The sequence below is a fragment of the Nonomuraea sp. NPDC004702 genome, from assembly GCF_053601695.1.
Genome location: NZ_JBSGCE010000012.1, coordinates 1 through 57450 on the forward strand (window position 1 = coordinate 1; position 57450 = coordinate 57450).

52 protein-coding genes and 2 riboswitches (1 of these 54 only partly in view) are annotated in these 57450 nt (G+C 72.0%); of the genes, 17 read left to right on the plus strand and 35 right to left on the minus strand.

The genetic code is table 11. The features are described from left to right. Window positions 1–86: 86 nt before the first annotated feature. A riboswitch (FMN riboswitch) is annotated at window positions 87–217 on the minus strand. Between the two features lie 77 nt (window positions 218–294). From ACWEJ6_RS17135 to pyrR, 26 genes are all read right to left on the minus strand, one after another. Beyond that, a complete protein-coding gene (locus tag ACWEJ6_RS17135) occupies window positions 295–1107 on the minus strand; it encodes an oxygenase MpaB family protein (protein WP_358293983.1) in 813 nt (270 codons plus the stop codon). An 88-nt stretch (window positions 1108–1195) separates the two neighbouring features. Further along, complete coding sequence (locus tag ACWEJ6_RS17140) at window positions 1196–2905, minus strand: ABC transporter family substrate-binding protein (RefSeq protein ID WP_452424564.1); 1710 nt, start codon at window positions 2903–2905, stop codon at window positions 1196–1198. After that, complete coding sequence (locus ACWEJ6_RS17145; protein WP_358293985.1) at window positions 2902–4971, minus strand: ABC transporter ATP-binding protein; 2070 nt, start codon at window positions 4969–4971, stop codon at window positions 2902–2904. Before ACWEJ6_RS17145 ends, ACWEJ6_RS17140 begins: the two co-directional genes overlap by 4 nt. After that, the gene (locus ACWEJ6_RS17150) at window positions 4968–5807 is read right to left on the minus strand and encodes an ABC transporter permease (protein WP_358293987.1); all 840 of its coding nucleotides are present in this window, start codon (window positions 5805–5807) and stop codon (window positions 4968–4970) included. Before ACWEJ6_RS17150 ends, ACWEJ6_RS17145 begins: the two co-directional genes overlap by 4 nt. Beyond that, entirely contained in the window at window positions 5808–6785 is a 978-nt protein-coding gene (locus ACWEJ6_RS17155; RefSeq protein ID WP_358293989.1) for an ABC transporter permease, read from the minus strand. A 1647-nt stretch (window positions 6786–8432) separates the two neighbouring features. Further along, complete coding sequence (gene rpe / locus ACWEJ6_RS17160; RefSeq protein WP_397171301.1) at window positions 8433–9086, minus strand: ribulose-phosphate 3-epimerase; 654 nt, start codon at window positions 9084–9086, stop codon at window positions 8433–8435. Between the two features lie 348 nt (window positions 9087–9434). Beyond that, window positions 9435–10952 (minus strand): RsmB/NOP family class I SAM-dependent RNA methyltransferase, encoded by a 1518-nt coding sequence (locus ACWEJ6_RS17165; protein ID WP_452424568.1) that lies wholly within the window; start codon window positions 10950–10952, stop codon window positions 9435–9437. Continuing rightward, window positions 10939–11868 (minus strand): methionyl-tRNA formyltransferase, encoded by a 930-nt coding sequence (fmt, locus tag ACWEJ6_RS17170; RefSeq protein WP_358293993.1) that lies wholly within the window; start codon window positions 11866–11868, stop codon window positions 10939–10941. Before fmt ends, ACWEJ6_RS17165 begins: the two co-directional genes overlap by 14 nt. Before the next feature lie 2 nt (window positions 11869–11870). Further along, window positions 11871–12419, minus strand: a complete 549-nt coding sequence (gene def / locus ACWEJ6_RS17175; RefSeq protein ID WP_358293995.1) for a peptide deformylase — start codon at window positions 12417–12419, stop codon at window positions 11871–11873. Window positions 12420–12457: 38 nt separating this feature from the next. Next, on the minus strand, window positions 12458–13804 hold the full coding sequence (locus ACWEJ6_RS17180; protein ID WP_452424570.1) for a hypothetical protein: 1347 nt from the start codon (window positions 13802–13804) through the stop codon (window positions 12458–12460). A 37-nt stretch (window positions 13805–13841) separates the two neighbouring features. Further along, window positions 13842–15311, minus strand: a complete 1470-nt coding sequence (locus ACWEJ6_RS17185) for a hypothetical protein (protein ID WP_387666335.1) — start codon at window positions 15309–15311, stop codon at window positions 13842–13844. Window positions 15312–15360: 49 nt separating this feature from the next. Then, window positions 15361–18159: a primosomal protein N' family DNA-binding protein gene (locus tag ACWEJ6_RS17190; protein WP_452424572.1), complete on the minus strand. Its 2799-nt coding sequence runs from the start codon at window positions 18157–18159 to the stop codon at window positions 15361–15363. A gap of 697 nt (window positions 18160–18856) precedes the next feature. Beyond that, window positions 18857–20044, minus strand: coding sequence for a methionine adenosyltransferase (gene metK / locus ACWEJ6_RS17195; protein WP_352322591.1), 1188 nt, complete (start codon window positions 20042–20044; stop codon window positions 18857–18859). 163 nt (window positions 20045–20207) lie between these two features. Further along, entirely contained in the window at window positions 20208–20531 is a 324-nt protein-coding gene (locus ACWEJ6_RS17200; RefSeq protein WP_358294002.1) for a hypothetical protein, read from the minus strand. A gap of 126 nt (window positions 20532–20657) precedes the next feature. Next, complete coding sequence (gene coaBC / locus ACWEJ6_RS17205; protein ID WP_352353182.1) at window positions 20658–21851, minus strand: bifunctional phosphopantothenoylcysteine decarboxylase/phosphopantothenate--cysteine ligase CoaBC; 1194 nt, start codon at window positions 21849–21851, stop codon at window positions 20658–20660. 8 nt (window positions 21852–21859) lie between these two features. Then, the gene (rpoZ, locus tag ACWEJ6_RS17210; protein ID WP_043638590.1) at window positions 21860–22129 is read right to left on the minus strand and encodes a DNA-directed RNA polymerase subunit omega; all 270 of its coding nucleotides are present in this window, start codon (window positions 22127–22129) and stop codon (window positions 21860–21862) included. A 5-nt stretch (window positions 22130–22134) separates the two neighbouring features. Next, window positions 22135–22722, minus strand: a complete 588-nt coding sequence (gene gmk / locus ACWEJ6_RS17215; protein ID WP_358294299.1) for a guanylate kinase — start codon at window positions 22720–22722, stop codon at window positions 22135–22137. 121 nt (window positions 22723–22843) lie between these two features. Then, window positions 22844–23167 (minus strand): integration host factor, actinobacterial type, encoded by a 324-nt coding sequence (gene mihF / locus ACWEJ6_RS17220; RefSeq protein ID WP_020541698.1) that lies wholly within the window; start codon window positions 23165–23167, stop codon window positions 22844–22846. Window positions 23168–24024: 857 nt separating this feature from the next. After that, window positions 24025–24723, minus strand: a complete 699-nt coding sequence (pyrF, locus tag ACWEJ6_RS17225; RefSeq protein ID WP_452424576.1) for an orotidine-5'-phosphate decarboxylase — start codon at window positions 24721–24723, stop codon at window positions 24025–24027. Next, on the minus strand, window positions 24720–25697 hold the full coding sequence (locus ACWEJ6_RS17230; RefSeq protein WP_352353184.1) for a dihydroorotate dehydrogenase: 978 nt from the start codon (window positions 25695–25697) through the stop codon (window positions 24720–24722). Before ACWEJ6_RS17230 ends, pyrF begins: the two co-directional genes overlap by 4 nt. Then, window positions 25687–26538, minus strand: coding sequence for a dihydroorotate dehydrogenase electron transfer subunit (locus ACWEJ6_RS17235; protein WP_397162178.1), 852 nt, complete (start codon window positions 26536–26538; stop codon window positions 25687–25689). The genes ACWEJ6_RS17230 and ACWEJ6_RS17235 overlap by 11 nt, the downstream gene beginning before the upstream one ends. A gap of 37 nt (window positions 26539–26575) precedes the next feature. After that, entirely contained in the window at window positions 26576–29863 is a 3288-nt protein-coding gene (gene carB / locus ACWEJ6_RS17240) for a carbamoyl-phosphate synthase large subunit (protein ID WP_352322597.1), read from the minus strand. Continuing rightward, on the minus strand, window positions 29850–30956 hold the full coding sequence (gene carA / locus ACWEJ6_RS17245; protein WP_452424579.1) for a glutamine-hydrolyzing carbamoyl-phosphate synthase small subunit: 1107 nt from the start codon (window positions 30954–30956) through the stop codon (window positions 29850–29852). Before carA ends, carB begins: the two co-directional genes overlap by 14 nt. After that, window positions 30953–32248, minus strand: coding sequence for a dihydroorotase (locus tag ACWEJ6_RS17250; RefSeq protein ID WP_452424581.1), 1296 nt, complete (start codon window positions 32246–32248; stop codon window positions 30953–30955). The genes carA and ACWEJ6_RS17250 overlap by 4 nt, the downstream gene beginning before the upstream one ends. Next, window positions 32245–33162 carry an aspartate carbamoyltransferase catalytic subunit gene (locus ACWEJ6_RS17255; RefSeq protein WP_352353188.1) on the minus strand — a complete coding sequence of 306 codons (918 nt, stop codon included), beginning with the start codon at window positions 33160–33162 and terminating at the stop codon, window positions 32245–32247. The genes ACWEJ6_RS17250 and ACWEJ6_RS17255 overlap by 4 nt, the downstream gene beginning before the upstream one ends. After that, entirely contained in the window at window positions 33159–33704 is a 546-nt protein-coding gene (gene pyrR, locus ACWEJ6_RS17260) for a bifunctional pyr operon transcriptional regulator/uracil phosphoribosyltransferase PyrR (protein ID WP_352322601.1), read from the minus strand. The genes ACWEJ6_RS17255 and pyrR overlap by 4 nt, the downstream gene beginning before the upstream one ends. Window positions 33705–33930: 226 nt before the next feature. Between pyrR and ACWEJ6_RS17265 the strand changes: the two genes are divergently transcribed. From ACWEJ6_RS17265 to bldD, 8 genes are all read left to right on the plus strand, one after another. Next, window positions 33931–34146, plus strand: coding sequence for a DUF3040 domain-containing protein (locus ACWEJ6_RS17265; protein ID WP_387666315.1), 216 nt, complete (start codon window positions 33931–33933; stop codon window positions 34144–34146). Window positions 34147–34251: 105 nt separating this feature from the next. Next, window positions 34252–35667: an amino acid permease gene (locus tag ACWEJ6_RS17270; RefSeq protein WP_452424584.1), complete on the plus strand. Its 1416-nt coding sequence runs from the start codon at window positions 34252–34254 to the stop codon at window positions 35665–35667. Next, complete coding sequence (locus tag ACWEJ6_RS17275; RefSeq protein WP_358294015.1) at window positions 35664–36908, plus strand: arginine deiminase; 1245 nt, start codon at window positions 35664–35666, stop codon at window positions 36906–36908. Before ACWEJ6_RS17270 ends, ACWEJ6_RS17275 begins: the two co-directional genes overlap by 4 nt. 44 nt (window positions 36909–36952) lie before the next feature. After that, a complete protein-coding gene (argF, locus tag ACWEJ6_RS17280) occupies window positions 36953–37957 on the plus strand; it encodes an ornithine carbamoyltransferase (protein WP_452424586.1) in 1005 nt (334 codons plus the stop codon). Beyond that, window positions 37958–38893, plus strand: a complete 936-nt coding sequence (arcC, locus tag ACWEJ6_RS17285) for a carbamate kinase (RefSeq protein WP_352353193.1) — start codon at window positions 37958–37960, stop codon at window positions 38891–38893. 25 nt (window positions 38894–38918) lie between these two features. Continuing rightward, window positions 38919–40340 (plus strand): amino acid permease, encoded by a 1422-nt coding sequence (locus tag ACWEJ6_RS17290; protein ID WP_387666306.1) that lies wholly within the window; start codon window positions 38919–38921, stop codon window positions 40338–40340. 1 nt (window position 40341) lies between these two features. Continuing rightward, window positions 40342–41208, plus strand: coding sequence for a universal stress protein (locus ACWEJ6_RS17295; protein ID WP_358294021.1), 867 nt, complete (start codon window positions 40342–40344; stop codon window positions 41206–41208). Window positions 41209–41508: 300 nt separating this feature from the next. Next, on the plus strand, window positions 41509–42003 hold the full coding sequence (bldD, locus tag ACWEJ6_RS17300; RefSeq protein ID WP_026214021.1) for a transcriptional regulator BldD: 495 nt from the start codon (window positions 41509–41511) through the stop codon (window positions 42001–42003). 417 nt (window positions 42004–42420) lie between these two features. Here the strand turns inward: bldD and ACWEJ6_RS17305 are convergent, their stop codons facing one another. The 3 genes from ACWEJ6_RS17305 to ACWEJ6_RS17315 all read right to left on the minus strand — a co-directional run bounded on the left by ACWEJ6_RS17305 (window position 42421) and on the right by ACWEJ6_RS17315 (window position 44713). Next, entirely contained in the window at window positions 42421–42807 is a 387-nt protein-coding gene (locus ACWEJ6_RS17305; protein ID WP_452424589.1) for an SAV_6107 family HEPN domain-containing protein, read from the minus strand. Window positions 42808–43342: 535 nt separating this feature from the next. Next, window positions 43343–43534: a ferredoxin gene (locus tag ACWEJ6_RS17310; protein WP_357705325.1), complete on the minus strand. Its 192-nt coding sequence runs from the start codon at window positions 43532–43534 to the stop codon at window positions 43343–43345. A gap of 6 nt (window positions 43535–43540) precedes the next feature. Continuing rightward, window positions 43541–44713, minus strand: coding sequence for a cytochrome P450 (locus ACWEJ6_RS17315; protein WP_452424592.1), 1173 nt, complete (start codon window positions 44711–44713; stop codon window positions 43541–43543). A gap of 91 nt (window positions 44714–44804) precedes the next feature. On the opposite strand from ACWEJ6_RS17315, the gene ACWEJ6_RS17320 reads away from it, so the two are divergent. After that, a complete protein-coding gene (locus ACWEJ6_RS17320; protein ID WP_452424594.1) occupies window positions 44805–45404 on the plus strand; it encodes a TetR/AcrR family transcriptional regulator in 600 nt (199 codons plus the stop codon). A 118-nt stretch (window positions 45405–45522) separates the two neighbouring features. Next, window positions 45523–46020, plus strand: a complete 498-nt coding sequence (locus ACWEJ6_RS17325) for a hypothetical protein (protein ID WP_452424596.1) — start codon at window positions 45523–45525, stop codon at window positions 46018–46020. Here ACWEJ6_RS17325 and ACWEJ6_RS17330 read toward each other — a convergent pair. Together ACWEJ6_RS17330 and ACWEJ6_RS17335 are read right to left on the minus strand one after the other, a co-directional pair. Continuing rightward, window positions 46009–47784, minus strand: a complete 1776-nt coding sequence (locus tag ACWEJ6_RS17330; protein WP_452424598.1) for a hypothetical protein — start codon at window positions 47782–47784, stop codon at window positions 46009–46011. The genes ACWEJ6_RS17325 and ACWEJ6_RS17330 overlap by 12 nt on opposite strands. 77 nt (window positions 47785–47861) lie before the next feature. After that, a complete protein-coding gene (locus tag ACWEJ6_RS17335) occupies window positions 47862–48590 on the minus strand; it encodes a L,D-transpeptidase family protein (protein WP_452424600.1) in 729 nt (242 codons plus the stop codon). 210 nt (window positions 48591–48800) lie between these two features. Here ACWEJ6_RS17335 and ACWEJ6_RS17340 point away from each other — a divergent pair, with 210 nt between their 5' ends. Further along, window positions 48801–49277 carry a YbaK/EbsC family protein gene (locus ACWEJ6_RS17340; RefSeq protein ID WP_387666287.1) on the plus strand — a complete coding sequence of 159 codons (477 nt, stop codon included), beginning with the start codon at window positions 48801–48803 and terminating at the stop codon, window positions 49275–49277. A 10-nt stretch (window positions 49278–49287) separates the two neighbouring features. Then, window positions 49288–49851 carry a GNAT family N-acetyltransferase gene (locus ACWEJ6_RS17345; protein ID WP_364331584.1) on the plus strand — a complete coding sequence of 188 codons (564 nt, stop codon included), beginning with the start codon at window positions 49288–49290 and terminating at the stop codon, window positions 49849–49851. Between the two features lie 187 nt (window positions 49852–50038). Here the strand turns inward: ACWEJ6_RS17345 and metF are convergent, their stop codons facing one another. Next, window positions 50039–50959 (minus strand): methylenetetrahydrofolate reductase [NAD(P)H], encoded by a 921-nt coding sequence (gene metF / locus ACWEJ6_RS17350; protein WP_357967900.1) that lies wholly within the window; start codon window positions 50957–50959, stop codon window positions 50039–50041. 85 nt (window positions 50960–51044) lie between these two features. Here metF and ACWEJ6_RS17355 point away from each other — a divergent pair, with 85 nt between their 5' ends. Beyond that, window positions 51045–52112: a polyprenyl synthetase family protein gene (locus ACWEJ6_RS17355; RefSeq protein WP_397162192.1), complete on the plus strand. Its 1068-nt coding sequence runs from the start codon at window positions 51045–51047 to the stop codon at window positions 52110–52112. A gap of 150 nt (window positions 52113–52262) precedes the next feature. On the opposite strand, the gene thiE is transcribed toward ACWEJ6_RS17355, so the two are convergent. Genes thiE through ACWEJ6_RS17370 form a run of 3 tightly spaced genes read right to left on the minus strand, consistent with a single transcriptional unit; the run spans window position 52263 to window position 54468 of the window. Beyond that, window positions 52263–52916 carry a thiamine phosphate synthase gene (thiE, locus tag ACWEJ6_RS17360; RefSeq protein WP_358294039.1) on the minus strand — a complete coding sequence of 218 codons (654 nt, stop codon included), beginning with the start codon at window positions 52914–52916 and terminating at the stop codon, window positions 52263–52265. Beyond that, entirely contained in the window at window positions 52894–53268 is a 375-nt protein-coding gene (locus ACWEJ6_RS17365) for an Rv2175c family DNA-binding protein (RefSeq protein WP_358294041.1), read from the minus strand. The genes thiE and ACWEJ6_RS17365 overlap by 23 nt, the downstream gene beginning before the upstream one ends. 30 nt (window positions 53269–53298) lie before the next feature. Further along, entirely contained in the window at window positions 53299–54468 is a 1170-nt protein-coding gene (locus tag ACWEJ6_RS17370; RefSeq protein WP_358294043.1) for an NAD(P)/FAD-dependent oxidoreductase, read from the minus strand. Between the two features lie 52 nt (window positions 54469–54520). Next, window positions 54521–54637, plus strand: a riboswitch (TPP riboswitch). Between ACWEJ6_RS17370 and ACWEJ6_RS17375 the strand changes: the two genes are divergently transcribed. The 4 genes from ACWEJ6_RS17375 to pknB form a co-directional block, all read left to right on the plus strand. Then, on the plus strand, window positions 54627–56240 hold the full coding sequence (locus tag ACWEJ6_RS17375) for an FAD-dependent oxidoreductase (protein WP_452424604.1): 1614 nt from the start codon (window positions 54627–54629) through the stop codon (window positions 56238–56240). (Overlaps the previous riboswitch by 11 nt.) After that, the gene (gene thiS / locus ACWEJ6_RS17380) at window positions 56237–56437 is read left to right on the plus strand and encodes a sulfur carrier protein ThiS (protein ID WP_352331034.1); all 201 of its coding nucleotides are present in this window, start codon (window positions 56237–56239) and stop codon (window positions 56435–56437) included. Before ACWEJ6_RS17375 ends, thiS begins: the two co-directional genes overlap by 4 nt. Further along, on the plus strand, window positions 56430–57185 hold the full coding sequence (locus tag ACWEJ6_RS17385) for a thiazole synthase (protein ID WP_358294047.1): 756 nt from the start codon (window positions 56430–56432) through the stop codon (window positions 57183–57185). The genes thiS and ACWEJ6_RS17385 overlap by 8 nt, the downstream gene beginning before the upstream one ends. Before the next feature lie 256 nt (window positions 57186–57441). Continuing rightward, window positions 57442–57450: the 5' portion of a Stk1 family PASTA domain-containing Ser/Thr kinase gene (gene pknB / locus ACWEJ6_RS17390; RefSeq protein WP_452424606.1), read on the plus strand. It continues 1917 nt past the right edge of the window; 9 of the gene's 1926 nt are visible here — the first part of the coding sequence; the start codon lies at window positions 57442–57444; the stop codon falls past the right edge of the window.

Consider the following 57450-nt stretch of genomic DNA (forward strand, 5'->3'; position numbering starts at 1 on the left):
GTAGCTTCAAGCCACGGCGGGCCCCGGGGGGTTTTCGGGTGCCGGCACGGCACCACGTCAGGCGCCCGGCTGGGACGCCGGACACCTCGCGCGCTTCCTCCCATCCGGACTTTAACCGTCGGTCCTGGAATTTCACCAGGTCAACCGGCCGATGGCATCGGCCGGGTCGCGGACTGTAACCGCCGGTTCGGACTTTCACCGACCCCGGAGCACGCTAGCTCTCTTCTTGTACCAGTTTGCCATGCCGATTACGGAAAGCGCGACCGCCCCCGTGCTATTTGAACAAGCGCTCGCTCAGGCGGCCATCAACTTGCGGGCCCGGCGGGCCGAGGGCGCGTAGCGGACCTGCTCGGGGACGAGGCCGATGCCGGTGTGCAGGGCGCGCAGCGTGGCCGAGGCCCACAGGTCGCCGACCGGCGTGGCGGGCAGGCCGTACAGGCGGCGGGCCCAGCGCGGCAGCGTGGCCAGGGCCAGCACGGTCAGCGCGGGCACGGCGGGCCGCAGCGCGGACAGCGCGCCGGGCAGCGGCGTGTGCAGCGACAGCCGCAGCGGATGGGCCGCCTCGGGCACCAGCCGCAGCCCCGGACGCCGGCCGTCGATGTAGGCGCGCAGCTCGGCCACCGAGCCCGGCACGTCGTCCCCGTCCAGGCCCACGACCTCGGCGGCGCGCCGCCACTCGGCGACGAACCGGTCGGCGTCGGCGTCGGACAGCCGCACGCCGGCGCGGCGGGCCACCGTCAGGTAGGAGTCGACCTCGCCGACGTGCACCCAGCGCAGCGCCTCGGGGTCGTCGAGGTGGTAGGTCTCGCCGGTGTCGGGGTCGCGGGCGGTCAGCGTGGCGTGGATCTTGCGCACCCGGCGGCCGGCCCGCTCCACCTCCGCGCGCGTGCCGTACGTGCGCACCCGGACGAACTCGCTGGTCCGCAGGAAGCGCGACCACGCCTCGGCCGGGTCGAGCAGCGCCGAGTTCTGCAGCACGCCGCGCATCGCCCTGGGGTGCAGCCCCTGCATCAGCAGCGCGCGGAAGCCGCCGACGAGCTGGATCGGCTCCCCCATCACCCGCCAGGTCACCGACTCGGGGCCGAAGATCCCATAGTCGTCGTCCATAAGTGAACAGTTACCCAGTGGGGCGACAAAGCATGCCAAAAACCCCCGGCCGGGAACCGGCCGGGGGCTTTCGTCGAGGCTACGGAGATCAGCCGGTGAAGCCGATCGCCGTGTAGTCGGCGGCCTGGTAGCCGAAGGCGCCGTAGTTGGCCAGCGTCTTCTTGGTGGCCTGGATGTCAGGACGCTGGTACAGCGGGATGGTGTGCACCTGGTCCCAGATCAGCTTGTCGGCCGCGTTGGCCAGCTCGTAGGCCTTGGTCGGGTCCATCTCGCTGACCGCGGCGTCGATCGCGGCGTCCAGCGCCGGGTCGCTGCCCTTGGGGAAGTTCGACTCGGAGCCGGTCTTGTAGATCTGCGGCAGGCCGCCGAGAGGCAGCGGCGTGCCGATCCAGGAGAACGGCACCAGGTCGAAGTCGCCCTTGATGATGTAGTCGGTGAAGAACTTGTCATCGGGGACCGGGCGGATCGTCAGCTTGATCCCGGCCTCCTTGAGCATGGCCTGGGTGAGCTCGCCCTCGGTCTTGGCGTACGGCAGGCCCGCCGGGACGACGAAGTTCAGCGAGAACTCCTTGCCGTCCTTCTTGCGGACGTCGCCCTCCTGCTTCCAGCCGGCCGCGTCGAGCAGCTCCTTGGCCTTGGGCAGGTTGTACTTGCCCAGCTCGCCGGAGTTGTCGACGTACGCCTTGTGGTTGTTCATGAAGACGTGGTTGCCCAGCGTCTGCAGCGGCCAGTCCATGTCCTTGAGGTCGGACTGCGTGATCACGTCACGGTTGATCGCGTACGCGACGGCCTGGCGGACCGACTTGTCCTTCAGGAACTCGCTCTGGTTGTTGACGGTGATGTGCCGCCAGTTCGGGCTGAGCGCCTTGCGGACGTCGACGTTCGGGACCTCCTTGGCGCGCTTGAGGTCGGCCGGGCTGCCCGGCGGGATCTCCACCGCGTCGAGCTCGCCGTTGGCGAAGGCGTTGACCTGCGCGGCGGGCGTCTCGATGGTACGGAAGATGACCTTGTCGAGCTTGGCCTTGCGGCCCCACCACTTGTCGTCGCGCACCACGGTCAGGGTCTTGGTGCCCTCGTTGATGCTCTCGACCTTGAAGGGCCCGGCGGTGACCGGGATCTTCTGCAGGTAGTCCTTCTCGTACTTCTCCGGGGTCTCCATGTGGGAGGCCGGGTACAGGTGCGGCGAGCGGGAGAACTGCCCCATCCACTCGGGGTAGTTCTTGCCGTACGTCACGACGGCGACCTTGTCGCTGTCACCCTTGGTGACCGACTCGATGCGGTCCCAGCCGTCGGTGGAGGCCGGCTTGAACTTCTTGTCCTTGCCGCTGTTGGCCTTCCACGCCGCCTCGAGGTCCTTCCAGGTGATCGGCGTGCCGTCCGACCACTGGGCCTTCTCGTTCAGCGTGTAGGTGACGACCTGCTTGCCCGACGACAGGTCCATCTTGACGTCGGTGAGGTAGTCGGGGTTCGCCTTGAAGTTGGCCTCGGAGTCGGCGACCATCAGCTGCGGCATCAGCGAGTCCAGCATGTCCGCCGTGTCGCGCTGGTTGCCGTCGACGTGGTTGCCGTTCCACTGGCTCGGCCACTGGCCGACCGAGAGGGTGAGCGTGCCGCCGTCCTTGACCTGCTCGTACGGGACGGGGTTGATCGCGATGCCAGGGGTCTGCGACATCTGCTGCTGAGCCTGCTGCGACTGCTCGGCGCTCGGCTTCTTGGCCTCGCCGCCACCACCGCCACAAGCCGCCGCGGCCATGGCGAGGACGGCGATTCCCGCCGCCGCCCGGTAACGAACCTTCACTTTTCCTCCTGATCGTCCGAGGCCGTGATGACCTCGACTTCCTCCGCGTAGTGGCAGGCGGCGCCGTGGTCCACGGCGGTCGCGAGCCGGGCAACCGAGGGCTCTTCGTCCACGCAGCGCCGGCGTTCGGCCTCGGTGAGGAGGGCGAACTTGGGGCAGCGCGTGCGGAACCGGCAACCCGATGGCGGGTCGGCCGGGCTGGGCAGGTCGCCTTCGAGCAGGATCCGCTTGCGCGTGCGCTCCATCTCGGGGTCGGGCAGCGGGATCGCTGACAGCAGCGCCTGCGTGTAGGGGTGCGCGGGGCGGTCGTAGACCTCCTCGACCGTGCCGATCTCGGCGATCCTGCCGAGGTACATGACCGCGACGCGGTCGGCCAGATGCCGGACCACGGCCAGGTCGTGCGCCACGAACAGGTACGACAGCCCCAGGGTGTTCTTCAGCTCGTCCAGCAGGTTGATCACGCCGGCCTGGATGGACACGTCCAGTGCCGAGACCGGCTCGTCCAGGACGAGCAGCTTGGGCTCCAGGGCCAGGGCGCGGGCGATGCCGATGCGCTGGCGCTGGCCGCCGGAGAAGCTCTGCGGGTAGCGCTCGGCGTACTCGGGCGCCAGCCCCACCAGTTCGAGCAGCTCGGCGACCCGCTGCTTGACGTTCTTGCGCCCGTGGGCGCGCAGCGGCTCGGCGATGATGTCGCCGACCGGCATGCGCGGGTCGAGCGCCGCCATCGGGTCCTGGAAGACGATCTGCAGGTCGCCCCTGAGCGCCTTGCGCCCGGACGGGCCGAGCTTGGCGCTGTCCTGGCCGAGCACGACGATCCGGCCGCTCTGCGGCGGGGCGAGCTGCATGATCTGCTGCAGGGTCGTGGTCTTGCCGCAGCCCGACTCGCCGACCAGGGCCAGCGTCTCGCCCTCGGCGATGTCGAAGCTGATGCCGTCCACGGCGTGCACGGTGCCGACGCGGCGCTTGAACACCGCGCCCTTCATCAGCGGGTAGTGCCGGATGAGGTTGTCCAGCTCCAGCACGGTCGCGCGCTGCTCGCGCGGCACGCGGACCACCTCGCTGACCGGGATGACCGGGACCGGGAACACGTCCGTGCCGGTCAGGCCCTTGTACTCGATCTCGCGGGAGCGGATGCAGGCGACGTGCCTGCCGCCGCCGACGTCGGTGAGCGGGGGCTCCTCGTCGTCGCACGAGTCGATCTTCATCGGGCAGCGCGGCGCGAACGGGCAGCCCGGCGGCAGCGCCGCCGGGGAGGGCGGGTTGCCCTCGATCGGCACCAGCGGCCCCTCCTCGCCGTCGATCCTGGGGATCGAGGCGAGCAGTCCCATCGTGTACGGCATCCGCGGCCGGTAGTAGATGTCGTCGACGTTGCCCTGCTCGACCGGCTTGCCGGCGTACATGACCAGCACCCGGTCGGCCATGCCCGCGACGACGCCCAGGTCGTGCGTGATCATGACGATGCCGGCGCCCGTCTCGCGCTGGGCGGTCTTGAGCACCTCCAGCACCTGGGCCTGGATGGTCACGTCGAGCGCGGTGGTCGGCTCGTCGCAGATCAGCAGGTCGGGGTCGTTGGCGATGGCCATCGCGATCATCGCGCGCTGGCGCATGCCGCCGGAGAACTCGTGCGGGAACGCCTTGGCCCGCACGTCCGGGTGCGGGATGCCGACCAGGTCGAGCAGTTCGACGGCGCGCTTGGCGGCCTTGTCCTTGCCCAGCTTCTGGTGGACGCGCAGCGCCTCGGAGATCTGGTCGCCGATCGTGTAGACGGGCGTGAAGGCCGACAGCGGATCCTGGAAGATCATGCTCATCGACTTGCCGCGGACCTTGACCAGGTCGTCTTCCTTCATCCCGATCAGCTCCTGGCCGTGGAGCTTGACCGAGCCGCTGATCTGGGCGGCGCGCGGCAGCAGGCCCATGATCGCCAGGGATGTGACGGACTTGCCCGAACCGGACTCGCCCACGATGCCCAGGACCTCGCCGCGGGCGACCTCGTAGCTGACGCCGCGCACGGCCTCGATGCCGCCCGGGAACGTCACGGTGAGGTCTTGAACCTCCAGGATGCTCATGAGTTGCTCCCCGGGTCGAGTGCGTCGCGCAGGCCGTCTCCGATGAGGTTGATGCTCAGGACCAGCAGCACCAGGAGCCCGGCGGGGAAGGCGAACAGCCAGGGGTAGCCGGTGGCGTTGCGGGAGCCCTCGGCGATCAGCGTGCCGAGCGAGACGTCGGGCGGCTGGATGCCGAAGCCGAAGAAGGACAGCGCGGCCTCGCCGATGACCGCGCCACTCACGTTGAGGGTGGCGTCGATGATCAGCAAGGAGGACAGGTTCGGCACGATGTGCCGGAAAATGATCTTCCAGCGGGGGATGCCCATGTAGACGGCCGCCTGCACGTACTCGCGCTCACGGAGCGAGAGCGTCATGCTGCGCACCACCCTGGAGGTGATCATCCAGGCGAACGCCGCCAGCAGGACCACGAACCAGAGCCAGGAGGCGCCGCGCAGGCGCGGCGAGGCGATCGCGATGATCAGGAAGCTGGGCAGGACGAGGAGCAGGTCCACGCCCCACATGAGGACGCGGTCCACCCATCCGCCGAAGTACCCGGCGAAGGCGCCGACAATGGCGGCCAGGCCGGTCGAGATGAGCGCCACGAGCAGGCCGATGATGATCGACTTCTGCATGCCGCGCAGGGTGACGGCGTACATGTCCTGGCCGATCGTGGTGGTGCCCCACCAGTGGTCGGACGACGGGGCCGACAGGAAGGCGAGGAAGTCCTTGTCCGTCCAGTCGTAGGCGCCGAACAGGGGGCCGATGTAGGCCAGCGCCACCAGCAGCACGAGGGCGATGAAGCCGTAGCGGGCCTGCCGGTTGCGCAGCATCCGCCCGAGAACAACCTTGGAACGCACTTAGCTCACCCGCACTCGAGGGTCGAGGGCCGCCACCAGCAGGTCCGACAGGAAGCCGGCGAACAGGACGCAGACGGAGGCGAACATGCTGACCGCGGCCACCGAGTTCACGTCGTTCTGGTTGATCGAGTCGACCAGCCAGGCGCCCATGCCGTTCCAGGCGAAGATCTTCTCGGTGAAGGTGGCGCCGGTGAGCATCGTGCCGAAGGCGAAGGCGAAGTACGTGGCCGCGGGAATCAGCGCGGTGCGCAGCGCGTGCTTGATCAGGGCCGTCCTGCGCCGCAGGCCCTTGGCCATGGCGGTGCGGACGAAGTCCTGGCCGAGCACGTCCAGCATCATGTTGCGCTGGATGCGGCTGTAGAAGGCGATCGAGCCCAGGCTGAGCGAGATGGTCGGCAGGATCAGGTGGTTCAGCCGGTTGGTGAACTGGTCCCAGCCGGACAGCTTGGGGTTGTACTCGCCGGTGAACTCGATCAACGTGAAGCCGAGGCCGCGGTTGAGGTTGTAGGCGCTGATCGCCAGCAGCGTGGCCAGCACGAACACCGGAATCGCCATGATCACGAACGAGCCGACGCCGATCACCCGGTCGGTCACCCGGTATTGCTTGATCGCCGACAGGGCGCCGAGCGCCACTCCGAAGACGAACCCGAGGATCGTGCCCACCAGCAGCAGCCGGAGGCTGACGAAGATCCGCCGGCCCATCTCGTCGTTGACCGAACCGCCGTTCCAGGTCTTGCCGAAGTCACCCGTGACGACGCCCTTGGCCCAGGTCGCGTAGCGCTCCAGGACGGGCGTCTTGTCGTTGAGGTTGTAGCTGTCGAGGGTGGCGTCGATGACTTCCTCGGCGACAGGAGGCTGGCGGCCTTCATACGCGCCGCGGGGGTTCATGGTCGTCGCGGCGAGCATGTAAGCCAAGCTGGCCGCGATCGCGACCAAGATCAGATTGATCGCCAACCTGCGGAGCAGGTACTTGCCCATTACCCTCCGTTCGCACTGAACGAGGGCCCGGAAACCCCGGTAGGAGAAGACCCCCGCAATGGAAAAAGACCGTCTTACGCCGCGAAAAGTCATGACGCGGAACGGCGATCAAAACGCAGGATATCTAGCCAAACATCACAGTCAGCAATAGTTCGACATAACGGTAGGGTCACTAAGCACGGTGGCGGCTCCTCGTCGATCACCGCTCTACAGGGGTGTTGACCTGGGGAAACGTGCCCTACCAAGATCGGTAACGCGCGCTATCGGATCGGCGTATGTCACAGAATCCTGACAAAAAATAACCCAATCCCGAAGTGACGCACGTCATACTGATCAATAGGCTGGGGATTGATATTTCGCGATGTCGCGGCTTTTGATCTCAGGCGGGTGGCCGAGGCGGGTCGGTCCGAGGGCACGCTGCCGCCCGCCCCGAAGGCGTCCCCGGGACGATCCCCCCACGCTCACGCTCCGCTCACCACCCCGGCTTCCGGCCCCTCCGCCCCAGACCGGACCCGCCCCCAGCGGCTCCCGCCCCTCCAGCAGGCCCACACCCCTCAGCGAGCCCCGCACCTCGGAATGGGCTCGCCCCGAGCGGACCTCCACCCCCAAGCGGGCCTGCACTCCCCTGGCCCCGCCCCCCTGAGCGGACCCACACCCCGAGCGAGCCTTCACCCCCGAGCGGATCCACACCCCGAGCGGACCTCCACCCCCGAGCGAACCTGCGCCCCCAGCGGACCGGCACCCCAAGCTCCTGCACTCCCCAGGGGGCCTACACCCCGGGCGGCCCTGCACACCCTCAAATGGGCCTGCGCCTTCCTGGGCCGATCCGCACCCGAGCGGGTCTGCACCCCTGGTGAGGCCCCCCAGAGCACCTGCACTCCCCTGAGCCCTGCACCCCGGGCGGGCCTACCCTCCGAGCGAACCTGCACGAGCCGGCCTGCCCCCCCGGTGAGGCCCCCTAGAGCGCCTGCACTCCCCTGAGCCTGCACCCCGGGCGGGCCTACCCTCCGAGCGGACCTGCCCCCCGAGCGGGCCTGCACGAGCGGACCTGCACCCGAGCTCCTGGACTCCCCAGTGGGGCCCGCACCTCCGGGCGGCCCTGCACCTCAAGTGGGCCTGCGCCTTCCTGGGCCGGCCTGCACCCGAGCGGGCCTACCACCGAGTGGACCTGCACCCCGAACCCGCCTGCACTCCTGGTGGGCCTGCACCCCAGTGGGCATGCAACTCCTCTGGCCCGCAGCTTCAGTGAGCGCGTGCCCCGGTGGGCGCGCGCGCCCCGAGCGGGCCCGGACCCCAGTGGTCCGAGGCGCGGCGGCAGGACTGTGGTGCGGGCCTCGCGGAGAGGCCGCGGGAGTGCCTGGCGGGCGTCGCGGGGTTCCGCCCAGTGCGGCGCACGCCTCGTGGTGAGGCGAAGGAAGCACACGCCCCTGCCGCCGGCCACACCTCGCTGAGGGGCGGAAGGGCCACGGGAGCGCGCGGGGCACGCCCGTGGCGGGAAGGGGCAGCGGTAGACGGGGAAGGGTCAGCGGGCGGCGGGAACGGTCGGCAAGTGCCCGGGAACGTCAAGCTAGTGCCCGGGAACGTCAGGCTAGTGCCCGGGAACGTCAGGCTAGTGCCGGGGAACCTTGGGCGAGTGCCGAGGGAGGGTCAGCGGGTGGCGGCGGCGCGGAGGGCGTCGATGGCGGCCACCGGGTCGTCGGCCCCGTAGACCGCGCTGCCGGCCACGAACACGTCAGCGCCCGCCTCCGCGCAGCGCTCGATCGTCTCGGCCGTCACACCCCCGTCGACCTGCAGCCAGACCGACCCGCCGTGCCGCTCGATCATCGCCCGCGCCGCCCGCACCTTCGGCAGCACCATGTCGAGGAACTTCTGCCCCCCGAACCCGGGCTCGACCGTCATCAGCAGCAGCATGTCGATCTCACCGAACAGCCCCTCGAACGGCTCCACCGCCGTGGCCGGGTTGAGCGCGAGACCCGCCCTGGCGCCGAGCGACCGGATCTCGCGCAACGTCCGCACCGGCGCCTTGGACGCCTCCGCGTGGATGGTCACGCTGCCCGCCCCGGCCTCGGCGTACTGGGGGGCCCAGCGGTCGGGGTCGGCGATCATGAGGTGGCAGTCGAGGGGCGTCTGGGTGGCTTTGCGCAGGGACTCCACCACGGGCAGCCCGAGGGTGAGATTGGGCACGAAGTGGTAGTCCATGACATCCACGTGCAGCCAGTCGGCGTTCGGCACGGCGGCGGCCTCGTCGGCCAGCCGCGCGAAGTCGGCGGCGAGGATGCTGGGCGAGATCTGTACGGCCATGATGCGCCAGTCTATTGAACGCTCCGCTCCCCCTCGACGCCCCCTCCCACCACGCCACCCCCGCCTCCACACGGGCAAGGGACGGGAGAGGAGCGGCCGGGCGCCCAACGCGTGAGCGCCCGGCACGCGGGAGTCCAGCACGCAGACGCCCAGCACAGGCGCCCAGCACGCGGACGCCCAGCACACAGGCGAGGGGCGGCCGGGCGCCCAGCGACGCGCCCGGCACGCGGCGGTCCAGCAGGCGGGTCCGGGACGCGCGCGTCCAGCACGCAGACACCCAGCACGCAGATGCTCACCGCAGGCGCCCACCACGCAGTCGCCCAGCTCGCGGGCGAGGGGTGGGCGGGGTCAGGGGCGTTTGCGGAGGAGGGCGAGGAACATGGCGTCGGTGCCATGGCGGTGGGGCCAGAACTGCGCGTACGGCCCGTCGCCGAGCCCGTCGACCTCCGGCAGGTAGTCGCGCGCGTCGAGCTGCTCCACATCACCCCTGCGCCCCATGACGTCGCCGACCACGACGCGCGTCTCGGCCAAGTGCGGCGAGCAGGTCACGTACGCCACCACCCCACCGGGGCGCACGGCGTCGAGGGCCGTGCCGAGCAGCCGCCGCTGCAACGCGCCCAGCTCGGCGATGCTGGCCGGGTCGCGCCGCCACCGGGCCTCCGGACGCCGCCGCAGCGCGCCCAGCCCCGTGCAGGGGGCGTCGAGCATGACCCGGTCGAACACCCCGGGCCGCCAGGCGGGTTCGGTGCCGTCGGCGGTGACGACCGAGGCGGTCCTGGTGGTCTGCCAGACCAGCCGCGCCCGGTGGTACTGCACGTCGGCGGCCAGCACCCGCGCCCCACCGGGGAACGCCACAGGGCCGCCGCTCGCCACACCGCCACCGCTCGCCGCGTCGCCGTCGCTCGCCGCGTCGCCGTCGCCCGGACGGCGCTCGCCGTCGAGGCCCGCCAGGTCACCGTACGTGGCGACGGCGTCGAGCAGGCCCGCCTTGCCGCCCGGCCCGGCGCACATGTCGAGCCAGAGCTCGTCCTCGCCGTCGAGCGGCACGCGGGTCAGGGCGAGCGCCACGAGCTGGCTGGCCTCGTCCTGGACGGCCGCGCGGGTCTCGGCCACGGCCTCGATCTGCCCGGGGTCGCCCTCAGGCAGGTAGGCCGCGTACGGCGAGTAACGGCCGGGCGCGGCCCCGGACTCGGCCAGCTCGGCCACGGAGCTGCGCCCCGGCCGGGCGACCAGCGTCACCAGCGGCCGGACGTTGTCGGCGTCGAGCAGGTCGGCCAGCTCCCCGCCGCCGCCCAGCGCGTCACGGAAGGCCGAGACGATCCACCGGGGATGCCCGTAGGCGACGGCCAGATGGCCGACCGGGTCCTGGTCGGAGTCGGGCGCGACGATGGGGATCCAGTCCTCCAGCTCGCGCGAGCCGATCTTGCGCAGCACCGCGTTGACGAACTTGGCCGCGCCCTGGCCGATGCGCAGGCGTACGAGATCGACGGTGGTGCCGACGGCGGCGTGCGGCGGGACGCGCATGCGCAGGAGCTGGTGGGCCCCCAGCCGCAGGGCGTCGCGCACGGCCGGGTCGGGCGCCCGGTCGCTGCACATCTCGATGATCGCGTCGTAGGTGCCGAGGCCGCGCAGCGTGCCGTAGGCCAGCTCGGTGGCCAGCGCCGCGTCACGCCCGCGGATGTCGCGCTCGCGCAGCAGGCGCGGCAGGAGCAGGTTGGCGTAGGCGTCGCGCTCGTCGACGGCCCGCAGGAGGTCGAAGGCGGCGTTGCGGGCATGGTCGCGGGCGGGGCGGCGCGGGCGGTTCGTCCCGCGGGGCCTGGTGCCCGTGGAGCCGGCCGGCGACCGGCGGGGTTCACGCGAAGGCATCGTCACTCGCAAGCCGGACGCCGCGCGCCCATTCGACCGCCCCCATCGCCCGCTTGCCCTGCGGCTGCACCTCGCCCAGCTCGACCGGGTCGGTGGCGGTGCCGACGAGCACGTGGCTCTTCGTGGCCAGGATCCGGCCGGGCGCGAGCCGGTCGGCCTGGACGGCGACCTTCGCCGGGCCGAGCTTCACCCGCTGGCCCCTGAACTCGCTCCACGCCCCCGGGCCGGGGGTGCAGGCGCGGATCAGGCGGTCGACCCGCATGGCGGGCTTGGACCAGTCGACCCGCGCGTCGGCGACGTTGATCTTGGGTGCGATCGTCACGCCGTCGAGCGGCTGGGGACGGGCCTCCAGCGCGCCGTCCTCGACGCCGTCGAGCGTGGCGGCCAGCAGGCCGGCGCCGGAGACCGACAGGCGTTCGAGAAGGGAGCCGCTGGTGTCGTGGGTCAGGATCTCCTCGGTGACGACGCCGTAGACCGGGCCCGCGTCGAGCTCCTTGACGATCTGGAACGTCGTGGCGCCGGTGATCTCGTCGCCGTGCAGCACCGCGTGCTGGACGGGCGCCGCGCCGCGCCAGGCCGGCAGGACCGAGAAGTGCAGGTTGATCCAGCCGTGGCGGGGCACGTCGAGGGCCGACTGCGGCAACAGCGCGCCGTAGGCCACCACCGGGCAGCAGTCGGGCTCCAGCGCGCGCAGCGTGTCGAGGAAGGCGGGGTCGCCGACCTTGGCCGGGCGCAGCACCTCGATGCCGGCCTCCTCCGCGAGCTCGGCCACCGGCGAGGGGTGGACCTTGCGCCCCCGCCCTGACTGGGCGTCGGGACGGGTGATGACGGCCACGACCTCGTGCCGCGGCGAGTCGATCAGCATGCGCAGCGACGGCAGCGCCGTCTCGGGTGTGCCCGCGAAGACCAGCCGCATCGTCAGAGCGCCCTTCCGCCGGTGGCGTGCGGCGACATCTTGATCACGGGGGCGGACAGGCCGCTCCACTCGGCCTCGCGGATCGCCTTCATGGCCAGCTTGCGCTGTTTGGGGTCCATGCGGTCGATGAACAGGATGCCGTCGAGGTGGTCGGTCTCGTGCTGGAAGCAGCGGGCCATCAGGTCGGTGCCCTCCAGCGTGACCGGCTCGCCGTGCATGTCGAAGCCCTTGGCCACGGCGCGGACGGCGCGCGGCGTCGGGTAGGACAGGCCGGGGAAGGACAGGCAGCCCTCCTCGCCCTCCTCGTCGAGGTCGGCCGACAGGTCGAGGTCGGGGTTGATGAGGTGGCCGAGCTGGTCGTCGACGTAGTAGGTGAACACCCGCAGGCCGACGCCGATCTGCGGGGCCGCCAGGCCCGCGCCCGGGGCGTCCATCATCGTGTCGGTGAGGTCCTTGACCAGCTTGCGGAGCTCCTTGTCGAAGTCGACGACCGGGGCCGCCGGGGTGCGCAGCACCGGATCTCCGAACAGCCGGATCGACTGGATCGCCAAGGGGCTCACTCCTGTTCTCGAACGTGGATCAGCCCAGTTTACCGGCGGTGGGCCGGCGGCCGGTCGTGGCGCAGGGAGCGGGCCTTCATCGCGGCCTTGCGCGCCGCCTTGGCCACCGCCCGGTCGTCGTGGGAGCCGGCGAGCATGTCGAGCACGGCCAGCGTGTCGGGGTGGCCGACCGCGGGCATCTCGCCCACGAGCTTGATCAGGTCTTCGCCGGGCTCGGGCATGTCGAGGCGGCCCGCGGCCGGACCGGACAGGTGCATGAGCGCGGCGAGGTTGTCGACCGCGATCCAGGTGTGGTCCTCGGGGCTGAGCGGCGGGGCATCCAGGTCGCGGATGTGCAGCCAGGAGGCGGCGTAGCGGCGCATGAGCGGGTGGTCGAGCGCCTGCCGCACGGGCTGCTCGGCCTCGGGGCCCAGCTCCTCCAGGATCGCGCCGACCGCGCCGCGCTGCCCGGCGGTGCCGGAGGCGGCGATCTCGATCAGCTCGCGGGCGGCCGCCTCGGGGGGCCGCCGCTCCAGCCAGCCCGCCACGGCGCTCTGCGTGGCGGTGCCCTTCACCAGCGCCTCGACCAGCTCGGCGGCCGACAGGTCGGCGAAGACCTGCACCTCGGCGGCGGTGGGCGCGTCGTGGCCCTCGCGCAGCAGGTCGCGCCGGACTGCCCAGACCCCGAGCGGGGTGAGCGCCGTGCGCCCGGCCTCGGTCTGCTCCACCAGCCCGCAGTACGCCAGCAGCGAGACCGCCTCCAGCAGCTCGGCCGGCAGCGCGGCGGCCAGCCTGCGCATCTCGACCGGGCCGGGCGCGCAGGCGACCTCGTGCGACTGCAGGATGCCCCTCGCCAGGTTGCCCACGGCGACGCCGGAGCGCACCGAGTAGATCGTGGCCAGCATCTCGGCCAGGTGGTCGTCGACCACGGAGGAGCCGGTCAGGCCCTCATCGGCGCGGTCGAGGACGTCCATCACCACGCCGTCCCAGAACTCCAGCGTGGCCTCGACCGTGAGCTGCATCGACAGCGGGCCGCGGGAGGCCCGGCCGCCGAGGATGCGCAGCAGGCCGGTGTTGACCGCGACGATCCAGATGAGCCGCAGCCGCGACTCCTGGAGCCCCAGCTCTTCCGCGGCGGCCCTGGCGTCGGACTCGCTGAGCATGCCGTCGGCGCCCACCTCGCGGCTGCCCGTCCAGGCGGTCAGGCGGATGGCGTCGGCGACGAGCGGCACCGCGGGCACCGCGCGGGCCAGCTCGGCGTCGCTCGCCAGCAGGACGGGCGGGAAGGTCAGCGCCTCGTGCTCCACGGAGGTCTCCTCAGGTGGCCGTGGAGGCACGGCGGCCTGCTCATCGATCAGCTTGCGCAGCTCGGCGAGGTCGAAGACATTGTTTGCCACCCAGGAAACTTACTGCACAGCAGTCACAAGGACGTACTCAACGGATGGCCCGGGAGCGCGCCTTGAACGCCGCCTTGCGCGCCGCCTTGGCCACCGTGTCGTCGGGGATGGAGCGTCCGAGCAGCTCCAGAACCTCGACGACGTCGGGGTGGTCGACCCGCCACATCTCCTCGATCAGATGGGCCGGCGGACCGGACGCCGCCATGTTCTCGGCGAAGATCTCCGGATCCTCCCGCGCGGCGGGCATCGCCAGGGCGAGCATGTCGACGCTGACCCACAGCAGTTCGTCCTGGGTGAGCGGCGGCGCGCCGAGACCACGTGCGGCCAGCCAGTGTATGACGTGCGGGCGCAACTCCTGGTCGTCGAGGTGGTCGCGCACCTGCGGCTCGGCCTCGGCGCCCAGCCGGTCGACGATGGTGATCGCGATGCCGCGGGCCACGGCGGGCGCGCCGGAGGCGGCGGTCAGCAGCTCGGCCGCGGCCTCGCCCGGCGCGCGGCCGGACAGCCAGCGGGAGATGTCCTGCTCGGCCAGCTCGGCGGGCAGCCCTTCGAGCAGCCCCTCGATGAGGCCGCGCGCGTCGGCCTCGCCCAGGTCGGGGGCGACCGGGGCGTCGAGGCCGAGCGAGAGGTAGTGCTCGCGCAGCCCCCAGACCGCCAGCGGCGTCAGCTCGGCCGCCTCGCCGTCGAGGCGGACCATGCCCCACCCGGCCAGCCGGTCGAGCGCCCCGGCCACGTCGATGCCGCCCTCGCCCGAGACCTCCTCCAGGTAGTCGGCGACGACCTGGAGCGGCACCGGCGTCTGGAGTCGGTAGAGCATGTCGAACAGGTCGTAGAGGCCCTCGTCGAGCTCGGCGTGGCCGGTGATCTCGCCGCCGGTGTCGTCCTCCAGGAGCCGGGCCACGGTCTCGGCCCAGGCGTCCAGCGGCTCGCCGTCGCCCGGTGGGGGGCCGCCGGCCAGCTTCGGAACGGTCCGCAGCGCCTCGGTCAGCTCCTCCTCCGAGGCCAGCCGGACGGCGGGCAGCGGGGTGCAGCCCGGACAGTCGCACGGCGCCTCGCCCAGGTCGGGCAGCTCCCCGGACGGGATCGGCACCGCCTGTTCGAGCGATTCGGGCCCGATCGAGCTGAACAGGCTCTTGGCCATGCCGAAGTTGGCCGGGTCGGCCAGCGCCTCGGGCATGCGGGGGCCGATGTCGTCGAGCCGGGCCCGCATGCCGGCCACGGTGGCCGGGCTGGCGTGACCGGCCTCGCCGAGGTAGTCCACCAGCGTGCGAGCGGCCGCCACGGTCTCGGGCGCGCTCTCGGGCGGCGCGATGACCTTGCGCGGGTAGATGGACAGCAGCAGCTCGTCGAAGGTCTCCGGCGTGAAGTCGCGCAGTTCGTTGACGTTGAGATAGTCGCTGGCGTAGTCGCAGAGCAGGCGGACCTCGTCCGCGTCCACTTCGACTTCCCGCGCGCGCCCCCATGCGCGCAGGTCGTCGATGGCCTGGTTCACCCATTCGATCGACACAGGGGCACGCTAACGGCTGACCAACAGATGAGCGAATCGGGGAAACGGTCTAAATCAGGTCGAGTGGGTCGACACTCACCCTCACGACATCTGGTGTCTTACGCGCCGCACGCACCCCACTGGCCCCCTTGAGCGCGGCCGACAACGCCGCCCCGCCGCCGCGGCGTACCCGGATCATGGCCCGTTCCAGGCCCGACTCGTCGACCGGGACCGGGCCCAGCACCTGGGCATCCGGCGGGAGGCGCACCTCGTCCAGCATCTGCCGGACGGCGCTCGCCGAACCCGTCAGCGTCGCCATCCGCACGGCGGGCGGGAACCCGAGCTCGGCCCGGTCGCCCAGTTCGCGCTCGGCGTGCGTGATCGGGTCCCACCGCAGCAGCGCCTGCACGGACGGCAGCCCGGCGTCCCCGAGCACCACCAGCTCGGCGGAGGGCCGCAGCAGCGCGGCGGCGTTCATCCACCGGCGCAGCGTCTCCTCCCCCGCCCGCAGGTCGGCCCGGCCGAGCAGCGCCCATCCGTCGAGCAGCACCGCCGCCGCGTAGCCGCCCTCGGCCACCGGCTCGGCGCCGGGCGTGGCGACCACGAGGGCGCGCGTGGCGGGCACGCCGGCCAGCACGCCGTCGCGGCCCGAGGTGCGCACCTGCACCGACGGGAAGGCTCGCCCCAGCTCTTCGGCGGTGCGCCGGGCCCCGGTGACGACCGCCCGCAGCCGGGGGCTGCCGCAGGACGGGCACCGCCAGTCGGCGTCCACCCGGCCGCACCAGCGGCAGTAGGGGGCGGCGTGCCCGGCTCTGAGCGCGAGCGGCCCGTGGCACAGCGACTCGCCGCTCCCGTGACCTTCCGGCGTCCCGCCCGTCGCGTCCGTGAGGGTGCTCAGAGCTCCGGCGTCCGGCTCCGCCGCGCCGAGAGCCGCCGTCTGCCGGCCGCCGGGGACCGGCGCGGCCAGCTGTGGGGCGATCCTGGTGGGCGGCAGGACGCAGCGCGCCGGGGCGCGGCAGTGGCGGCAGGCCAGCGCCGGCAGGTAGCCGCGCCTGGGCACCTGGACCAGCACCGGCCCGCTCTCCAGCCCCTGGCGCAGCGCCCGCCAGGCCAGGCTGGGCAGCCTCGCCTGCCGGGCCGCCTGGTCCTTGGCCAGCTCGGCGTCCTCACCGGCGGGACGCACCCGCGGGGCCAGGCTCCTGATCGTCGTGCGGGCCGCCACGATCGGCCTCGCCCAGCGCGCGGCGATGAGCTGGGTGGCCTCGGCCGTACGCGCGTAGCCGCCGATCAGCATGGCCGCGCCCGTCCGGTGGGCGCGCAGGCCGAGGACCTCCCTGGCGTGGGGGTAGGGGGCCAGGCGTTCGGCGTGCAGGTCGTCGCCGTCGTCCCAGATGGCCACCAGGCCGAGCTGCGCGACGGGGGCGAACATGGCGGCCCGGGTGCCCACGACGGCGCGCACCTGGCCTCTGAGGACCTTCAGCCATCGCCTGTACCGCTCGGCGGGTCCGAGGTCGGCCGTGAGCGCCACATGCCTGCCGGGGCCGAGCAGCCGCTCGAACTCGGCGTCCGCCAGCGCGACGTCCTTGCCGTCGGGCACCACGAGGACCGCTCCGCGCCCGCCGTCGAGGGTGGCGAGCACCGCCTCCGCCATGGCTCCGGCCCATCCCGTGGCGCCGGGCAGCGCGGACCACACGGCGCGGGGGGCGCGGCCGTGGCGGAGGGCGTCCAGGAAGGAGGGGCCGGTCGGGTAGGCGTCCCAGGCGCTCTTGCGGCCCTCTGCCGCCCGTTCGGGGGTGTCCGTCCCGTTCATGTGCTCCGGACGGGACGCCGTCCGTCCGCGCGCGAGGGCCTCCGCCGGTCGGGTCGCGACCCGGCGCGGGGTGCCGTCCTGCTCGGCCCTCCCGTCCATCGGGGCCGGCGGCTCCAGCCCCCGTCCGGAGAAGGACGAGCCCCCCACGTCTCGCGCTCCCCCGATCGCGGCAGGCGCACCCGAGCCGACCTGTGCGACCGCGACGGCGGCAGATTCGCTCCCGGTGGCCCGGACGATGTCGGGAACCCCGCTCCCGGCAGCTCGGGCCGCGGCCGGAGCCCCAGGCTCAGCCGCCTGGGCCGCGACGGGAGACGCACTCGCGACGGCTCGGTCCACGGCCGGGGAAGCGCTCTGCGCCGCCTCACCGGAGGGAGCGGCCTCCGGGGCCAGATCGGCGGCGGGCGATTCGGCGAGGGGCGGGCCGGCGAGGGGCGGGTCGGCGAGGGGCGGGTCGGCGGAGGCGGCGGACGAGTCGACGGAAGACGGGTCAGCGGGAGACGGGTCAGTGGCGGACCGGTCAGCGGTGGACAGGCCGGCGGTGGACAAGCCGGCGGTGGACAGGTCAGCGGCGGGCGATTCGGCGGGGGGCGGGTCTGCGGGAGGCGGGTCGGCGGGGGGCGGAACCTCCGCCTCGGCCTTGGCGTGGCGCGGTGGAATGGCCAGGCGCAGGACGTCGGTGAGGGTACCCGCGTAACGATCGGCCACCGCGCGGGCCAGACCGGCGATCTCCGGCGTGAGCACCTGCTCGGGCGAGACCACCCGTTCGAGCGGCGTCAGCTTGCCCTCATGGTCGCTCTCGTCCACCCGCTCCAGCAGGAACGCGTCGATCAGCTTGCCCGCGAACCGCACCCGCACCCGCACCCCCGGCCGGGCCGCCTCGTGCATGGCGGCGGGCACCAGGTAGTCGAAGGGCCGGTCGAGGTGCGGCAGCGGGCTGTCCACGACCACCCGCGCGACGGGCCGCTCGGGCGCCGCGACCACCGCCCCCTTGGTGTCCTTGGACGACGCAGGAGGCCGCACGGCGTCGAGCGGCAGGAGGGCGTCGTCGGAGTGGGTCACGCACTAACGTCTACCAGACCCCGCGCCCCGCCATCCCCACACCACCGGCGCACAGCCCCGCACCGCCCCCGCCGGCCACCCACTCCCCCACCAGCCCGAACAGCACAAGGGGAGCGCACAAGCCGCGACAAGCACGCAGAACCGCGCCCACCGCCAGACCCGCCCGGAAACGGCCTCACGAAGACGGACAAGCCCGCCCTCACCAAAGAACCGCGGCCCCCACCAGAAGCCGCCTCACCGCGCCCCACACCGGGCAAGACCAACGAGCCCCCGACGCCCACAGAGCACGCCCACAGAGCACGGCCAACGATCATGGCCAACGATCATGGCCAACGAGCCCTCGACGCTCAGCGACCGCCGACCGCCGACGCCCACGAAACCAACCTGAGATCGTCACCGGGCCGCAGACGCGGCAGAAGAGAGCGTCACCCCAGCAGTCACCCGCGAGCCCGCCGCTCCTCAAAAGATCAGCAGTCACTACCGAGCCTGCCGCCCCTGAAGAGATCAGCAGCCACCGACAAGCCCGCCGCTCCCCAAGAGTTCAGCAGCCACCCGCGAGCTGCGGCCCTCAAGAGACCAGGCGAACGCCCGCACCGAACCACCCCAGCCGACGACAAGTGCCGCACCCAACCCCCAAAAGGGCCGAATGCGGCACCTGCACGAAACCAGAATCCGAGTAGTTCAGAGACCGAATAGGTCAGAGACCGGCAGCCGTCCGAAGGGCCTCGGCGCGGTCGGTGGACTCCCAGGAGAAGCCCTCACGGCCGAAGTGCCCGTAGGCGGCGGTCTCGGAGTAGATCGGGCGCAGCAGGTCGAGGTCGCGGATGATCGCGGCCGGACGCAGGTCGAAGACGCGCAGCACGGCGGCCTGGATCTGCTCCACCGGCAGCTTCTCGGTGCCGAAGCACTCCACGAACAGACCCACCGGCTGCGCCTTGCCGATCGCGTACGCGACCTGCACCTCGCACCGGTCGGCCAGCCCGGCCGCGACGACGTTCTTGGCCACCCAGCGCATCGCGTAGGCCGCCGAGCGGTCGACCTTGGACGGGTCCTTGCCCGAGAACGCGCCACCGCCGTGGCGGGCCATGCCGCCGTAGGTGTCGATGATGATCTTGCGGCCGGTCAGGCCGGCGTCGCCCATCGGGCCGCCGATCTCGAAGCGGCCGGTCGGGTTGACCAGCAGCCGGTAGCCCTCGGTCTCGATCTCCAGACCGTCGAGCACGGGGTCGACCACGTGCTCCTTGATGTCGGGGGCGAGCATCTCCTTGAGGTCGATCTCGGCCGCGTGCTGGGTGGAGACGACCACGGTGTCGAGGCGGACGGGCTTGTCGCCGTCGTACTCGATGGTGACCTGGGTCTTGCCGTCGGGGCGCAGGTAGGGAACCTTGCCGGTCTTGCGGACCTCGGACAGGCGCTGGGCGAGCCGGTGCGCGAGCGTGATCGGCAGCGGCATCAGCTCCGGCGTCTCGCGGCAGGCGTAGCCGAACATCAGGCCCTGGTCGCCGGCGCCCTGGCGGTCGAGCTCGTCGGCGTCGCCGCCCACGCGGTGCTCGTAGGCGTCGTCGACACCCTGGGCGATGTCGGGCGACTGCGCGCCGATGGACACCGACACGCCGCAGGAGGCGCCGTCGAAGCCCTTGTGGGAAGCGTCGTAGCCGATCTCCAGGATCTTCTCCCGGATGACGCCGGGGATGTCGACGTAGGTCTCGGTCGTGACCTCGCCTGCGACATGGACCTGGCCGGTAGTGATCAGCGTCTCGACGGCGACCCGGCTCTTGGGGTCGTCCTTGAGCATGGCGTCGAGAATCGCGTCACTGATCTGGTCGGCGATCTTGTCCGGGTGGCCTTCGGTGACCGACTCGGAGGTGAACAGGCGACGTGACAACTCAGTGGCTCCTCATGCAGCGGCTGCTGACGGATGTTGGGCCCGGGACGGAAGAACACGCCAGGGCCTCGCCGAAGTCTAGCCCCACCCGGCGTCCGGTCGCGAAACCGTCCCGTGTCCGTGTCCGGTCACGTGTCCGGCCACGTGTCCGGCATGTGTCCGGTCACAGGTCGGGAAGGGGATCCGGCGGCAGCGTCTCCGGCGCGAAGACCTCGGCGTCGGCGGCGGACACCACCGCCGCGTACTCCTCGTCGAACTCGAACACGGTGGTGCCGAGCTCGATGAACGGGCCGGGCAGGATCGGGCCGAGCCTGGTGTGCCGCGGGTACGTGGCGAACACCGCGACCGGCCGGTCGCTCCTGAGGGTCCTGGTGGTGAGCACCGAGACGGACGAATCGGTGACGACGATGAGGAAGTGGCCCGTTCCCGTCGGCCCCACGGACAACGCGGGGAAGACGTAACGGATACCTCCCTGGTCTTCCAGCAATCTCCTGCAACGTTCCCTGACAGCGGAACCCACCGGCATTCCGTCCCCCTTTGCCCCCAAGTATCGGTAGGCGTCCGGGGTGCCGCAACTGGCGATCAGGTAATCGTTCTTGCGCGAAAACGCGCGTCAGGACAGACGGGGCGCGACCAGGTCCCAGACGGCGTCGGCGACGTCGTCCTTGGGGCCGCGCGGCACCTCGACCGGCTCGCCGCCGGCGACGAGGACGGTGGCGGCGTTGTCGGGCGTGCCGAACGCCAGCCCCTCCCCCACCTGGTTGACGACCAGCAGGTCGCAGCCCTTCCTGGCCAGCTTGGCCTGCCCGTTGGCGAGCACGTCGTCGGTCTCGGCCGCGAACCCCACGATCACCCGCGGACCGGCGCCGCCCTCGCGCCGCAGCCGGCCCAGCTCGGCCAGGATGTCGGGGTTCTTCGTCAGGTGGATGGGATCGGGCTCGCCGTCGGTCTTCTTGATCTTCGTCTCGTGCCGGGACGCCGGGCGGAAGTCGGCCACCGCGGCCGCCATGACGACGGCGTCGGCCTTCTCGGTGGCGGCCAGCACCGCCTCGCGCAGCTCGGCCGTGGACCCCACCCGCACCACGGCGGCCCCCGCGGGATCGGGGAGGGCGACGTTGGCCGCCACGAGGGTCACCTCCGCGCCGCGCGCGACCGCCGTGCGGGCCAGGGCGTACCCCTGCAGGCCGGACGAGCGGTTGCCGATGTAGCGGACCGGGTCGATCGCCTCGCGGGTGCCCCCGGCGGAGATCACCACCTTGCGCCCGGCCAGGTCGCGCGGCCTGCCGCGCAGCACGCGCAGGCAGACCTGGAAGATCTCGGCGGGGTCGGGCAGGCGGCCGGGGCCGGTGTCGGCGCCGGTCAGGCGCCCCACGGCCGGGTCGATGACGACGGCCCCGCGCTCGCGCAGGGTCGCGACGTTGGCGCGAGTGGCCGGATGTTGCCACATCTCGGTGTGCATGGCCGGGGCGAACACGACCGGGCAGCGCGCCGTCAGCAGCGTGTTGGTCAGCAGGTCGTCGGCGAGCCCGTGGGCCGCCTTGGCCAGGGTGTTGGCGGTCGCCGGCGCCACCACGACGAGATCGGCGCGCTGGCCGATGCGGACGTGGGGCACCTCGTGAACGTCGTCCCAGACGTCGGCGGTCACGGGGTTGCCCGACAGGGCGGCCCACGTGGGCTCGCCCACGAAACGCAGGACCTCGCGGGTCGGGACGACCCGCACCTCGTGACCTGACTCGGTGAACAGCCGTAGCAGCTCACATGCCTTGTACGCGGCGATGCCGCCGCTGACGCCGAGGACGACCTTCATCGAAGGGGTCAGACCGCGCCTTCGATGGGCTCGGCGTTGAGCAGGCCCTCGGAGACCTCGCGCAGCGCGATGGACAGCGGCTTCTCCTGAGCATGCGTCTCGACCAGCGGCCCGACGTATTCCAGCAGGCCCTCGCCGAGCTGGGAGTAGTAGGCGTTGATCTGGCGGGCGCGCTTGGCACCCATGATCACCAGGGAGTACTTGCTGTCGACGATGTCGAGCAGCGCGTCGATCGGCGGGTTGGTGATGCCCTCCGCGGCCGGGGTGGTGCCTGCCACGATTGTCAGACCTCTCGGTTGATGGTGGTGGTGACCCCCTGAGGGTCAGTCATCAAGGCTATCAGCCGGTGGCACACTTCTTGGACACTCGTGTTCACCAGCGTGAGGTCGAACTCCGATTCGGCCGCCATCTCGACCCGCCCGGCCTTGAGCCGGCGCTCGATGACGTCCTCCGGCTCGGTGCCGCGGCCGCGCAGCCGCTTCTCCAGCTCCTCCCACGTCGGGGGGGCCAGGAAGACCAGCAGGGCGTCGGGCATGGTGGTGCGCACCTGCCTGGCGCCTTCCAGGTCGATCTCCAGGACGGTCGGCACGCCCTGGGCGAGCTTGTCCAGCACCGGCTCGCGCGGGGTGCCGTAGCGGTTGCCCGCGAACTCGGCCCACTCCAGCAGCTCGCCGGCTTCGACGAGGCGGTCGAACTCCTCGCCGTCGACGAAGAAGTAGTGGACCCCGTTGACCTCGCCGGGACGGGGCCTCCTGGTGGTCACCGAGACCGACAGCCACACCTCGGGGTGTGCCCGCCGGAGCTCGGCGACGACCGTGGACTTGCCGACGCCCGACGGCCCTGACAGGACCGTCAGACGCCTCCTGCTCAGGGGGAGGAAGCCGACCTTCGCTCCCGATCCGACTGCCTCGTGGGCCCTTGCTTCGCCGGACCAGGACCTGTCGGTCACTTCCTACCCCCCGTTGAACCTGCGCTTTCTTGTGGAACAGAGATTAGCTCTCGTTGCCACCGAACTCGCGCTCGAGGGAAGCCCTCTGGTTCGCGCCGAGACCCCGCACGCGGCGGGACTCGGCGATGGCAAGCCGCTCCATGAGCTGCTTGGCGCGGACCTTGCCCACGCCGGGGAGCGATTCCAACAGGGCCGACACCTTCATCTTGCCGATGACGTCGTCGGTCTGCCCATCCTTGAGCACCTCAGCCAGAGAAACCGCGCCATGCTTGAGCCGGTTCTTGACCTCGGCACGCTCTTTACGGGCCTTGGCAGCCTTCTCAAGGGCTGCGGCGCGCTGCTCAGGGGTCAGGGGAGGAAGAGCCACGCCGGGTCACCTCGAATTTCTGTCGATGTACTCGGACGGGAAGGGAAACTAGCTGGTCATCGCCCCCTAAGCAACGTCAAGAGCGGTTTCTCTCCTCACAAAATCCACTTCATCACTGTCCGTGAGCGTAAAATTACCCACTGCTGATCAAATCGCCCTCACTTCCCGCTTCACGCGTCCGCTCCGGACGGCGTCCCCGAGCAGGGCGAAGATCGCCCGCGCGGCACCGGACGATGTCCGAAACCAGGGCCGGACCTGGACCGAAACCAGAATCGGGAAGGGTGCGCGAACGCCCTGCGGATGCATTACGATCTTGTGAAGCGAGGGCTGCGCGAACGGTCCGGCGACACCTGCCGCCATGCCCCGCGCCCGCACGGAGAACACCCCCTCCGCGCACGCGACGATCGTGCCCCCGCCTCCGCGGACAAGCACACCTCGCGGCACGCCAGAAGCGCGCCTCCGCCCCCGCGGAGAACCGCGCCCACCGGAAGCACACCTCCGCCCACGCGGACAGGCCCGCTTCCGCGCACGCAGAGAGCGCGTCCCCGCCTGCGCGCAGAGGCTCACCTCCGCGCGCACTGGAAGCGCGCCTCTGCCCACGTGGAGAAGCCCAGCTCCGCGGGCGCGGGAAGCGTGCGTGGGCGCTTATCGCGCTGCTCGGGGTGGCGGCCCCAGCTCCGCGGGCGCGGGAAGCGTGCCCACGAGAAGCCCGGTTCCGCGCGCCGGAAAGCATGCCTCCGCCCGTGAGGAAGGCGCGTCTCCACGCGCCGCGGAGAGCCCTGCTCTGCCCTCGCGCGGCCACGCCAGAGCCGGGAGCCGGCGCGGCGGGTGGCCGGGGCCGGGGCCCCGGCCGGGGGTCAGGAGGCGGTCGTGCGGCGCAGTGAGGCGGCGATGGCGGCGGCCGCCGCTCCCGGGTCCGCCGCGCCCGTGATCGGACGCCCGATGACCAGCAGGTCGGCGCCGTCGGCCAGCGCCTGCTCGGGCGTCGCCACGCGCACCTGGTCCTGGACGTCGGCCCCATGAGGGCGCACGCCCGGCGTGATGAGGGTGATGCCGGGCCCCACCTCGGCCCGCACCGCCGCGACCTCGTTGGGCGAGCACACCAGCGCCGTGGCCCCGGCCTCGACCGACAGGGCGGCCAGGCGGCGCACGGCCTCGTCGGCCGGTCCGGCCAGGCCCATGCGGTCGAGGTCGGACTCGTCCAGCGAGGTGAGGATCGTCACAGCGGCGATCTTGGTCTGCGGGGCGGCCTCGACCGCGGCCCGGATCATGGCGGCCCCGCCGGCCGCGTGCACGGTCAGGATGGCCGGACGCAGGCGGGCGACGGCCTTGGCGGCGCCCGCGACGGTGTTGGGGATGTCGTGCAGCTTGAGGTCGAGGAAGATCTGGACGCCGCTGGCGCCGCGCACGGAGGCGATCACGTCGGGGCCGTAGCGCAGGTACAGCTCCAGGCCCACCTTGATGGTGCTGACGTGCGGCGTCACCAGGCTCGCCCACCTGGCGGCGGTCTCCAGGTCGGGGGCGTCGAGAGCGACGGCGATGGGTGCGGGCGTCAAGGGGAGCTCTCCTCGGAGTCGACTAGAAGGTGCCGGGGAGCGCTCCCCGGCGGCCGGTGGGCCAGGCCGACGGCGTCGGCGAGGCGTTGGAAGCCGCGTGCCCGCAGCAGGTCCTCCAGCTCGCGCTCGATGCGCAGGCACGCGTAGGGGTCGTGGAACAGCGCGGTGCCCACCCCGACCAGGCAGGCGCCCGCCAGGATGAGCTGGAAGGCGTCCCTGCCGGTCATCACGCCGCCCATGCCGATCAGCGGCACCCCGGGCAGGGCCGCGTGCACCTGCCACACGCACCGGACGGCCAGGGGCAGGATGGCGGGCCCCGACAGCCCTCCGGTGACGGCGGCCAGCGACGGGCGCAGCGCCTCGGTGTCGATGGCCATGCCGAGCGGGTTGTTGATCATGGACAGGGCGTCCGCCCCGGCGTCCACGCAGGCGCGCGCGACCGAGACGATGTCGGCCACGTCGGGCGCGAGCTTGGCCACCACGGGGACGTCGTAGCGCATGATGGAGCGCACCGAGGCGATCACCTCGGCCGCGGCGCTGCCCTCGCGCGCGAAGACACGCCCCCTGTCCTCCATGTTCGGGCAAGAAAGGTTGACCTCCAGCGCGGTCACCCCGGGCGCGTCGGCGAGCCTGCGGGCCAGCTCGGAGTACTCGGCGACGGTGCCGCCGCCGATCGAGACGATGGTCTTGATGCCGCGCTGGGCCAGCCAGGGCAGCTCGCGCTCCAGGAACGCCTCGATGCCCGGCCCCTGGAGCCCGACGGCGTTGAGCATGCCGGAGGGCGTCTCGGCCATGCGCGGGGTCGGCCGGCCCGCCCGGGGGGCCATGGTGATGGACCGGGTGGTCAGCGCGCCGAGCCGGTGGAGGTCGAAGAACTGGGCGAGCTCGCGTCCGGAGCCCGCGCAGCCGGCGGCCGTGGTGACGGGGTTCGCCAGCTCGACGTGCGCCAGAAACGTACGCATATCAACTGACATGTCGTGCACCGCCTCCGGGGGCGCCGAGCGCGTCGAACGGGATCGTTCCCACGTCCTCGAAACGCACCCGCTCCCCCCGGAACACCGGTCCCTCCGCGCACGCGCGGACCATCCTGGTCGCGCCGTCGTCGCCGATGACGGGGATGACGCACGTCATGCACACCCCGATGCCGCAGGCCATCTGCTCCTCGACGGCCACCTGCACGGGGATGTCGAACTCCATCGCCACCGCCGTGACCGCCCGCAGCGCCGGCATGGGCGCGCAGGCGTAGACGGCGTCGGCCCGGGTGTCGGCGATCACCGAGGGCAGCGCGTCGGTGACCTTGCCGCGCAGGCCGAGCGAGCCGTCCTCGGTGGTCAGGGTCGTCGTCTCGGCGATGCGGCGGGCCCGCATGGCGCCGAAGACGCGGTCGGCCCCGGCGCCGCCGAGCACGAAGTCGACCCGGCAGCCGCGCGCCAGCAGCGCGTCGGCCAGCGGGAACAGCACGGCCGAGCCGTACTCGGCGCCGACCAGCACGCAGTTGACCGGGTCGCGCGGCAGCGGGAAGGGCCGGCCGAGCGGCCCCACCAGGTCGAGCGTGTCGCGGGCGCGCCGCTCGGCCAGCCACGACGTGCCCGGCCCGGCGACGGTGAAGACGAGCTCGACCGTGCCGCCGTAGTCGGACTTGACGTCATGGATGGACAGCGCGCGGCGCGTCACCATCGACGTGTGGGCCCCGCCGACCGCCACGGAGACGAAGTGGCCGGGGCGGTAACGCTCGGCGATGCCGGGCGCCACCACCGTCAGCGCATGGTAGGCGTCGACCCGGCGCGTCGTCAGCACCGTGCCCGTCACCTGCACAGGTGTGCCGGCCAGTCGTCTTCACCTCCCGCGCGGGTCAGCCGCGTAGTGCCTGTGCGTGCTCCTGGAGTGACCGCACGCCGACGTCGCCGCGGACGATCGCCTGGATCCCGGCCGCCGCCGCGGCCAGCCCCGCGACGGTGGTGATGCACGGGATGCCGCGCAGCACCGCCGCGGTGCGGATCTCGTAGCCGTCCAGGCGCGGCCCGGACTGACCGGGGCTGCCGAACGGCGTGTTGACGATCAGGTCCACCTCGCCGTCGAGAATCGCCTGCACGCTCGTAGGCTCACCTCCGGGCCCGGTCCCCTCGCTGTGCTTTCGCACGATCTTGGCATGGACACCGTTGCGGCGCAGCACCTCGGCCGTGCCCTCGGTGGCGAGGATCTCGAAGCCGAGGTCGGCCAGTGCCTTCACAGGGAAGATCATCGCACGCTTGTCCCTGTTGGCCACGGACACGAACGCGCGTCCCTTGGTCGGAAGTTCGCCGTAGGCCCCGGCCTGGGACTTGGCGAACGCCACGCCGAAGAACGCGTCGATGCCCATGACCTCGCCCGTGGAGCGCATCTCGGGCCCGAGCACGGTGTCGACGCCCCGGAAGCGGTTGAAGGGCAGCACGGCCTCCTTGACCGCGATGGACGCCTCCAGCGGCAGCGTGCCGCCGTCGCCGGTGGCCGGCAGCATGCCCTCCGCGCGCAGCGAGGCGATCGAGGAGCCGAGCATCACCCGGGCCGCCGCCTTGGCCAGCGGCGTGGCCGTCGCCTTGGACACGAACGGCACGGTACGGCTGGCCCGCGGGTTGGCCTCCAGGACGTACAGGACGCCGGCCGACATGGCGTACTGGACGTTCAGGAGCCCGCGCACGCCCACCCCGGCGGCGATGGCCTCGGTGGCGGCGCGGATGCGCTTGACGTCGTGGCTGCCGAGCGTGAGCGGCGGCAGGGCGCAGGCCGAGTCGCCGGAGTGGATGCCGGCCTCCTCGATGTGCTCCATGACGCCGCCGAGGAACAGCTCCTGGCCGTCGTAGAGCGCGTCGACGTCGATCTCGATGGCCTCGTCGAGGAACTTGTCCACCAGGACCGGGTGGCCGCCCTCCTGGGCCGCCATGTACGTCGTCAGCGTCTCGTCGTCGTAGACGATGGCCATGCCGGCCCCGCCGAGCACGTACGAGGGCCGGACGAGCACCGGGTAGCCGATCTCCCCGGCGATCTCCAGCGCCTCGGGCACCGTCAGCGCGGTGCCGTGCTTGGGCGCGGGCAGCCCGGCCTCGGCCAGCACCCGCCCGAACGCGCCGCGCTCCTCGGCCAGGTGGATCGACTCGGGCGAGGTGCCGACCACGGGCACGCCCGCGTCCTTGAGCGCCTGCGCCAGGCCGAGCGGCGTCTGGCCGCCGAGCTGCACGATCACGCCCACGACCGGGCCGGTCTGCTGCTCGGCGTGCACGACCTCCAGCACGTCCTCCAGCGTGAGCGGCTCGAAGTAGAGCCGGTCGGAGGTGTCGTAGTCGGTCGAGACGGTCTCGGGGTTGCAGTTGACCATGACGGTCTCGAACCCGGCCCGCGACAGCTCGAAGGAGGCGTGCACACACGCGTAGTCGAACTCGATGCCCTGCCCGATGCGGTTGGGCCCGGAGCCGAGGATGATGACCTTCTCCCGCTCGCCGGAGGGGACCTCGGTCTCCTCGTCGTAGGTGGAGTACAGGTACGGCGTCCTGGCGGCGAACTCGGCGGCGCAGGTGTCGACGGTGTTGTAGACCGGCCGCACGCCGAGCGCGTGGCGCAGGCCGCGCACGTGGGCCTCCTCCACGCCGCGGATCTCGGCGATCTGCGCGTCGGAGAAGCCGTGGTGCTTGGCGCGGGTCAGCGCGGCGGCGGTGAGCTCGGGCGCGGCGGCGATCTCCTGGGCCTCCTCCTCCAGCAGGAGGAGCTGGTCGAGGAACCAGGGGTCGACGCTGGTGGCCTCGAACAGCTCGGCTGCGGTCGCGCCCGCGCGCACGGCCTGCTGCATCGTGCGCAGCCGCCCGTCGTGCGGGGTGCGGCAGGCCGCCAGCAGCTCGTCCTTGTCCTGGACGGGCCCCGCCCAGGTGAAGGCGGAGTCCTTCTTCTCCAGCGAGCGCAGCGCCTTCTGCAGCGCCTCGGTGAAGGAGCGGCCGATGGCCATGGCCTCGCCGACGGACTTCATGTGCGTGGTCAGCGTGCGGTCGGCCCCGCGGAACTTCTCGAAGGCGAAGCGCGGCACCTTGACCACGATGTAGTCGAGGGTCGGCTCGAAGGAGGCCGGGGTCTCCTTGGTGATGTCGTTGGGGATCTCGTCGAGGGTGTAGCCGATGGCCAGCTTGGCGGCGATCTTGGCGATCGGGAAGCCGGTGGCCTTGGAGGCCAGGGCGCTCGAGCGGGAGACGCGCGGGTTCATCTCGATGACGATCATGCGCCCGGTGCGCGGGTCGACGGCGAACTGGATGTTGCAGCCGCCGGTGTCCACGCCGACCTCGCGGATGACCGCGATGGCCACGTCGCGCATGTTCTGGTACTCGCGGTCGGTCAGGGTCAGCGCGGGCGCGACGGTGACGCTGTCGCCGGTGTGCACGCCCATCGGGTCGATGTTCTCGATGGAGCACACGATGACGACGTTGTCCGCCTTGTCGCGCATGACCTCCAGCTCGTACTCCTTCCAGCCGAGGATGGACTCCTCCAGGAGCACCTCGGTGGTCGGCGAGGCGTCGAGGCCGGCGCCGGCGATGCGGCGCAGGTCGTCCTCGCCGTAGGCGAAGCCGGAGCCGACGCCGCCCATGGTGAAGCTGGGCCGTACGACCAGCGGGTAGCCCAGCTCGCCGGCGGCGGCCAGGCAGTCCTCCATGGTGTGGCAGATGACCGACTTGGCGGACTCGGCGTTCAGCCCGTGCTCGCGGGCGACCTTGGCGACGATCTCCTTGAACTTCTCGCGGTTCTCGCCCGCCTGGATCGCGTCGAAGTCGGCGCCGATCAGCTCGACCTCGTACTTCTCCAGCACGCCCGACTCGTGCAGGGCGACCGCGGTGTTCAGCGCGGTCTGGCCGCCCAGGGTGGGCAGCAGCGCGTCGGGGCGCTCCTTGGCGATGATCTTCTCGACGTACTCGGGGGTGATCGGCTCGACGTACGTGGCGTCGGCGAACTCGGGGTCCGTCATGATCGTGGCCGGGTTGCTGTTGACCAGGATGACGCGGAAGCCCTCGGCCCGCAGCACGCGGCAGGCCTGCGTGCCCGAGTAGTCGAACTCGCACGCCTGGCCGATCACGATCGGGCCGGAGCCGATCACCAGGACCGACCGGATGTCCTCACGCTTGGGCACGGCTCATGACCTCACAGAACTCGTCGAAGAGATAAGCGGCGTCGTGCGGCCCCGCGGCGGCCTCGGGGTGGTACTGGACGCTGAAGGCGCGCCCGTCGAGCAGGCGCAGGCCCTCCACGCACCGGTCGTTGAGGTTGACGTGGCTGACCTCGGCCGGGCCGTAGGGCGTCTCGAACGGCTCGCCGATCGGCGCCTCGACGGCGAACCCGTGGTTGTGGGCCGAGATCTCGACCTTGCCGGTGCGCACGTCCTGGACCGGCTGGTTGACGCCGCGGTGGCCGTAGCGCAGCTTGTACGTGGACAGCCCGAGCGCCCGGCCGAACAGCTGGTTGCCGAAGCAGATGCCGAAGAACGGCACCCTGGCCTCAAGGACGCTGCGCAGCGCCGACACGTCGGCGGTGGCGGGGTCGCCGGGGCCGTTGGAGAAGAACACGCCGTCGGGCTCGACCGCCATGATCTGCTCGTACGTGGCCGTGGCGGGCAGCACGTGCACCTCGCAGCCGCGCTCGGCCATGCGGTGCGGGGTCATGCCCTTGATGCCGAGGTCGACGGCGGCGACCGTGAAGCGCCTCCCGCCCACGGCGGGCACGACGTAGGGCTCGGCCGTGGCCACCTCGGCGGCCAGGTCGGCGCCCTCCATCGCGGGCGCGCGCCGCACCCGCTCGACGAGCTCCTCGACCGTCGCGGAGGGGGCCGAGAAGATGCCGGCCCGCATCGCGCCGCGCTCGCGCAGGTGGCGGGTCAGGGCGCGGGTGCCGGTGATGGCGATGCCGACGACGCCCTGCTGCTTGAGGTAGTCGTCGAGCGAGCGGTCGGCCCGCCAGTTGGAGACGATCCTGGACGGCTCGCGCACGACGTACCCGGCGACCCAGACGCGGCCCGACTCGGGGTCTTCGTCGTTGACGCCGGTGTTGCCGATGTGCGGGGCCGTCATGGCGACGATCTGCCGGTGGTAGGAGGGGTCGGTGAGGGTCTCCTGGTAGCCGGTCATGCCGGTGTTGAAGACCATCTCGCCGAACGTCTCGCCTTCGGCGCCGTAAGGAGTTCCGTGGAAGACGCGGCCGTCTTCCAGGACGAGCACCGCGGTGTTCAAACCAGCTTCCCTTCGAGAACGGTCGGCGTGCCGCGCAGGAACGTGGCGACCACCCGGCCGGGCAACGTCATCCCCTCGTACGGGGTGTTCCTGCTCTTGGAGGCGTAGGCGGAGGGGTCCACCTCGATGCGGGCCGACGGGTCGTACAGCGTGATGTTGGCCGGCGCGCCCGGCTCCAGCGGACGGCCGTGGCCGGACAGGCGGCCGATGCGGGCCGGGGTGATCGACATGCGCTCGGCGACCCCGGCCCAGTCGAGCAGCCCGGTCTCGACCATGGCCTCCTGGACGACGCTCAGCGCGGTCTCCAGGCCGATCATGCCCATGGCCGCGGCCGGCCACTCGGTCTCCTTGTCCTCGACCGGGTGCGGGGCGTGGTCGGTGGCGACGACGTCGATCGTGCCGTCGGCCAGCGCGGCGCGCAGCGCCTGGACGTCGGCGTGCGTGCGCAGCGGCGGGTTGACCTTGTAGATCGGGTTGTAGGCGCCGACCGGGGACTCCTCGACGAGGTCGTCGGTGAGGAGCAGGTGGTGAGGGGTGACCTCGGCGGTGATGTTCCAGCCCTTGGACTTGGCCCAGCGGATGATCTCGACCGAGCCGGCGGTGGAGACGTGGCAGACGTGCAGGCGGGAGCCGACGTGCGCGGCCAGCAGGCAGTCGCGGGCGATGATCGCCTCCTCGGCCACGGCCGGCCAGCCGGTCAGGCCGAGCCTGCCGGAGACGACGCCCTCGTTCATCTGGGCGCCCTCGGTGAGCCTGGGCTCCTGGGCGTGCTGGGCGACGACGCCGTCGAACGCCTTGACGTACTCCAGGGCGCGGCGCATCAGCACGGCGTCGCTGACGCACTTGCCGTCGTCGGAGAAGACCCGGACCCGGGCCGCCGAGTCGGCCATCGCGCCGAGCTCGGCGAGCTGCCTGCCCTCCAGGCCGACGGTCACCGCGCCGACCGGCTGCACGTCGCAGTGGCCGAACTCGCGGCCGAGCCGCCACACCTGCTCGACCACGCCGGCGGTGTCGGCGACGGGCGAGGTGTTGGCCATGGCGTGCACGGCGGTGTAGCCGCCGCGGGCCGCGGACCGGGTGCCGGTCTGGACGGTCTCGGCGTCCTCGCGGCCGGGCTCGCGCAGGTGGGTGTGCAGGTCGACCAGGCCGGGCAGCGCGATCGCGCCGCCGCCGTCGACGGTCTCGCCGCCGGGACCGGCGTCGAGGCCGGCGCCGATCTCGGCGATGCGCCCGTCGGCGATCCGCAGGTCCACCGGCTCCCCGCCGAGGATCCTGACGTTTCTGATGATCACTGGATCTCTCCCCCGAGCAGCAGGTACAGGACGGCCATGCGGATGGTCACGCCGTTGGCGACCTGCTCCACGATGGTGGAGCGCGGTGAGTCGGCCACCTCGGCGGCGATCTCCATGCCCCGGTTCATCGGCCCGGGGTGCATGACGATGGCCTCGTCCGGCATCTTGGCGAAGCGGTCGCGGTCGAGGCCGTAGCGGCGGGAGTACTCGCGCTCGCTGGGGAAGTAGGCGGCGTTCATCCGCTCCTTCTGCACCCGCAGCATCATGACCGCGTCGGACTTGGGCAGCACGGCGTCGAAGTCGTAGGACACCTCGCACGGCCAGGTGCCGACCGAGACGGGCAGCAGCGTGGGCGGCGCGACGAGGGTGACCTCGGCCCCGAGCGTGTTGAGCAGCAGCACGTTGGAGCGGGCGACCCGGCTGTGCAGCACGTCGCCCACGATGGTGACCCGGCGGCCGTCGAGCCCGCCGAGGCGGCGGCGCATCGAGAAGGCGTCGAGCAGCGCCTGCGTGGGGTGCTCGTGGGTGCCGTCGCCGGCGTTGACGACGCTGCCGCGCACCCAGCCGGCCAGCCGGTGCGGCGCGCCGGAGGAGCCGTGGCGGATGACGACGGCGTCGGCGCCCATGGCCTCCAGGGTGAGCGCGGTGTCCTTGAGCGACTCGCCCTTGGAGACGCTCGACCCCTTGGCCGAGAAGTTGATGACGTCGGCCGAGAGCCGCTTGGCCGCCGCCTCGAAGGAGATCCTGGTGCGGGTGGAGTCCTCGAAGAACAGGTTGACCACCGTGCGGCCGCGCAGCGTGGGCAGCTTCTTGATGGATCGTTCCGAGACCCTGGCCAGCTCCTCGGCGGTGTCGAGGATGAGCAGCGCGTCGTCCTTGGTCAGGTCGCCCGCCGAGATGAGGTGCCGGTTCACCTGTCGTCCTCCTTCATGAGCAGGACGGCGTCGCGGCCGTCGATCTCGGAGAGGTAGACCTTGACCTTCTCGCTCTTGGCGGTGGGCAGGTTCTTGCCCACGTAGTCGGCCCGGATGGGCAGCTCGCGATGGCCGCGGTCGACCAGCGTGGCGAGCTGCACGGCGGTCGGGCGGCCGAGGTCGTTGAGCGCGTCGAGCGCGGCGCGGACGGTGCGGCCGGAGTAGAGCACGTCGTCGACGAGGACGACCACCTTGCCGTCGATGCCGTCGGGCGGCAGCTCGGTGCGCCCGAGCGGGCGGACGGGGCCGCGGCGCAGGTCGTCGCGGTACATGGTGATGTCGATCGAGCCGACGGGGATCTTGAGCCCTTCGAACTGCTCGACGCGGTCGCCGAGCCGGCGGGCGAGCGTGGCGCCGCGGGTGGGGATGCCGAGGAGGACTACGTCACCGGCGCCCTTGGTGCGTTCGAGGATCTCGTGCGCGATTCGGGTCAGCGCCCGGTGGATGTCCGGGCCTTCGAGCACGGCCCTGGAATCGGACATGGAGGGATCTCACCACCTTTCCCGCCTCACGGGACGGGTCTTAAAAGGGTGTTGGTCGGGACACACAGTACCAGGGGCTACCTGGTACAACGTGAGCGCCCCGCCCTGCCGTCCGGCTGTGGCGGGCGTCCTGACCGGCCGTTCGGCCCGGCCGGCCCGGTGAATTTGGCAATTACCGACATACAGGTATAAAACCTGCTCTAAGTCTTCTCGGGGGAGGTTTCACATGGCGCTGTCGGCACGCGAGCAGTCGGTGCTCAAGGCCATCGCCCGGCAGGTCAGGGACGAGGACCCCGAGCTGTTCGCGGCCATGTCCCGGCACGGCGCTCCGGCGTCGCTGGCCTGGCCGCTGGCGCTGATGGCGCTGTGCCTGGCGGTGTTCGCCGTCGTGCTGCTGGTGACGGGTTCACCCGACCCCCTGCCGCACGCCGTGATCAGGTAAAACCCCCGCAACTCCCCGTGTCGGCGTCCTTCGCGTAGGGCACGTCCCCGAGGGCCGTACGCGCTCGGCGGCGGCTCTTCCTGGGGACTGGCGCGGGGGGCACGCATGGGGGAACCACGTCCGCCCTCCGACGGCGTGACCACGGCCGCTCGCGGGAGGCGCCCGGCGGTAGCCGGCGGCCTCGGCCTCGGCGCGGCCGTCGCGCTGGTCATGGGGAACGTCGTGGGCACCGGCATCTTCCTGCTGCCCGCCTCGCTGGCCGCGTTCGGCACGGTGAGCCTGGTCTCCATGGTCCTGGTCACCGCGGGCGCCATCGCCATGGCGATCGTCTTCGGCCGCCTGGGCGGGCGCATCCCGGCGGCGGGCGGCCCCTACGCCTACGCGCGCGAGGCGTTCGGGGAGTTCGCCGGGTTCTGGATCGCCTGGTCGTTCTGGCTGACCGCGTGGATCGGCAACGCGGCCATCGCCGTGGCGTGGGTGGGCTACGTCCAGTACCTGGCCCACGGGCTGTTCGGGCTCAACTGGGGCAGCACGTTCAGCGCGATCCTCATCGGCCTGACCGGGCTGTGGATCCCGGCCGTGGTGAATTTGGCCGGCGTGCGCAACGCGGCCGCCTTCCAGGTGGTCACCACGGTCCTGAAGTTCACCCCGCTGCTGTTCGTGGCGATCGTGGGCCTGTTCTTCGTGCACAAGGACAACTACCCGGCGTTCAACGCCAGCGGCGGCGGCTGGGTCTCGGCCGTCTCCCTGGCTGGAGCGGTCACGCTGTTCATCTACTCGGGCGTGGAGAGCGCCGCCATCGCGGCCGACCGGGTCAAGGACCCGGTCCGCACCATCGGCCGGGCCAGCGTCATCGGCGTGCTGGCCTGCGCCGTCATGTACATCCTGAGCACGGTCGCCGTGATGGGCACCGTGCCGCAGGAGGAGCTCGTCGGGTCCACCGCGCCCTTCGCCGCGGCGCTGGACCACATGTTCGGCGGCACCGGCGGCGGGCTGCTCATGGCGGCCTGCGCCGTCGTCTCCGGCATCGGCGCGCTCAACGGGTGGACCCTGCTGGTCGCCGAGATGCCGCTGGCCGCCGCCAAGGACGGCCTGTTCCCGCCCGCCTTCTCCGTGGTCTCCCGGCGCGGCGCGCCCCTGACGGGCATCCTGGCCGGGACCGTCCTGACCTCGCTCATGCTGCTGGTGGGCTACGCCTCCGCCAACGCCTTCGACACGATCGTGCTGCTGGCCTCCTTCACCACGGTCATCCCCTACTTCTTCTCGGCCGCCGCGCAACTGTTCTGGCTGGTCACCCGGGAGCGGCGGATCGAGCGCGGGCGGCTGGCCCGCGACCTGGCCGTCGCGGTGCTCGCGCTGCTGTTCTCGTTCTGGATGGCGTACGGCTCGGGGCCCCCCGCCGTGCTCGGCGGGACGCTGATGCTGTTGGTCGGCGTGCCCGTCTACATCTGGCTGAAGGCCAGGCACGGCGAGTACGGCCCGCGTGATGTCCGGCGCGCTGAGGGGATATCTGAAAAATGACCTTTCATGTCGATTCAGAGGTCGGCCGACTGCGCCAGGTCCTGCTGCACAAGCCGGAGCTGGCCCTCAAGCGGCTGACCCCCAGCAACAAGGACGCCTTCCTGTTCGACGACGTGCTGTGGGTGCAGCGCGCGGTGGAGGAGCACGAGGAGTTCGAGCGGGTGCTGCGCGGACGCGGCATCGTCGTCCACATGCTGGCCGACCTCCTGCGCGACGTGGTCGACATCCCCGAGGCCCGCAAGCACATCCTGGACGCGGTCATCGACGAACGCTGGCTCGGCCCGACCGCCATCGACGACATCCGCAACACCCTCGACGGCATGGACGCCGGCACCCTCCAGATGCACCTGACCGGCGGCATCACCAAGCGCGAGCTGGTCGCGATGGGCTGCGACCCCAAGTCGGTGGCCTTCCACACCACCGCCGAGGACGACTTCGTCCTGCCGCCGCTGCCCAACCACCTGTTCACCCGCGACACCTCCTGCTGGATCTACGACGGCGTGTCGATCAACGCGATGCGCAAGAAGGCCCGCATGCGCGAGACGGTCAACCTGGAGGCCGTCTACCGGTTCCACCCGATGTTCGCCGCCGGCTTCGACCGGCCCTACGAGGGCGGCTTCCATTGCTGGCTGCCCGGTCACGCGATGGCCCCGGCGACCCTGGAGGGCGGCGACGTGCTGGTCATCGGGCGCGGCGCGGTGCTGGTCGGGATGAGCGAGCGCACCCAGCCGCAGGCGGTCGAGATGCTGGCCCAGCGGCTGTTCGCGGCCGGGTCCGCGACCCGGATCGTGGCGCTGGACATGCCGAAGGCGCGCGCGTTCATGCATCTCGACACGGTCATGACCATGCTGGACGTCGGGGTGTTCACCAAGTACGCCGGGCTCGGGATGCTGCCGGCGTACACCATCGAGCCGGGCGAGACCTCCAAGGAGCTGAGGGTCACCGACCACCCGCCCCAGGACATGCACAAGGCCATCGCCCGCGCCCTCGACATGGACGACATCACCGTCCTGACCCCCCACCAGGACGTGTACGCCGCCGAACGCGAGCAGTGGGACGACGGCTGCAACGGCCTGGCCGTCGAGCCCGGCGTCGTCATCGCCTACGAGCGCAACACCACCACGAACAACCACCTGCGCGACAACGGCATCGAGGTCATCACCATCCGGGGCAGCGAGCTCGGCAGAGGGCGCGGCGGCCCGCGGTGCATGAGCTGCCCGCTGGAGCGCGACGGCATCTAGCGGACGTCCGGCCGGCACCCGGACGGCCACAGGGAAGGGGCGACATGGCGTTCAACCTGCGCAACCGCAGTTTCCTCAAGGAACTGGACTTCACCCCGGAGGAGTTCGGCTTCCTGCTGCACCTGTCGGCGGAGCTGAAGGCCGCCAAGTACGCCGGGATCGAACGGCAGCGGCTCAAGGGCAAGAACATCGCGCTCATCTTCGAGAAGACCTCCACCCGCACCCGCTGCGCGTTCGAGGTGGCCGCCCACGACCAGGGGGCGCACGTCACCTACCTCGACCCGGCCGGCTCGCACATCGGGCACAAGGAGTCGGTCAGGGACACCGCGCGGGTGCTGGGCCGCATGTTCGACGGCATCGAGTACCGGGGCAGCAGGCAGTCCTACGTCGAGGACCTGGCGGCGCTGTCCGGCGTGCCGGTGTGGAACGGGCTGACCGACGAGTGGCACCCCACGCAGATGCTGGCCGACATGCTCACCGTCCAGGAGCACAGCGACAAGCCGCTGCGCGAGGTGTCCCTGGCCTACCTGGGCGACGCGCGCAACAACACCGGCCACTCGCTGCTGGTCACCGGCGCGCTGCTCGGCCTGGACATCCGCCTGGTCACCCCGGCCGCGCTGCGGCCCGACCGGGACCTCGCGGTGCGGCCCGCCGAGGAGCTGGCCAGGTCCACCGGCGCCCGGATCACCATCACCGAGGACGTGGCCGAGGGCGTCAGGGGCGCCGACTTCCTCTACACCGACGTGTGGGTCTCGATGGGCGAGCCGAAGGAGGTGTGGGACGAGCGGATCGAGCTGCTGCTGCCGTACCAGGTGAACGACGACGTCGTCCGGGCCACCGGCAATCCGGACGTCAAGTTCATGCACTGCCTGCCCGCCTTCCACAACCGGGAGACCGGCGTCGGCGCCGACATCCACGCCAGGACCGGCCTGGCGGCCCTGGAGGTGACCGACGAGGTCTTCGAGTCGCCGCGCTCCATCGTCTTCGACGAGGCCGAGAACCGGCTGCACACCATCAAAGCGATCATGGTCGCAACCCTGGGGGACTGAATGCGGGTCATCGTCGCACTCGGCGGCAACGCGGTGCTCAAGCGCGGCCAGAAGCCGGACGCCGACGTGCAGAGGGACAACATCGCCACCGCCGTCAGGACGCTGGCACAGCTGGCCGGCGAGCACGAGCTGGTCATCACCCACGGGAACGGCCCCCAGGTCGGCATGCTGGCGCTGGAGAGCGCCGCGGACCCGAACCTGAGCCGGCCCTACCCCTTCGACACGCTCGGCGCGCAGACGCAGGGCATGCTCGGCTACTGGATGCAGCAGGCGCTGCAGAACGCCCTGCCCGGCCGGCAGGTGCTCGCCATGGTCACCCAGACCCTGGTCAGCGCCGTCGACCCGGCCTTCGACGACCCCACCAAGTTCGTCGGCCAGATCTACGAGGAGGACGAGGCCCGCAAGCTGGCCGCCGAGTACGGCTGGACGGTCAAGCCCGACGGCGACCACTGGCGGCGCGTCGTCCCCTCCCCCACGCCGCAGCGCATCGTGGAGACCCGGCTGATCCGCAAGATGGTCCGCGAGGGCGTCGTGGTGGTCTGCGCGGGCGGCGGCGGCATCCCGGTCGTGCGGGACGCGCGCGGCCGGCTGGCGGGCGTCGAGGCCGTCATCGACAAGGACCTGACCGCCTCGATGCTGGCCGAGGCGCTGGAGTGCGACGCCTTCCTCATCCTGACCGACGTCCCGCGGGTGTACCGAGACTTCGGCGCCCCCGGCCAGAGCGAGATCGCCTGCACCACCCCGCACGAGCTGCGCGGCCTGCGCTTCCCGGCCGGGTCGATGGGACCCAAGGTCGAGGCGGTGTGCCGGTTCGTCGAGACGACCGGCGACATGGCCGCCATCGGCAGGCTGGACGAGGCGAAGGACATACTCGCCGGTTCCGCGGGCACGATTGTCACGCCCAACGGGATGTGGCCGTTGACCAGCACCCTCTAGGAGACCGACCCGCTAGGAGACCGACGTGACACTGGCCGCACGGCTGCTGCGCACCAAGCCGACCGAGCGCATCGTGGCCGAGGGCGGGCAGGGCGAGGGCGGCGAGCTGCGGCGCACGATGACGTTGTGGCAGCTGACGCTGTTCAGCGTGGGCGCCACGCTGGGCACCGGCATCTTCGTCATCCTCGGCCAGGCGGTGCCCAAGGCGGGGCCGGCGGTGGTGCTGGCGTTCGTGCTGGCGGCCGTCACGGCGTTGTTCTCGGCCCTGTCGTACGCCGAGCTGGCCGGGACGATCCCGGTGTCCGGGTCGTCCTACTCCTACGCGTACGCGACGCTGGGCGAGCTGGTGGCCTGGGTGTGCGGCTGGTGCCTCATGCTGGAGTACGCGGTGTCCGTCGCGGCCGTGGCCGTGGGCTGGGGCGAGTACCTCAACGCGTTCCTGCGCAGCCTGTTCGGCTGGACGCTGCCGGAGGCGATCACCCGCTCCCCCGGCCAGGACGGCGGCGTGGTCAACGTCACCGCGATCCTCATCGTGCTCCTGGCCACCTGGCTGCTGCTCTACGGGGCCTCGGAGTCGGCCAAGGCCAACGCGGTGTTCGTGCTGATCAAGATCGCGGTGCTGGTGTTCTTCTGCGCGGTGGCGTTCACGGCGTTCCAGTCCGGGAACTTCACCCCGTTCGCGCCGCTCGGGGTGGCCGGGATCACGGCGGCCGCCTCGCAGGTGTTCTTCTCCTACATCGGCTTCGACGCCGCCTCCACGGCCGGCGAGGAGGCCAGGAACCCCAAGCGCGACCTGCCGCTGGCCATCCTGCTGTCCCTGCTCATCGTCACCGCCGTGTACGTCCTGGTCGCCGTGGCCGCCATCGGGGCCAAGCCGTGGACCGAGTTCGACCCGGAGAGCACCGAGGCGAGCCTGTCGCAGATCGTCGACCAGGCCACCGGCGCCACCTGGCCGGGCGTGATCGTCTCCTTCGGCGCGGTGATCGCCATCGCCAGCGTCGTGCTCACGGTCATCTACGGCCAGACCCGCATCCTGTTCGCGATGTCCCGCGACGGGCTCATCCCCCGGATCTTCCAGCGGGTGAACCCGCGCCACCAGGTGCCGGTCGCCAACACGCTGATCGTGGCCCTGTTCATCTCGGTCCTGGCCGGGCTGGTGCCGCTCGGCCAGCTCGCCGAGGCCACCAGCATCGGCACGCTGTTCGCCTTCCTCATCGTCAACGTCGGCGTGCTGGTCCTGCGCTACCGCAGCCCGGAGCTGCCGCGCAGCTTCCGCACGCCGCTCTTCCCCCTCACCCCGGCGCTCGGCGCGATCTTCTGCGTCATCGTGATGGCCGGGCTGGCCGGCGTCACCTGGGCCGCCTTCGGCCTGTGGATGCTGGTCGGCCTGATCTGCTATTTCCTGTACGGCTACGGGCATTCACGGCTGAATGCCGAGGTGCGGTGACATGAAGTTCGACAAGGTGCTGGCCGGGTACATCGCCGAGCCGCGCGGCGGGGACGGGCTCGCGCTGGCCGTCGTGCTGACCCGGCAGACCGGGGGCAGCCTGACGGTCGCGACCGTCCAGCCGCCCGTGACGACCACGCCGGGCCCCGCCCGTGCCGACGAGGGCGCCTGGCGCTCCTACCTGCGCGAGCAGGCCGAGACCGCGCTGGCGCGGGCCCGTGAGCTGGCCGGCGACCAGGCCGAGTACGTGCGCCACACCAACAAGGGCAGCGGGCGCGGCCTGGTTGAGGTGGCCCGCAGGCGCGGCGCCGACGTCGTGGTCATCGGCTCGGCGCCCGGCGGCACCCGGTCCCGCATCACCGTCGGCAGCACCGCCGACCAGCTCCTGCACTCCTCGCCGGTGCCCGTGCTGCTGGCCCCGCGCGGCTACGGCGACGACCCGCCGGCCGCGTTCGAGCGCATCACCGTCGCCTACCGCCGCGGGCCCGGCGCCGACGCCGCCGTCCGGGGCGCGGCCAAGGCCGCGGTCACCCTGGACATCCCGCTGCGGCTGGTCACCCTGGTGGTCAGGACCGGCCGCCGCGTCCAGGTCGAGGAGGACATGCTCGTACGGCTGCGCGACCAGGCCGCCGCGGACCTGCGCGCGGCCGCGCGGGGGCAGCGGCGCAGGCTTCAGGTCGAGGTGGAGCTCCTGGAGGGCCGGAACGTGGCACAGGCGCTCGGCACGACCACGTGGCTGCCGGGAGAGCTGCTGGTGTGCGCCTCCAGCGACGCCGGGCCGCTGCGCCGGGTCTTCCTGGGCGACACGTCCATCAAGATCGTCCAGGCCGCGACCTGCCCGGTCATGATTCTGACCCGCGAGACCTGACGCTCGATTTCACTCGTCAAACTATGACGAAGTAGTGTTGCCACCGGTACAAGAGGGGCGTTTGTTGCGTTCCCTCCCGGACCGGATTCGGCATCTTTTTTCCAATCAGCTTGACCTTAGGCTCCCACCCCTTTACCGTCACTGTGCGTAACCACACCGCGCGGCGTTCTGGGGTAAACCCAGGGCCACGGCTACCGATGGTGCCGAGCCTGGCACCGTACCCCCCGGTGGCTGGGGCATATGCCGCAAGGGAGCACAATCTACTAAGAGCGATACATACGAGAGCCGGGGGGCCACACGATGCCGTCTGAGTACGCAAAGTCGCTGGGTGCACGACTCCGCGCCATCCGCACCCAGCAGGGGCTGTCCCTGCATGGAGTCGAAGAGAAGTCGCGCGGCAGGTGGAAAGCCGTGGTCGTGGGCTCTTACGAGCGTGGCGACCGAGCTGTCACCGTGCAGAAGCTTGCCGAGCTTGCCGACTTCTACGGGGTGCCCGTCTCCGAGCTGCTGCCCGGAGGCGCCGCGCCGAGCCCGCTCGGGCCCACTCCCAAGCTTGTGATCGACCTGGAGCGCCTGGCGACACTGCCGAAGGAGAAGGCCGGAGCGCTTGCCCGTTACGCCGCCACCATTCAGAGCCAGCGTGGCGACTACAACGGCAAGGTCCTGTCGATCCGCCAGGAGGACCTGCGTTCGTTGGCTGTGATCTATGACAAGTCGCCCAGCGAGTTGACCGAGGAGCTCATCAGCTGGGGCGTGCTCGACGCCGAGGCGCGCCGGGCCGTCGAGTCCTTCTAGAACCCACCGCTTCACCCCCGAAGGGCCCGCCAATTCCCCTGGCGGGCCCTCCGTCGTACCGCCCCGAAAATGAACTTTCAATTATTCGGCGAACGCGACAAAGGGCCCGAATCCCCAAAAACGGATTCCTGCGGCCTGACCGCGCCCCCGAGAGGCCAGGCGCGAAGCGAGGTCTACCAGAGGGAGAAGCGGGACCACCAAGGCCCGACGTAGCGAAGACCCGGCCGTCCTGGCGAAGAGCCGGCGAAGCCACACCCCTCGAAACAGGCCCCACAGGCGTCGCGGCCCGTCCTCCCCGGCCCCTTTTGGGCACGCGTGTCAGCAACAGCCGCCTTGCTCACGTTCATCGGCTTTGTTGGACCCCGCCACCCGCGCTCTTCCGCGCGGCGGCGTCGCCTGGAGAGCCGGGCGGCGGGGTCAGCCCGCCAGCGGCACGTCCACCGGGAGCTGGGGCTGGGCGGGGACGCCGAGCAGGTCTTCCACCGCCGAGACGAACGTCTCGGCCTCGGCCAGGATCTCGCCGGCGTCGGCCGCGCTGATGCCGCGGACCACGCCCGCCTCCGCGGCCGCGCGCTTGGCGGCGCTCACGGAGAAGTAGGCGGCCCACTCGGCGAGGTGCGGCTCGGCCTCGGGCAGCAGCTCCCACGCGCTGCGCAGACGGCGCCTGCGGCCCTCCATGGGACGGGGACGGGCGGCCAGGATCGCCGCAGCCGCACGAAGAGCCGCCAGGTGGGCGGCCACATATCGGGATGCCGGGGTGCGAGCGGCGGTCGCCTCCGCCAGGCAGGAACGTGAATCGGTCAAGTGTGCCCGAACCGCAGGCGACAGCCGGGGCCCGGGCGTTTCTCTAGGCCGTGGTGCCATCTTGCGCGCCTCCTTGGAGTCGTGGGCGGCGGCCGGCGTCTCCGCCGGTGAGGCCAACACTCTCAGACGCCACCGACATTTCCGCCGGGCCGGCCGGACGAGGAGCTTCCCCTCTCCCCGTCCGGCCAGGACACGCCCACTCGTCTCCGCCGACGACGAGGACGCGCCCTTCGCCCGTGGAGCCTGGCCACGGGAATCGCTTGGGGAAGCGAACGACCGCGGCCAGGCCCTTGGGTGACGTTGAGCCGCGAGCCTCACCGCCACTAGGTCGAACATAATTTCGATCACGCTCGGTGTCAACCTGTTCCACGAACACAGGTTCGATGACCATGGCGCGAAATGATCGATCCGTCCCGCGACATCCCTCCGTTCGGGCACGGGGATCGCCACCCGCGAGGGCGCCGGAAGCGCACGAAGCCGCCGCCACCGGGGGCGGTGGCGGCGGCGGGACGGTCAGACCGGACGAGACGGCGGCTCAGGACACGGAGATGGCCCCCGACGGGCACAGGGACACCGCGCGCCGCACGGCCTCCTCCTGCCCTTCCTCGGGCACCTCGCGCAGCAGCACCACCGTGCCCTCGTCCTCACTCTGGTCGAACACCTCCGGCACCGTCAGGGCGCACATGCCCGCCCCGATGCACACCGTCGTATCCGCTGTGATCTTCATCGTGACCTACCAAGTGACAGGGAGGCGGTGCACTCCGTAGATGCTCATGTCCGAACGCATCGGCACCTCCTCAGGCGTTACGGCCAAGCGTAGGCCAGGCAGCCGCCGCAGCAGCGCCGGGTACGCGATGCGCATCTCGGCCCTGGCGAGCTGCTGCCCGAGGCACTGGTGGATGCCGTGGCCGAAGGTCAGGTGCCCGCTGACCGGCCGGTGGACGTCGAGGCGGTCGGCGTCCTGGAAGCGGGAGGGGTCGCGGTTCACGGTGGGCAGGTGGAAGGCGACCGACTCGCCCGCCCTGACCTGGTGGCCCTCGATCTCGACGTCCTCCAGGGCGCTGCGCACCGGACCGAGGTGGATGATCGTGAGGTAGCGCAGCAGCTCCTCCACGCCGTTGTCCACCACCGAGGGGTCGTCGCGCATGGCGGCGAGCTGGTCGGGGTTGGTGAGCAGCGCGTACGTGCCCAGCCCCAGCATGTTGGCGGTCGTCTCGTGCCCGGCCAGCAGGAGCAGGAACGCGACCCCGGTCAGCTCCTCGTGGTTCAGCTCCCCGACGAGCCCGCTGAGCAGGTCGTCGGCCGGCTCGGCCCGCTTGCGGCCGATCAGCTCCGACAGGTACGCCCCGATCCTGGCGAACGCGGCCAGGGCGTCGTCGGCCTTGGTCTCCAGGTTGACCAGGATCTTGGTCTCCTCCTGGAACACCGCACGGTCCTCGTACGGCACCCCGAGCAGCTCGCAGATCACCAGCGACGGGATCGGCAGCGCGAAGGACTGCACCAGGTCGGCGGGCGGCCCGGCGGCCTGCATGGCGTCGAGGCAGGAGTGGGTGATCTCCTCGATCCTGGGTTCCAGCGCCTTCATCCGCCGGACGGTGAACTGTCCCATGAGCAGCTTGCGGTAGCGCGTGTGCTCGGGCGCGTCCATGCGCAGGAAGAACCCGGGCGGCAGCTGCTGCTGGAGCTGCACCCGGGTGGGCACGACGGGGTGCAGCCGCTCCGGACGGTTGCTGAAGCGGGGGTCGGCCAGGATCGCGCGGGCGGCCGAGTAGCCGGTGACCAGCCAGCCGAGGTGGCCGTCGGCGAAGGTCAGGCGGTGCATGGCGCCCTGTTGTCGCAGGGCCGTGGCTTCCTCGGGCGGATCGAACGGCCCCCGGCGGGTGATGGGAAAGGTCAGGTCGGACATGCTGGCTCCTTTCCGAGCTCACTCCCTAGAAAACCTCAATCGATGCAAAACTTCAATGCATGAAATTCGTATATCGGTGTAGAGTTCCGTCATGATAGGACTGCGGGAGCGCAAGAAGCAGCGCACGCGCCGGGCGCTGATCGAGGGCGCGCTCCGGCTGTTCGGCGAGAAGGGCTACGAGGAGACCACGCTGGCGGAGATCGCCGCCGCCGCCGAGGTCTCCACGCGCACCTTCTTCAGCTACTTCGCCAGCAAGGAGGACGTGCTCTTCTACGACTCCGAGCACCAGATCGAGCGCGCGCTGGCGTTCCTGTCCGCGCCCGCTCCCGGCCAGACGCCCGCCGACCTGCTGCGCGCCTTCATCGAGGACGCGCTCTCGACGTCGGACGACGGCCAGGCCACCTGGTCGGAGCAGACGGCGCTGCGCCTGGAGCTCATCATGCGCGAGCCGCCCCTCCAGGCGCGGGCGCTGCACCTGCTGTTCGACAGCCAGCTCCGGCTGGCGGACGCGCTGTCGGCGGCCTATCCCGGCCGGCTCGACCGGGTCGAGGCGGCGGCCGCCGTGGGGTCGCTGATCGGCGCGGTGAAGCTGGCCGTGATGACCACGCTCAACGACGGCCTCCCGGTGGAGCAGGCCCGCGACGCCGCCCGCCGGGCCGCCGACATCGCCCTCCACGGCCTCCCCCGCTGACCACCCTGCCCGCGCGGCCGCGGGTGGCGGGTGACAGCGCGTGTCTGACAGGCTGTCCGCGCGGGCGGCGGACAGCGGACGAACCGGCCGGACGGGCACGGCCGTGTGAGGGGGATCGGTGCGAGGACGGACGGGCACTCTCATCCTGCTGCTGTCGGGGCCGGTCCTGGCGGCGGCGTACGCGGCCGTCAACTACGCGGCCCTGCGCACAGCGTCGGCGGCGCGGGGCCCCGACCCGGCGGACCCGATGACCTCCGGCGGCCTGACGTCGCTGGGCTCGGACCTGTGGTGGATCGTCAGGGGCATCGCGCTGGTGGCGGGCGTCGCGGCCGCGGGGATCGCCGTGGTGGGCCTGCTGCTGCGTCGCGCGGCCCGGGGTCGCGGCGCGCTGCTGGTGTTGTCGGGCGTGCTCATCCTGCCGTACACGCTCGGGCTCGCGGCGGCCGTCTACAACCCCGTGCCGCGGCTGGCCGGATTCTACGACCATCAAACCTTCGCCGACGCGCTCCCGCCGTACCAGTGGTTCTCGGCCCTGCTCCTGCTGGCGGCGGCCCTGGCCCAGGCCGTCGGCATGGTCCGCGCGTACACCGCGGCCCGGACGGCGTCACCGCGCTGACCCGCCGGGGCAGCGGTCGCTGACCCAGGTGGTCCAGCCCTGGCGGGTGCCGCCCGCGCCGGTCGCGGCCCACCCCGCGGGCGCCGGCCCCGAGCCGGGCGGGACGACGGCGGTGCAGACGCCGGCCGGCGGCGTGCCGTCGTAGAGCTCGGCCTCGGTCCAGGAGACGCGGTAGGCCAGGACGGCCCGGATGCTCCACACCACCCTCCGGTCCACGGCCACCCGTCCTGGGCCCGTGAGCACGGGCAGCCAGTCGGGCCCGGCGGCGGGCGCGGACTTCGGCGCCAGGTCGGCGGCGAAGACCAGGTTGACCGCCGCCAGCACGGCCAGGACCGCCGGCCACCCCCGGCGGGCGGTCAGCAGCGCCGCTGCCACCAGGCCCGCCAGCAGGACGAGCGCCGCGAGGGAGGTGGCGACCAGGTCGAAGGAGTCCCGCACCTGGCTGAGGAAGATCACCTCGGGGAAGTCGAAGGCGATGAACGCGTACCGCTGGAGCCGGTCCCCGGCGTACCGGACCACCACGCCGCCGGTCGCCGCGAGCAGCCCGGCCGCCGCGAGCGCGTGCCGCACGACGGCCCCGCGGCCGGCCCTGGCCAGCACGAGCAGCCCGGCCAGGGTCCAGGCGAGCGCCACGCAGGCCAGGTAACGGCCGTAGGCGTAGTTGCCGATCCGGTGCTCGTCGGGGAGCGCGGCCGAGGAGGCGTAGGCGATGCCCAGGGTCGTGGCCAGCAGGACGGCCGCGAGCACGCGCCGCGGACCCGGCGCCGACCGCCTGGCCACGACGGCCACGGCGCCCGCGAGCCCGACCCCGGCCAGCCCCCAGGTCCCGGCGATCAGGTACCAGAGCTGCCCGGCCGCCCCCGCCAGCGCCCACGCCTGCCCGTCGAGCCCGCTCACCCGCTCGGCCAGGAGGCCGGACAGGTCACGCGCCCCGCCCGGGTACAGCGCCGCGGACAACACCCGGTTGAGCGCCGTCGCCGCTCCCCCCGCCACCACGGCGGCCACCAGCCCGGCCGCCGCGCCCCTGCGGCGCGTGATGGACAGCCCCGCCGTCGCCGTCCCGGCCGCCACGTTGCGGCGGCGCGCGAAGAACCTCCCCGCCAGGCCTCCGTGGCCCGCGATGAGCATCCCCGCCATCGCCAGCAGGGTCACCGCCAGGACGACGGTGCCGCGCAGGTGCACCGCCATCGCGTACCCCGCCAGGCCGCCCGCCAGCACCCCCGCCCTGACCGACCCCCTGGCCAGGAGGTCGTGCAGCGCGACCAGCCAGGCCAGGACGAGGGTGGGCAGGACCGCGTCGGCCAGCGCCAGCCCCGAGAACAGCAGCAGCGACGGCGACAACCCGCCCGCGAACGCCGCCGCCATCGCCGCCCGCGGCCCCGTCCCCAGCCGCCGCAGCAGCAGGTACGCCAGCGGGAACGCCCCCGCCGCCACCATCGACCCCACCGCCACGACCAGCCGGTAGGCCACCACCGGATCCTGCGTGAACCAGAACACCGGCGTCAGCAGCAGCGGGTAGCCGCCCTGGTAGAAGGTGAAGCCGGTCAGATCCGCCCCGGGCCCGCCGGCCAGCCACCGGGCGGCGATCAGGTATCCGGTCTCGTCCGGGTTGGCCACGGGCCCGGCGTGCTGCCGGAACAACCACAGCCGCAGCGCGACCTGCGCCACCCACCCGATCGCCAGCAACCACCACGAACGCGACCGGCTCCCGCGCCGCACGTACGGGGCAGGAGCCGGAACACGAGCTGCGAACGACGTCGTCATGGAATTCCCCCTCAAATCGGGGGAAGTCCAGCAAGAGGCGGATAACCCGGCCGTCACCGGATCCGGTTATGCGGACGTTACGCGCGCCTGAACGCGCCTCTCACATGCACCGGCACGCCCTTGCCGAGCAGGCCGGGCAGCACCTCGGCGACGTTCATCGGCATGCGCACGCAGCCGTGCGAGGCCGGGGAGAGCGGCACCGACAGCGCGCCGTGGAAGGCGATGCCGCCATTGAAGAAGATCGGGTTGTAGAGCTGCCCCAGGTAGGACTTGTGCCAGCCGCTCGCCCGCCACGTCGTGCGGAAGTCGCCGGTCGGCGTGCGGGCCGAGCCGCAGAAGCGCTGCTCCTTGCCCTGCCAGGTGGTCGTCTCGCAGTACGGGACGCCGCTGCCGGAGGAGACGTGGGTGATGAGCCGCACCTGGCCGTCGACGTACAGGACCATGATCTGCTTGGTCAGGTTGACCTCGGCGCGGGTCGGCTTCCCGTTGCCCACCAGCACCTTCGGGGTCTTCGGCTGCTCCAGCGCCTCCCACGTCCTGCGGGCGATCGTGCTGGTCGGCGTGATGCCGTTGACCTTCTGGAAGGCCCAGACGGCGGCGAGGGTGGTGCCGCCGTAACGGCCGTCGGCCTTGCCGGGCAGGTAGCCCAGAGCCGCCAGGCGCCGCTGCAGCCAGGTGACGGACGTGCCCTTCGCGCCCAGCTTCAGCGTCTTGCGCGGCGCCGTGACGGGCGCGGTGACGGTCGCGGTGACGGGCGCCTTCGCCGGGCCTGCCTTGGCCCCCGCCGCGCCTGGCGTGCCGGACACGCCGGTGACGGTCGTCGCAGCTGACAAGTCCGCCTGCGCGCCGCAGCCCGTGAGTACGACGGCCCCAGCCGTCAGCAGAGCAGCCACTCCGGGCAGCCGTCGAGCCCCCACCGGTACCACCTCTCATATCACGAACTATCCGGATCGATGGACCCTACACCACCCACCATGAACAGGTAAGAAGCCGGTCAACCTGTTTAGAGTGTCCTCATGTCCGAGAAGTTGCCGGCGAACGCCGTCGTCGTGGAGGCCGCCCTGCGCGCGGCGGGCGCCACCGGAGAGATCGTCGTCCTGCCCGAGAAGGCCCCGACCGCGGCGACCGCGGCCGCCCAGCTCGGCTGCGAGGTGGGGGCGATCGCCAACAGCCTGATCTTCGACGCCGACGGCGCGCCCCTGCTGGTCCTGACCAGCGGCGCCCACCGGGTGGACGTCGAGCTCATCGCCCGTACGGCCGGCGTCGCCGAGGTGCGGCGGGCCACGCCGGAGTTCGTCAGGGCGGCGACCGGTCAGCCGATCGGCGGGGTGGCCCCGGTCGGCCATCCGGCCCCCGTCCGCACCCTGGTGGACAACTGGCTGAGCAAGCACGAGGTGGTGTGGGCGGCCGGCGGCCACCCGCTGACGGTGTTCCCGACGACGTTCGAGGAGTTGGTGGCGATCACCGGAGGCACTCCGGTCGACGTCGAGTAATGTGCGACGAGTGATCGAGTTTCGCGGGGCGGGCCCGGCCGAGTTCACCGAACGCCTGGACACGGTGATCGACATCTACACGGCGGCGATGAACCCGCCCCCCGAGCAGATCGCCGGCCGCAAGACCATCATGCGTAACCACGGCACATATCCCCATTTCCAGTGCTATTTCGCAGAGTTGCGTGACCCGACCGGTGTGGCGCGCCCCCGGATCGTCGGCTTCGCGTACGGCTTCCGCGGCGCGACCGGCCAGTGGTGGCACGACGTGGTGAGCAGGGCGCTGGCCGACGAGGCGGGCGAGGAGGCGGCGCACGCCTGGATGGGCCACGCGTTCGAGCTGGCCGAGATCCACGTGCACCCCGACCATCAGGGCAAGGGCATCGGCCGGGCCATGATCCGGACTCTGTGCGCCGGCCGCGCCGAGCGCTCGGCCGTGTTGTCCACGCACGACCGCCCCACGGCCGCCCGCCACCTCTACGCCAGCATGGGCTTCGCCGACCTGCTGACCCGCTTCGTCTTCCCCGGCGGCCACGAGGAGTACGCGATCGTCGGCCGCCCACTCCCCCTCGACTGAGGACGTCGCACATCACCGCAGGTAAAGCCCGTACTCGCAGGGTTTGCCAGGTCATGCCCAAGGGCATCTTCATGACAGAAAGTGACGGACACGTTACCGACTGGATACCACCCCCTGCCCGTCACCCGCCCGGTCCCCCTGCGGGCGGGTGACGGGCATCCGCTCCGGGTGGGGTCGGGACGGCGGGTCAGGCGGTGGCGGCGACCGGCGTCAGGCGCTGGAACACCTCGCGCGAGGCGCTGGACCGGTTGAATGTGATGAAGTGGATGCCGGGCGCGCCCTCGTCGAGCAGCCGCTGGCACAGCTCCGCGCCGTGCTCGATGCCGAGCGCCCGCACCGCGGCCGGATCGTCGGCGACCGCCTCGAAGCGGGCCGCCACCTCGGCCGGGAACGGCGCCCCCGACAGCTGCTCCGACCGCGCGATGGTGCTCATCTGCGTGACCGGCATGATGCACGGGATGATCGGCGTGTCACAGCCCTGGGCCGCCACCCGGTCGCGCAGCCGCAGGTAGTCGTCGGCCTGGAAGAACATCTGGGTGATCGCGTAGTCGGCCCCCGCGCGGCACTTGCGCACGAAGTACTCGGTGTCGGACTCGATCGACGGCGAGCGCGGATGCTTGTACGGGAACGCCGCCACCCCCACGCAGAACTCGCCCGCCTGCCGGATGAGCCGCACCAGCTCCTCGGCGTAGAGCACGCCCTCGGGATGCCGCACCCACTCGGCGGTCGGGTCGCCGGGCGGGTCGCCGCGCACGGCCAGGATGTTGCGCACCCCCGCGTCGGCGAAGCGGCCGACCAGGTGGCGCAGCTCGCGCAGCGAGTGGTTGACCGCCGTGAAGTGCGCCACAGGGGTGAGCGTGGTGTCGTGGGCCAGGCGCTCGACGATGTCGACCGTGCGGTCGCGGGTCGAGCCGCCGGCCCCGTAGGTCACCGACACGAACGTGGGGCGCAGGGACTCCAGCTCCCTGATCGCCTTCCACAGCTGCCGCTCGCCCTCGTCGGTCTTCGGCGGGAAGAACTCGAAGGAGAACGACCGGCCACCGGTGGCGAGCAGCTCGCGGACGGTGGGGACACGATCGGGCAGGATGGAGGGTCGACCAAGCGCCATGTCCCAAGCGTACAGGCCGGTGTCCCGGTCGGCCGCCCCTAGACCGGGGACCCGACCCCGAGTCCGCGCCCACTAGTCTCAAGGCATGACCACTGACGCCGCGAGCATGGACGCCCTGCGCACCCAGGTGGAGCGCGCCCTCGGGGAGTTCGTCGAACGGCAGCTGCCCGCCTCGGGCGACGCCGAGCTCGAACCGCTGCGCGCCGCCGCGGGCGACCTGCTGGCCGGCGGCAAGCGCCTGCGTCCCGCGTTCTGCTACTGGGGCTGGCGCGGCGCGGGCGGCACCGACGTGCCCGAGATCTTCACCGCCGCCGCGTCGCTGGAGCTGTTGCAGGCCAGCGCGCTCGTGCACGACGACGTGATGGACAAGAGCGACCTGCGCAGGGGCATGCCGGCCGCCCACCGCCGTTTCCAGTCCCTGCACGAGAAGGAGGGCTGGCACGGCTCGGCCGAGCAGTTCGGCGAGGGGGCCGCCATCCTGCTGGGCAACCTGCTGCTGGTGTGGTCGGGCGAGATGTGGCGCACCAGCGGCCTGCCGCCGGCGTCGCTGGCCGCCGCCCAGCCCGTCCACGACCACATGCGCACCGAGCTGATGTGCGGCCAGTACCTCGACCTGCTGGAGCAGGCCCACGGCGAGAACACCTTCGAGTCGGCGCTGCGGGTGGCGCTGTTCAAGAGCGGCAAGTACTCGGTGGAGCAGCCGCTCAGGCTCGGCCTGGTGCTCGCGGCCGGCGCGCTGGAGCCGTGGATGGACGAGCTGTGCACCGGCTACGGCCGCCGCGTCGGCATCGCCTTCCAGCTCAGGGACGACATCCTCGGCGTCTTCGGCGACCCGGCCCAGACCGGCAAGCCGGCCGGCGACGACCTGCGCGAGGGCAAGCGCACGATGCTGGTGGCCCGCACGCTGGCCGGGGCGGCCCCGGAGGCGGCCGCGACGGTGCGCAGGCTGCTCGGCGACCCCGCGCTCGACGAGGACGGGGTGAGCGCGCTGCGCGAGATCATCACGGACAGCGGCGCGCTGCGGGAGTGCGAGGACCTGATCGCCGGCTATCTCGCGGACGCGCTGGCCGCGCTCGACGAGGCGCCGGTCACCGCCGGGTCGCGCACGGCGCTGACCGAGCTGGCCATCGCCGCGACGTCCCGCAGGACCTGACCCCGGGCCCCCGGTACCGGCGGCCGGCCTGAGCGGCCCGCTTCGGCAGGCGGCCTCGCCGCGGAGTGCGGGCGCCCGTCGTGGACGGGCGCCCGGTCGTGTCAGGGGGCAGTGTCAGAGGGTCAGTGTCAGGGTCAAAGGGGCAAGGGGTCAGGGGGTCAGGCGTTTGGCGAACTCGGCCGCCGCCGCCCCCGGGTCCTCCGCGTCGGTGATCGCGCGTACGACCACCACGCGGCTCACGCCGTACGACATGACCTCGTCGAGGTTGGTGAGGTCGATGCCGCCGATCCCGAACCACGGCCGCGGCGCGGCCGCCCCCGGGGCCGGTCCCAGTGAGGCCGCGTGCCGCAGCAGCGCCGGGCCGGGCGCGTGCCGGCCCGGCTTGGTCGGCGTGGGCCAGATCGGGCCGCAGCAGAAGTAGTCGACGCCCTCCTCCACGGCCGCGGCGGACGCCTCGGCGACGGAGTGGGTGGACCGGCCGATGACGATGTCGTCGCCGAGCATCTCTCGCGCGACCGTCACGGGAAGGTCGTCCTGCCCCAGGTGGAGCACGTCGGGCCGGGCGGCGAAGGCGATGTCCGCCCGGTCGTTGACGGCCAGCAGCTTGCCGTGCCGGTCGCAGGCGTCACGGAAGACTTCCAGGAGCGCGAGTTCTTCGCGTGCCTCCAGGCCCTTCTCCCGCAGCTGGATGATGTCCACGCCGCCGGCCAGCACCGAGTCGAGGAACTCTGCCAGGTCGCCGCGGTCGCGGCGGCCGTCGGTGCAGAGATAGAGGCGGGCCTCAGAAAGCGAGGGCCTGGGCACGCCGCTTGACCTCCGTGTGACGGCCGGCCTTGATCGCCTCGATGGGCGACCCCGGCAGGGACTCGTCTGGGGTGAAGAGCCAGCGCAGCGACTCGATGTCGTCGTAGCCGGCGTCCTGCAACACGGTCAGTGTGCCGGGCAGGCCCTTCATCACGTCCTTCCCGTCGAGGAACACCGCGGGAACCTGTGGCCCGCCGCCGCCACGGCGCACGCCGAGCAGCTTGTGGTCCTTGAGGAGTTGCTTGGCCCGCCCGATCGAGAGGTCGAGGCGTGAGGCCACTTCGGGGAGAGTGAGCCACTCGTCGACGAGCTGGTCGGTCTCCCGGTCGATCTGTGCAACAGAAAGCGTCACGAAACCACAACTACCACATGCCGTCCTTGCTCAAACAACACAATCCCGTAGGGGGACCTCTGGATCTACCAGGCGTTCTGTGTCGAGGCGATGCCCGCCTTCGATGATCCTACGGCCCTGCACGTAGTCCCGGGGCCGGTCGACGGCGAGCACGGCGGCGAGGGTGTCGCCGGACGTCAGCCACACGGCCGACCACTTGCCCTCGGGCTCGCCCCGGTAGAGCAGGCGGTCGCCGGAGGGGTGGTGGCCGATGTACTGGACCATGTGGCCGAACTGCTCGGACCAGAAGTAGGGGGCCGGGTCGTAGACGGCCTCCTCCCCCAGCAGGGTCGCGGCGGCGACCTCGGGCGAGCCGAGCGCGGTGTCCCAGTGCTCGACGCGCAGCCGGACGCCGTAGCGGCGCGACCACCAGGCCGCGCAGTCGCCGGCGGCGACCACGTTCGGCATGGACGTGCGCAGGTGCTCGTCGGTGACGACGCCGTTGTGCAGGTCGATGTCGGAGCCGGCCAGCCACTCGACGGCCGGGCGCACGCCGATGCCCGTGACGACCACGTGCGCCTGGACGAACTCGCCCCCCACCAGCCGCACGCCGCCCTCGTCCACCTCGTCGACCATGGTGTTCAGGCGCAGGTCGATGCCGTCGTACCAGTGTCGCGTGCGGGCGCCGATCTCCGGGCCCACGGCGTTGGCCAGCGGGGCGGGGCCGGCCTCGATCACGGTCACCGAGCAACCGGCCTTGCGGGCGGCGGTGGCGACCTCGGCGCCGATCCAGCCGGCGCCGATGATCGCCACATGGGCTCCGGCCACGAGCCCGGCGCGCAGCTCGTGGGCGTCGTCGAGGGTGCGCAGGACGTGCTGGGGGCCGTCGCCGGGCACGGTGATCGGCTCGGTGCCGGTGGCGATCACGAGGCCGTCGTAGCCGAGCTCGCCCTCGGTCGTCTCCACGACGCCCTCGCGCAGGGCCTTGGCGGTGACGCCTGGCCAGAAGTCGACCTCCAGCGCGTCGAGGTCGGCCTCCAGGAAGCTGGAGTCGGCCGCGCCGGACAGCACGGCCTTGGACAACGGCGGACGGTCGTAGGGCCGATGGCGCTCCTGGCCGATCAGCGTGATCCGTCCGGTGAAGCCGCGCCCGCGCAGCGCCTCCGCGCTGCGCAGCCCGGCCAGGCCCGCTCCCACCACTACGACATGGTTCACGTTCATGACCATAACGGGGGCGGTGCCGGCACGTCGCGCCGAGGCCGTAGGCTGGAGGCGCAAGACGCGCGGGAGTCCGGCCGTCACCGGGCTGAGAGGAAGGCTTGAGCGGGCCTTCGACCGCAAGACACCTGATCCGGATCATGCCGGCGAAGGGAGCGCGGATGAATGTGATCGTGGGCGGCGGGGTCGTCGGGTTGTCGATCGCCTGGCGGCTGGCCCGCGAGGGGCTGCCCGTCACGGTGGTCGATCCGGCTCCGGGGCGCGGGGCGTCCTACGCGGCGGCCGGGATGCTGGCGCCCGTCAGCGAGGTCGCCTACACCGAGGAGCCTTTGCTGCGGCTGGGGGCCGCCTCGCTGAGCCGATGGCCGTCCTTCGCCGCCGAACTGGCCGCCGACGCGGACCTCGGCGTGGGCCTCGATGCGGGTTTCGATGCAGGCTTCGACGCGGGCCTCGGGCCAGGTCTCGGCGCGGGCCCGAGCGGCGGTTCCGGTGGCGGGGCCGGGGCGAGGGCCGGGGAGGCGTTCGGGGGCGCGTTCGGGGTGATCGGGCCGGAGGGGGCCGCTGGCCGTGCGCTCGACCTGCGCGCCGACGGCACGCTCGACGTCGCCTTCGGGGCCGACGACCTCGCGGCGCTCGACGACCTGGCGGCGTTCATGGACAAGCTGGGGCTGCGGGTCGAGCGGCTGACCGGGCGCGAGTGCCGGCGTCTGGAGCCCATGCTGGCCCCTTCGGTGCGCGGCGGGCTGCTGGCCCCCGGTGACGCCTGGGTCGATCCGCGCCGGGTCACGGCGGCGCTGCTGGCCGCGCTCGACCGGCTGGGCGTGCCCGTCGTGCGGGCGCGGGTGACCGGCCTGCTGCGCGACGGCGACGCCGCTCCAGGCGCCGCGACCGGCGCTGGGACCAGCTCTGGCACCGGCGCTCTGACCGGTGCTGGGATCAGCTCTGTGACCGGCGCTGGGATCGGTGCTGGGGCAGGCGGTGCGGCAGGACCTGTGGCGGGAGCCGTGACAGGTGCTGTGGCAGGTGCTGTGAGGGGGGTGCGGCTTGAGGCCGTGCCCGGTCAGCCTGAGCCGGCGGTGCTGGAGATCGCGGCCGAGCGGGTGGTGCTGGCCGCCGGGGCGTGGAGCGGGGAGCTGGCCGACGTGCCCGTCCGGCCGGTCAAGGGGCAGATCATGCGGTTGCGCTCGCCGCAGCCGCTGCTCGGCCGGTGCGTACGCGGGATGGTGCACGGCGCGCCCGTCTACCTCGTCCCCAGGGGCGACGGCGAGCTGGTGCTCGGGGCGACCCAGGAGGAGCTGGGGTTCGACACGCGGGTGACCGCGGGCGGGCTCTACGAGCTGCTGCGCGACGCCAGGGAGCTGGTGCCGGGCGTCACCGAGCTGGAGGTCGCCGACGTGGTCGCCGGGCTGCGTCCGGGCACCCCCGACAACCTGCCGATCATCGGGGCGGGCGAGGTCCCGGGGCTGGTGCTGGCGACCGGCCACCATCGGGGCGGGGTGCTGCTGGCTCCCCTGACGGCGGCCCTGGTCGCGTCGGCGGTGCTGACACCGTCCACGACGACGGCGTCCCCGGCGGCGGCCCCGGCAACGGCCCAGACAGGCACACAGGCCGGGGCCCCGGCGGCGGTGCAGACAGGCACGCAGCCGGCGGCCCAAGCGGCGGCTCAGGCAGCGGCTCGGGTGGCGGGGGTTTCGACGGGCGCGGGGATTCTGACGGGTGAGGAGGGCGAGCTGGCCGCGCTGTGCTCGCCCGCGAGATTTCGGGATATTTCATGATTGTGACGATCAACGGCGCCGCGCACGAGGTGGCCGACGGCACCACCGTGGCCCAGGCCGTACGGACGCTGACCACCGCCACCACCGGCGTGGCCGTGGCCGTGAACGACGAGGTGGTGACGCGGAGCTCGTGGGAGACGACGGCGCTCGGCGACCGCGACCGCGTCGAGGTGCTGACGGCGGTGCAGGGTGGATGAGCTGATCATCGCCGGGGAGAAGTTCGCCTCCCGGCTCATCATGGGCACCGGCGGCGCGCCCTCCCTGGAGGTGCTCGACCAGGCCCTGGTCGCCTCGGGCACCGAGCTGACCACGGTGGCCATGCGGCGGCTCGACCCCGGCGCCCGCGGCTCGGTCCTCGACGTGCTGCGCCGCCGCGACATCAAGGTGCTGCCGAACACCGCGGGCTGCTTCACCGCGGGCGAGGCCGTGCTGACGGCCCGGCTGGCCCGCGAGGCCCTGGGGACGAACTGGGTCAAGCTTGAGGTCATCGCCGACGAGCGCACGCTGCTGCCCGACCCGATCGAGACGTTCGACGCGGCCGAGCGGCTGGTGGCCGACGGGTTCGTGGTGCTGCCGTACATCGGCGACGACCCGGCGCTGGCGCGGCGGCTGGAGCAGGCCGGCTGCGCGGCGGTGATGCCCTTGGGCGCGCCGATCGGCTCGGGGCTCGGGATCAGGAACCCGCACAACATCGAGCTCATCGTGGAGTCCGCCGGGGTGCCGGTGATCCTCGACGCCGGCATCGGCACGGCCAGCGACGCCGCCCTGGCCATGGAGCTGGGCTGCGACGCGGTGCTGCTGGCCACGGCGGTCACCCGGGCGCAGCGGCCCGAGCTCATGGCCTCGGCGATGAGGGCGGCCGTGACGGCCGGACGCCAGGCGCGGCAGGCGGGCCGGATCCCGCGCCGGCGCTACGCCGAGGCGTCCTCACCGACGACCCCCTAAAGGCGCCCCAGAGACGCCCCGGGAGCCCCGGGAGACGGCCCGGAGACACCCCGGGAGACGGCCCGGAGACGCCCGCGGGAGACGGCCCCGGAGACGACCTGGTGATCCCCTGGAGATCCCCCTCCGAGACCGCCGGAGGGACCGGCTCGCGCCGGCCCTTCCGCCGGTCGGGGCCGCTCTCGCGGGAACGTCTCCGCATCGGTTTCGGGCGCGTGGGCCCTGCCGGTGGCAAAACGCCCGTAAACTCAGGGGGGTGGTGGATAAG

What these genes read in the sequence shown, in the direction of transcription:
- ACWEJ6_RS17135 (WP_358293983.1), bottom strand. Translation starts at nt 1,107, where the DNA reads ATGGACGACGACTATGGGATCTTCGGCCCCGAGTCGGTGACCTGGCGG.
- ACWEJ6_RS17145 (WP_358293985.1), bottom strand. Translation starts at nt 4,971, where the DNA reads ATGAGCATCCTGGAGGTTCAAGACCTCACCGTGACGTTCCCGGGCGGC.
- ACWEJ6_RS17155 (WP_358293989.1), bottom strand. Translation starts at nt 6,785, where the DNA reads ATGGGCAAGTACCTGCTCCGCAGGTTGGCGATCAATCTGATCTTGGTC.
- rpe (WP_397171301.1), bottom strand. Translation starts at nt 9,086, where the DNA reads ATGGCCGTACAGATCTCGCCCAGCATCCTCGCCGCCGACTTCGCGCGG.
- ACWEJ6_RS17165 (WP_452424568.1), bottom strand. Translation starts at nt 10,952, where the DNA reads ATGCCTTCGCGTGAACCCCGCCGGTCGCCGGCCGGCTCCACGGGCACC.
- fmt (WP_358293993.1), bottom strand. Translation starts at nt 11,868, where the DNA reads ATGCGGCTGGTCTTCGCGGGCACACCCGAGACGGCGCTGCCGTCGCTG.
- coaBC (WP_352353182.1), bottom strand. Translation starts at nt 21,851, where the DNA reads ATGAAGGTCGTCCTCGGCGTCAGCGGCGGCATCGCCGCGTACAAGGCA.
- ACWEJ6_RS17230 (WP_352353184.1), bottom strand. Translation starts at nt 25,697, where the DNA reads ATGTCAGTTGATATGCGTACGTTTCTGGCGCACGTCGAGCTGGCGAAC.
- pyrR (WP_352322601.1), bottom strand. Translation starts at nt 33,704, where the DNA reads ATGTCCGATTCCAGGGCCGTGCTCGAAGGCCCGGACATCCACCGGGCG.
- ACWEJ6_RS17265 (WP_387666315.1), top strand. Translation starts at nt 33,931, where the DNA reads ATGGCGCTGTCGGCACGCGAGCAGTCGGTGCTCAAGGCCATCGCCCGG.
- ACWEJ6_RS17270 (WP_452424584.1), top strand. Translation starts at nt 34,252, where the DNA reads ATGGGGGAACCACGTCCGCCCTCCGACGGCGTGACCACGGCCGCTCGC.
- ACWEJ6_RS17275 (WP_358294015.1), top strand. Translation starts at nt 35,664, where the DNA reads ATGACCTTTCATGTCGATTCAGAGGTCGGCCGACTGCGCCAGGTCCTG.
- argF (WP_452424586.1), top strand. Translation starts at nt 36,953, where the DNA reads ATGGCGTTCAACCTGCGCAACCGCAGTTTCCTCAAGGAACTGGACTTC.
- arcC (WP_352353193.1), top strand. Translation starts at nt 37,958, where the DNA reads ATGCGGGTCATCGTCGCACTCGGCGGCAACGCGGTGCTCAAGCGCGGC.
- ACWEJ6_RS17295 (WP_358294021.1), top strand. Translation starts at nt 40,342, where the DNA reads ATGAAGTTCGACAAGGTGCTGGCCGGGTACATCGCCGAGCCGCGCGGC.
- bldD (WP_026214021.1), top strand. Translation starts at nt 41,509, where the DNA reads ATGCCGTCTGAGTACGCAAAGTCGCTGGGTGCACGACTCCGCGCCATC.
- ACWEJ6_RS17310 (WP_357705325.1), bottom strand. Translation starts at nt 43,534, where the DNA reads ATGAAGATCACAGCGGATACGACGGTGTGCATCGGGGCGGGCATGTGC.
- ACWEJ6_RS17315 (WP_452424592.1), bottom strand. Translation starts at nt 44,713, where the DNA reads ATGTCCGACCTGACCTTTCCCATCACCCGCCGGGGGCCGTTCGATCCG.
- ACWEJ6_RS17320 (WP_452424594.1), top strand. Translation starts at nt 44,805, where the DNA reads ATGATAGGACTGCGGGAGCGCAAGAAGCAGCGCACGCGCCGGGCGCTG.
- ACWEJ6_RS17330 (WP_452424598.1), bottom strand. Translation starts at nt 47,784, where the DNA reads ATGACGACGTCGTTCGCAGCTCGTGTTCCGGCTCCTGCCCCGTACGTG.
- ACWEJ6_RS17340 (WP_387666287.1), top strand. Translation starts at nt 48,801, where the DNA reads ATGTCCGAGAAGTTGCCGGCGAACGCCGTCGTCGTGGAGGCCGCCCTG.
- metF (WP_357967900.1), bottom strand. Translation starts at nt 50,959, where the DNA reads ATGGCGCTTGGTCGACCCTCCATCCTGCCCGATCGTGTCCCCACCGTC.
- ACWEJ6_RS17355 (WP_397162192.1), top strand. Translation starts at nt 51,045, where the DNA reads ATGACCACTGACGCCGCGAGCATGGACGCCCTGCGCACCCAGGTGGAG.
- ACWEJ6_RS17370 (WP_358294043.1), bottom strand. Translation starts at nt 54,468, where the DNA reads ATGAACGTGAACCATGTCGTAGTGGTGGGAGCGGGCCTGGCCGGGCTG.
- ACWEJ6_RS17375 (WP_452424604.1), top strand. Translation starts at nt 54,627, where the DNA reads ATGAATGTGATCGTGGGCGGCGGGGTCGTCGGGTTGTCGATCGCCTGG.
- thiS (WP_352331034.1), top strand. Translation starts at nt 56,237, where the DNA reads ATGATTGTGACGATCAACGGCGCCGCGCACGAGGTGGCCGACGGCACC.